This is a genomic window from Micromonospora sp. NPDC048947 (genome assembly GCF_040649495.1).
Lineage (GTDB): Bacteria > Actinomycetota > Actinomycetes > Mycobacteriales > Micromonosporaceae > Micromonospora > Micromonospora alfalfae.
The window spans coordinates 55,586-113,256 of the sequence record NZ_JBEZFO010000021.1 but is presented as its reverse complement, the minus strand read 5'-3'; the positions used below and the strand labels follow the sequence as shown (position 1 = coordinate 113,256).

The window sequence follows — 57,671 nt, the reverse complement described above, 5'->3', positions numbered from 1 at the left end:
GCTTGATCAGGCCGTACCGGATGTTGAAGCCGTGGCCGAAGAAGATCGCCTTGCCCGGGGCGAGGTGCGGGGCGATCGACTCCGCGTAGATCCCGCGCTGGGCGGTGTCCGGTGCGAGCACCATGATCACATCGGCCTCGGCGGCGGCCTGTGCGGGCGTGACCACCCGCAGGCCCTGCTCCTCAGCCTTGGGACGGCTCTTCGAGCCCTCCGGCAGACCGATCACCACGTCGACGCCGGAGTCGCGCAGCGACAGCGCGTGGGCGTGGCCCTGGCTGCCGTAACCGATCACCGCGACCTTCTTGGCCTGGATCAGGCCGAGGTCGGCATCGTCGTCGTAGTACACCTCAACGCTCATGAGAACTTCCCTTTCGTACGACGGCCGGGGCGGCCCGTCGTGGTCTGTGCGGATGAATTCGCCGGACGGCCGGCCGAGGGCCGACCAGCGGCGGGTCAGGCGGCCCGCAGCGCGGGACCGGCGGTGATCGAACGCGAGCCGCGCCCGATGGCCACCAGCCCGGACTGCACCATTTCCTTGATGCCGAAGGCCTCAAGGTCGCGGAGCAGCGCGTCGAGCTTGTCAGGGGTGCCGGTGGCCTCGATGGTCAGCGTGTCCGGTGCGACGTCGACCACCCGGGCGCGGAACAGGTTGACGGTCTCCAGCACCTGTGACCGCGCGGACCGGTCGGCGCGAACCTTCACCAGCAGCAACTCCCGCGCGACCGAGACCTGGGGGTCCAGCTCAACGATCTTGAGCACGTTGACAAGCTTGTTCAGCTGCTTGGTGACCTGCTCCAGCGGGGACGACTCCGCGTTGACCACGATGGTGATCCGGGAGACGTCCGGGTTCTCGGTCTCGCCGACGGCGAGGCTGTCGATGTTGAACCCGCGCCGGGAGAACAGGCCGGAGACCCGGGCGAGCACGCCCGGCTTGTTCTCCACAAGCACGGACAGCGTGTGCATCGTCATTAAATGTCATCCTCGTCGAAGGCCGGGCGGACGCCACGGGCGAACATGATCTCGTCGTTGCTGGTGCCGGCGGCGACCATCGGCCAGACCATCGCGTCCTTGCCGACCACGAAGTCGATCACCACGGGCGCGTCGTTGATCTCCATGGCGGCGGCGATGGTCTTGTCCACGTCATCCGCGCTCTCGCAGCGCAGCCCGATGCAGCCCAGGGCCTCGGCGAGCTTGACGAAGTCGGGGATGCGGTGCTTGTGGGTGCCGAGCTCGGTGTTGGAGTAACGCTCGTTGTAGAAGAGCGTCTGCCACTGCCGGACCATGCCGAGATTGCCGTTGTTGATGACGGCGATCTTGACCGGGATGCCCTCCAACGCGCAGGTGGCCAACTCCTGGTTGGTCATCTGGAAGCAGCCGTCCCCGTCCACCGCCCAGACCACGGTGTCCGGCTTGCCGACCTTGGCGCCCATCGCCGCGGGCACCGCGTAGCCCATGGTGCCGAGGCCGCCGGAATTCAACCAGGTGTACGGCTTCTCGTAGGAGATGAACTGCGACGCCCACATCTGGTGCTGGCCCACCCCGGCCACGAAGATCGCGTCCGGGCCGACGATCTCACCCAGCCGCTTGATCACGTACTGCGGGGACAGGGTCCCGTCGACCGGCTCGTCGTAGCCCAGCGGGTAACGGGTGCGCAGGTCGTTCAGCTGCGTCCACCAGTCACCGAGGTCGGCGGTGCGCCCCGCCGCCCGCTCGGCGGTCACCGCGGCGATCAGCTCGTCGATGACGTGCTTGGCGTCGCCGACGATCGGGACGTCCACGTGCCGGTTCTTGCCGATCTCGGCGGGGTCGATGTCCGCGTGCACCACTGCCGCGTCCGGGGCGAACGAATCCAGTTTGCCGGTGACCCGGTCGTCGAAACGTGCGCCCAGCGCGACGATCAGATCCGCCTTCTGCAGGCCGTAGACAGCGGCGACAGTGCCGTGCATGCCGGGCATCCCCAGGTGCTGCTGATGCGAGTCGGGGAACGCCCCGAGCGCCATCAGCGTGGTGACGACCGGGATGCCGGTCAGCTCGGCCAGCCGGCGCAGCCCGTCGGTGGCACCGGCCTTGAGCACCCCGCCGCCGACGTAGAGCACCGGCCGTCGGGCCGCGGCCATCAACCGCGCCGCCTCCCGGATCTGCTTGCCGTGCGGGTGCAGGGTGGGCCGGTAGCCGGGCAGGTCCAGGGTGGGCGGCCAGGAGAAGGTGGTCGGCGCCTGGAGCACGTCCTTGGGGATGTCGACCAGCACCGGGCCTGGTCGCCCGCTGCTGGCCAGGTGGAACGCCTCGGCCAGCACCCGGGGGATCTCCTCGGCGTTCTGCACGAGGAAGTTGTGCTTGGTGATCGGCAGGGTGATGCCCTGGATGTCCGCTTCCTGGAAGCCGTCGGTGCCGATCAACGGGCTGGCCACCTGCCCGGTGATCGCCACCATCGCCACCGAGTCCATGTACGCGTCGGCGATCGGGGTGACCAGGTTCGTCGCACCCGGGCCGGAGGTGGCGATGCAGACGCCGACCTTGCCGGTGGCCTGCGCGTAGCCGGTCGCCGCGTGCCCCGCGCCCTGCTCGTGCCGCACCAGGATGTGCCGGACCGTCGAGTCGTAGAGCGGGTCGTACGCCGGCAGGATCGCGCCGCCCGGAATGCCGAAGACGACGTCGACCTCGAGCGCCTCAAGGGACCGCACGAGCGAGCCGGCCCCGGAGATCGGGGTCGCGGCGGCGGGCCGTACCGCCGGGACGGCCGGGGTGGCCGTGCGTGTGGCGGCCTGGTCGACGTCGAGGGTCGGGTCGGCGGCCGCGCGGGCCCGGCGGGCGGTGTGGGCGAGGGTCTCGGGCGTGGGTCTCGTCATGGCGGTTCTGGCCTTCGGCTGGAGTGGCTGGTGGCTAGTCAAGCGATGCGACGCGGGCGGGGCCCGCCTCGCCAGGTTCCGATGGCAATAAAAACGGCCCTCGTGCAGATGCACGGGGCCAGCGCACTCTCGGTGAGGGAGAGTGCGCTCAGGTAAGTACTCGCAGCGACCGGTACGACGACATGCGGCTAAGCCTGACGCATCTCACGCGATGAGTCAACTGATCCCACATGTTGGTTAACGGGGGTCGGCGCGTCGGCCCGCGACGCGCCATCGCCAGGCGGGGTGAGCTGCTCGGACCCGCCCGCAGCACGCCGTGGCGCGGGCACCGGAGCGGGACGCGCGCCTGGTGACGTGGCCGCCTCCAGCATCGCCTCCAGGTGCTCGGCCGGCACTCCCCAACCGAAGAGCGCGCCCTGGCCGAAGCGGCAACCGGCCGCCACCACCGCGGCCAACTCGGTCGGAGTGGTCACCCCCTCGGCGATCACCTCCAGCCCCAACTGGTGACCCAGGCGCATGACGATGTCGACCATCGGGGCGAACGCCGGGCCGTCCTGGCCCACCGGGCGGACCGGCTCGTGCTCGGCGACCAGACTGTGGTCGATCTTGAGGATGTCGATCGGCAACCGGCGCAGCTGCCCCAGCGACGAGTAGCCGGCCCCGAAGTCGTCCAGCGCGATCCGGACACCTGTCAACCGCAGCGCGGTGAGCCGCCGGATCAGCTCGTCCAGGTCGGTGGCGACGGCGTGCTCGGTGACCTCCAGCACCAGCCGCTGCGGCGGCACGTGGTGGGCGCGCAGCGCCTCGGCGACCTGGACCACGTACTCCGGGGCGTGCAGCTCGCGCGGGGAGACGTTCACCGACACCCACACGTCGTGCCCGTCCGCCAGCCACCGGGAGAGCTGGTAACAGGCCTGGTGCAGCACCCAGGCGCCGAGCGGGGCGATCATGCCGCACTCCTCGGCGAGCGGGATGAACTCGTCCGGACGCACGTTGCCCAGCTCGGGATGGTGCCAGCGGAGCAGCGCCTCGGCGCCGACCGGCCGCACCGACGGCAGCGACGCCACCGGCTGGAACGCCAACCGCAGCTCGTCGCGGTCGATCGCCCCGCGCAGCTCGTGCTCCACAGTCGTACGACGGCGCAGCAGTTTGTCGTACGCGGCGTCGTACCGCTCGATCCGGTTCTTGCCACGCTGCTTGGCGTAGCGCAACGCCAGGTCGGCGTGGCGCAGCAGCAACTCCACGTCGGGCTCGTCGGCCCAGTCGGCCACCCCGATGCTCACCGACAGGAAGACCGGCCCCTCCGGCTGGTCGTAGGGTCGGTTGAGCACCCCGAGGAGCCGTTCGGCGACGCGGTCCGCCTCGACCGGCCGGCCCTGCATGAGTACGGCGAACTCGTCGCCACCCAGCCGGGCGGCCACGTCGCCGGGGCGCAGGTTGCCGCGCAGCCGCCGGCCCACCTCGGCCAGCACGGCGTCGCCCACGTCGTGGCCCCGCATGTCGTTGACGTTCTTGAAGCCGTCCAGGTCCAGACCGAGCAGCACACACGGGTTGTGATCGGCGGCGTTGCGGTGCAGGGCCCGGAGCAGCCCGCGCCGGTTGGCCAACGACGTCAGCGGATCGGTGTGCGCCAGCTCCCGGAAGTGCGCCTCCCGCTCGGCCAGCCGGCTCGCGTAACCCCTGACGTCGCGAAGGGTGAGGTACTGCCGTGCCACCAGGGCGAAGCCCTCCACGCTGCCGGCCACGATGCCCAGCGCCGTGAACCGGCCGTCCTGGGCGAGGTGGTACATGGCCGAGGCAGCCATCGCCAGCATCGGGGCGATCGCGTACTCGCCGTCGCTACCGACCAGGTCCAGGTCGATCTGCCCCGGCCGGTCGGCCCGGTACACAGCGAGCGCGATGGTCAGCAGACCGGCGGCGAGCACCGCCGCACCGGTCAACGCCATGGTCGGCCCGGCCTGACAGAGCCCGGCGCTGAGGCCCAGCCCGCCGCAGGTCACCGCGCTGATGCCGGCGCCCAGCGCGGCGAGCCGTCGACGTGGTGTGGCGGCCCGGAAGACGACGATCACGACGAGCCCGGCACCGAGAGCCGCACTCACAGTGGCCACCAGGATGGCCGGGCAGGCCATCGGGGTGGCGGCACCGAGCAACCGGGTGGGCTCGGAGAAGAGCACCCAACCGACGAACCACAGCGCCGCCGCCATGACCAACCCGTCCAGGGCGAGTCGAGCAGTTCCGGCCGCTGTGGCGGCCACCCCCGGCAGCCGGAGCAGACCAGCGGCGAAGGCCAGCCCGCTCACCGCCGTGCCGATCGCCACCACTGTCGCCCAACCGGTGCGCTGCCCCTGCTCGTGGGCCCAGTGGTCGTTCGCGCTGAGCGCGGCGACGACCCCGGCCAGGAGGCTGAGCACTGCCACACCGGCGGCCGCCGCGAGCAGCACGTGTGCCGGCCGACGCGGCACCGTCCGCCGCCGGGCGACGAGGGTCAGCAGCACGGTGGCCACCGCGGCGACGAGCCCGCTGAGCGCCACGACAGCGACCATGCCCGGTGGAAGATGCACGCCTCCAAGAGTGCCGGATGGGCGCACGTCATGGGGGGCTGAGTGTGCATCTGTTGGGACACGGCAGATACCCGGGTGGGCCCGCGCGCCGACGGTGTCATGCTGGTATGCATGCCTGAGCTGCGGTCGAGGACCTCCACACACGGTCGGACGATGGCCGGCGCCCGGGCCCTCTGGCGGGCCACCGGGATGACCGACGACGATTTCGGCAAGCCGATCGTCGCCATCGCCAACAGTTTCACCCAGTTCGTGCCTGGTCACGTACATCTCAAGGACATGGGTGGCCTGGTCGCCGACGCGGTCGCCGAGGCCGGTGGGGTGGGCCGGGAGTTCAACACCATCGCGGTCGACGACGGCATCGCGATGGGCCACGGCGGCATGCTCTACTCGCTGCCCAGCCGTGAGCTGATCGCCGACGCTGTCGAATACATGGTCAACGCGCACTGCGCGGACGCCCTGGTCTGCATCTCCAACTGCGACAAGATCACCCCCGGGATGCTGCTGGCCGCGTTGCGGCTCAACATCCCGACCGTCTTCGTCTCCGGCGGCCCGATGGAGGCCGGCAAGACGATGGCGATCGAGGGCGTCGTGCACAGCAAGATCGACCTGATCGACGCGATGATCGCCTCCTCGAACGAGGCGGTCACCGACGAGCAGCTCGGTGAGATCGAACGTTCCGCCTGCCCGACCTGCGGCTCCTGCTCCGGCATGTTCACCGCCAACTCGATGAACTGCCTCACCGAGGCGATCGGGCTCGCGCTGCCCGGCAACGGTTCGACGCTGGCCACCCACGCCGCCCGCCGGTCGCTCTTCGTCGAGGCAGGCCGGACCATCGTGGAGATCTCCAAGCGGTGGTACGACGGCGACGACGACTCGGTGCTGCCCCGTACCGTCGCCTCCAAGGCCGCCTTCGAGAACGCTGTCGCCCTGGACGTGGCGATGGGCGGCTCCACAAACACCGTGCTGCACCTGCTCGCCGCCGCCCGCGAGGCGGAGATGGACTTCGGCGTCACCGACATCGACGCGATCTCCCGGCGGGTGCCGTGCCTGGCAAAGGTCGCGCCGAACTCACCGAACTACCACATGGAGGACGTGCACCGGGCCGGCGGCATCCCGGCGATCCTCGGTGAACTGGACCGGGCCGGGCAGCTCAACCGGAACGTGCACGCAGTGCACTCCCCCTCACTGGCACAGTGGCTGACCGACTGGGACGTCCGCGGTGGCTCCCCCACCCCGACGGCTGTCGAGCTGTTCCACGCCGCGCCGGGCGGGGTGCGCACAGTCGAACCGTTCTCCACCACCAACCGGTGGTCGTCGCTGGACACCGACGCGGCCGGCGGCTGCATCCGGGACCGCGAGCACGCCTACTCCGCCGACGGTGGGCTGGCCATCCTGCACGGCAACCTGGCACCCGAGGGCAGTGTGGTGAAGACCGCCGGCGTGCCCGACGACTGCCTGACCTTCCGTGGCCCGGCAAAGGTCTACGAGTCGCAGGACGACGCGGTGACAGCGATCCTCGCCAAGCAGGTGGTCGCCGGGGACGTCGTGGTGATCCGGTACGAGGGGCCCAAGGGCGGCCCCGGCATGCAGGAGATGCTCTACCCCACCTCGTTCCTCAAGGGCCGCGGGCTGGGCCGCTCCTGTGCGCTGCTCACCGACGGCCGGTTCTCCGGCGGCACCTCCGGGCTCTCCATCGGGCACGTCTCCCCCGAGGCGGCCTCCGGCGGGCTGATCGCCCTGGTCCGCGACGGCGACGAGGTCGTCATCGACATCCCCGGCCGGTCGATCGAGCTGAACGTGCCCGCCGAGGAGCTGGAGGCTCGCCGGGTGGCCGAGGAGAAGCGCGACAAGCCGTACACCCCGACCGATCGGCAGCGGCCGGTGTCGGCGGCGCTGCGCGCGTACGCCTCGATGGCCACCTCGGCCAGCGACGGCGCCTACCGTCGCGTCCCGGAGTAACCACCCGTTCCCACCCGTACCGCCGACATCAGCGATGTCGGGGTGTCCTGTCGATCGGGACACCCCGACATCAACGATCGTGTCTCGATCAGGCGCGGATCGATGGAAACGCGGTGCCCACGAATCGACAACGTGGGCTAGCGTGTCGTCGGTCTACTGGGGATCGCCCCAGATTCGTACGGGGGAAGGCGTGTACGTGTCATCTTGGCAGAAACCCGCTCTGGTGGCGGTCTCGGCGCTCGCCGCGTTCGCTGTCTCCGCCTGTGGCGTGACGTCCGGCGCGTCCGAGGCGCCGAAGCAGCCCAGCGTCCTGGAACTGCTGGCCAGTGATCTCAAGGGGTCGCTGCTGAAGGCGGCCGAGACCACCGACAAGACCGACTCGGTGACCGTGACGATGACGGGCACGATGGGCGGCGAGAAGATCTCGATGCAGGGTGTCCTGGACCTGGGTGATCCGCTCAAGGCCGAGATGAAGATGACCAACAAAAAGGGCGTCACCACCCTTCGGATGATCGACGCCGTGATCTTCACCGAGCTGCCAGCCGAGGCCCGCACCGCCACCGGCGGGAAGCGCTGGATGAAGATGGACCTGACCGGTCTGAGTGAGATGACAGGCACGGACTTCAGTAAGCAGTTCGAGGACGCCGACCCGGTCAAGCAGGTCAAGACGTTGCTCGCCCTGGAGGGCACGACGGTGGTGGGGCAGGAGACGGTGAACGGGGTCCCGACTGTCCACTACACGGTCACCACTCCAGTGGCGACCTATCTCGCGCAAATCGACGCCGCGCGCCGTGACGCCACCGAGCAGACGCTGACCAGCCAGGGCGTCAAGGAGTTGAAGATCGACCTGTGGGTCGACGAGCAGTACCGCCCGCGTCGAGCCGGCCTGGTGATGGGCACGATGGGCGACATGGTCATCGACTACACCGACTACGGCAAGGCGGTGGCCATCGAGCCGCCGCCGCCGTCGGAGACCGCCGATTTCGCCGAGATGCTGGAGGGCCTGACCGCCAGCAACTAATCAGGACAGCAAGGCTGCCCGGCCGGCGCGGAGACGCGCCCCCCGGGCAGTGCTGTGTCCGCCCGCTCGTCGCGCCCGGCTGACAGCCGACTCCGGGTCAGCCGAGGTCGCGCAGGTCGAGGGCCTCGGCGAGGAGGCTTACGCCATCGTCGTCGTGTCGGTGAACGGTGCAGCCGGCGCGGGTGAAGCGAACGGTGACCACATCCCCGGCGTGCTGGGCCGCCAGGCGTAGCAGTTCCGGCTCGGGATCGGCGACATCACGCGGCCCGGAGCAGGGCAGCGGGATGGGCTCCCTCGGGTCGGTTGGGGCGGCCCCAGCTACGGCGTCGGTCAGGCATTCGACGCTCCAGGAGAGCGCGGCGGCCAGGCTCGGGCGGTAGGGGAAGTCGTCCGGGCGGACAGGTGCGTCAAGCGGCTTCACCTCGACCGACCAGCGCAATCCGTCGGCCAGCAGTGGGTCTGCGGCGTTGTGCCGCAGGTCGCACACGGCCACCACGAGGGCCAGGTCAAGGCCGAGGGCGAGCCGCAGCAGCTCGGACAACGGCGGCGCGTCGGGAGACGTCGCCACCACGATCAGACGGCCGGCCGGCGTACCCCGGCCCGTGCTGCGGACGTGCTCCCCGACCGGGTCGGCCCCGGCCCAGGGCAGGGTGACGTAACCGTCGCGGAGGTCTTTGCTGATCTGCTGCCCGCCGTCGGCGTCGGCCAGGTCGTCGGGCCGCGCGCCGAGCACGGCCGCCCAGGAGCCGAGCCGGTAACGGTCCGGAAGCTGGACGACGGGCTTGCCGCCCGGTTGGGTGGCGACCAGCGGAGCGACTTCGGGCGTACCGGCCTGCCAGGCCAGGTGCACCACCCGGTGCCGCAGGTCGGTGAGGGTGACCAGCACGGTCTGATGCAGGCGCTGGGTGTCGCCGCAGGTGAAGCAGTGCAGCGCCGATGGGCGCAGGCCGGCGCCGCAGCAGTGCGGGCAGTCGGGGTCGGTCGCGCGTCCGCCGAGCCGGCAGTCGCAGGCGCGTAGCCGGCTGTGTGGTCGGCAGTCCGGGCAGGGTCGCCAGTCCACTGGTTCACCCAGCCAGGACGGGTCGGGTGGTTCGTAGCCGCGGCTCACCGGCACCTGCACTCGGCGGACCACCTGACCGGTGGGCTGCTCGGTGAGGATCTCCACCGGCTCGCCGGCGCGCAAAGTGGTGTGCCACCAGCGGCCGTCGCGCCATAGGGCCTGCGCGCCGGGCAACTCGCCCCCGTTCAGGTCGACGCAGTCAGCGAGCACACGACGTTCGAGTTGGTCGACGTCCACGGCCAGGGCGGCGGGTGGGCGCGGCGAGTCGGGACGCAGCAGCCGGGCGGGGGCGGCCAGACCGCGCTCGGCCAGACCACTGAGCGCCTTGGCCACGTCGGTGCCGGCCAACATCTCCGGCAGGTCCCGGCACCAGCCGGGCGACCCGCGCGGCACCGGGGAGCCGGGCACCTCGTACCGGATGGCCCAGCAAAACATCGCATCCTGCCGGCGGGCCTCGACGACCAGGTCGAGCAGCAGCAGGTCGGCCAGCGCGCACAGCCGGGCCAGCCGTGCGGTCGGGTCGACGCTCGTCGGGGCGGTGGATCGGCCCAGCACCAGCCGCCAGGGAGCGTGATCGGCGCGCAGAATGGCGTGGGTCTCCAGCTCGTACCGAAGCGCTGCGGGCAGGTCGGGCCGCCACTGCCGGTCCAACCACAGCGAAGGCACGTCGGCCTCGTCCGGGACCGCGCCGACGGTGGCGGCGAGTTCGCGTACCCGGAAAGAAAGGTCGACCACCCAGTGGCCCGCCGGGTCGCGGTGGGGGTCGAGGCCGCCGGGCACGACCTGGAGGGAGGCGACAGCGCCGGTGTCCAGGTTCGCGACGGTGACCACGAGCTGCGCCCGCCGCCGGCCGCGCCGGCCGCAGCGATAACAGGGGTACGCGACGCTGCCCGCGCCGCGACACTGCTCGCACCTCCGGTATGCCTCCCGGCGCGGCCCGAGCACGTCGGCGTCGGCGAGGAACCGGTCGCCGTAGGTGGTGCACCGGCACGGTTCCAACGTGAAGGTCATCCCGTCGCAGTCCGGGCAGACGACGACGGGCACGGCGGTCACCGACACCGCCGGGCCGCGCAGTCGCCGTCGTGCTCGACGCGTCGCACGCACCGCCGACCGCCGTCGAGCGGTAGGTCGCAGAACACCCGATGGCGTACGCCCTGGGCGTCCTCGGCGGACACCGTGGTCTCACCGGCGTCCACTTCGGTGAGGAAGGTCAGGGAGCGGGCCAGGGTGCCGGCTAAGTGCTGGGCGGCCGGCAGGTCGGCGGCGGTGAACGGCAGGTGCGCCACCCAACGGGCGCTCATCGGCTGGCCGCCAGGTCCTCGCGGGCCCGCCGTGACTGCCAGCACTTCAGCGCATCCTTGATCCGCTCGGTCTCCCGCCGGCTGCTGCCCAGCGCCGCGTACACCTCGGCCAGATCCTGTGCGACTCGGTCGAGGAACTCGGCGACCTCCACGGCGTCCACGCCACCCCGGCCACGGCGGGTGAACCGGCGCCCGCGGACCTGCCAGGGCTTCAGGGGTACGTAGTTGGCCGCCCGATAGGACACCGGCCGGGGTGGCTCGGCCCGGAGATGACGGAGAATCGCGCGCACGAAGCAGCACCGCCCTTCCTCGTATTTTGATCGACGTTCGCCGGCGCGGGAATTGCGCTTCCATCGGCGTTGTCGGACCAATCTTGTAAGGTCGGAAGCACCATCGCAATGAATGTCGACTCACACTGTTCCGCTATTTGTACGCAACATTCCCCTGTTGCAGAACGGCTGTCGGGATGTTGCAAAACTCAACAGGAAGGAGAGCCGGGTGGCCGATGACATGGGCTCGACGGTGCCCCGACGCCAGCTCGGCAGGGCGCTGCGTGACCTGCGCACCGAGGCGGGAGCGACCCTCGACGCGGTCGCCGAAGCGCTGGAGTGCAGCCGCCAGAAGGTGTGGCGGATCGAGAGCGGGCTCGGCTCGGTGCGCGGCGTCGACGTCCGAGCGATGTGCGAGCTGTACGGGGCGACGGGCGAGCTGACCCGTGCGCTGACCTCTCTAGCCGGCGAGACGAGAGCGAAGGGCTGGTGGCACGCGTACGGCGACGCGGTCCCAGAATGGTTCGAGCTGTACGTCGGCCTCGAATCCGCGGCCTCCCATCTGCGCTTCTTCAACGAAGCAATGGTTCCGGGTCTCCTACAACATCGGGGTTACGCACTGGGCGTCTACCAACACCGGGCAGAGGTGAGCGACGAAGAGCGGGAGCGCCTGGTGCAGGTCCGCCTCCAACGTCAAGCCTTGCTGAGACGCCGCCTACCTCCACCTCCGAAGCTGGACGTGATCCTCTCCGAGGCAGCCCTCCTGCGGACAGTCGGCAGCCCCGACACGATGACGGATCAGCTCAATCACCTGCTGATGTTGGCAAACACAGCTACCAACTCGATCCGAATCCTGCCGCTCACTGCCGGCCTGCACCGTGGCGTCGAGGCAGGATCCTTCGTGATGCTCGACTTCCCGTTGGGCAACCGGGCCCTTCCGGAGCCTTCGGTGATCTACTGCGAGTCCTGGACGGGCGCTCTCTATCTTGATCGTCCGGACGAGTTCGCCGCCTACGAGCAGGTCTGGTCAAGCCTGGATCAGCTTGCCCTCGATGAAGGACAATCAAGGCACCTGATCAACAAGATCATCGGGGAGGTACATCATGGTTGATCTGACCGGCGCCCACTGGCGCAAGAGCACTCGCAGCGGCAGCAATGGCGGCGAGTGCGTCGAGGTTGCCGACAACCTGCCTGGCATCGTCGCTGTCCGCGACAGCAAGGACCCGCACGGCCCTGCGCTCACCTTCTCCCCCACCGCCTGGGCAAGCTTCGTGCGCTCGACCTGCATTTCCCGCTGAGGCTTCGGTGGGTGTCTCGGGGTCTCCTGGGACACCCACCCGCCGCGGGGGCTGCGCTCGACGACCGAGTTCGGTTAACGTGCGGCAGTGACCATCGGCGATGTCAAGGTGACGATCCGGAAGGCGATCAAGCGCTCGACAACGCCCGGATGAGCATCGAGAAGGCCAACGCCAAGCTCGCCGACGCGAGCGCGCTGGCAATCGCAGCCCTGCACGACAGCGAACGCGGCGAGGCGAAGCAGTCCCGTAAAGCCCTCCGTGGGGCTGCCGACGAGGTCGAGTTGGTACTTCGTCGAATCCAGGCTGCCAAGGACCATGCTGCCGCCTACCTCGCCGTCATCGGATGAGCGGAAGCATCGGCGAAGTTGTCGCCCAACTGAAAAGCGCTATCGACACCCTCCACAGCGCGACCGTTGTCGCGCGACGCGCTCAGGCTGACGCGGAACAGGCCAATACGCACTACACCCATGCAGCGCAGGGCAGCAGGCATCCCGAACTCACCGGCGCTGTGACCGAGAGCAAGACCGCTGGCGAGAAGGCCGGCAAACTCGCCCGCCTGATCAACGAGGCGGCCGACCACGTTGCCGCCTACTCCAATGCCGTCGCTCCCGGCTCTGCCCCGACCATGCAGCCATCCGAATCAGCCACACCGTCCGGTGAGGATCTGCTCACCGAGACCGTTGAGCGCGATTCCGCACGAAAGAACGTCGCCTCCTTCCTGAGTACGATGACCAGGAAGGCTGAGGACGTCCAGGAGAACACCCAGAAGTCGGTGGCGGCGGCCAGAGAAGCGTTCACGATCATTCGGGGTCCGCAGGGCCCACCAGGGGCGCAGCAAGCCGGCAGCGCAACCCCGGCGGCCGGCCCTACGGTAGGGCAGCGTCTCCTCAACGAAGCACCGGATGCGGCGGGACACCTCGTCGTGGTGGGGTTGGTGGCGAGCATCGCCGTCCACCGCTCCGTTCAATCGATCCGCAAGGGAATAGCGAGGTTACGAGATCGTGAGCGTACGGACCGAGTTCAGCGACCTGATTCGCGCGATGGCACGGCGTGACTGGGGCACCGTGGACCAACTCCTGGACGGGTTGGAGGCCACCGGATGGCGCGGCGGGAACCAGGTGATCGGCGCAGCGTTCGCTATCGCGGTCAACGACCGCTTCGGCACCGCCGACTCCCCCACCGACGTCGCTCGCTTCGTCGCCGAGACGCGCGCCCAGTTTCCGGGCGCGGAGTCGCTGCCCACCCTGGAGATGGAGGGGCTCGTCCGCGCGGCCCTCGGCGAGGTCGGGCTGATCGACAATCTCAGCCCCGAGACCGCCCTCCAGATGCAGATCGTATTCCTCGGTAAGCTGCTTCAGGACCGCGATCCCACCGAGACGCAGCTTGAAGAGTTCATCGCCGACGTGGAGCGCACGGCCGCCGAGTACATGTAAACGGCGAGGGCTGCGTGTCACCTTCATCTCCGATAGTGTCCGTCCGACCACGCAAACGTGAACTCGTTGCGCGATCATCAGACGGAGGGCGGCATGGCCAGCATCGAGGAAGTCAAGGCGGCGTTGATGCAGGCCGCGGAGCAGGGGAACTCCACGATTAACCAGATCCGGGCCGCCGCCGACAACACCGAGCAGATGCTGGCCCGGCTACGCGCCATCTCCGCTGGTACCGGGCACCCGGCGATCGCCGAAGCCATCGCACGCGGCGAACAGAGCAAGCAGCGCCTCGCCGAAGCCATGGCACTCGTGCAGGGCAGCTCGGAGGCGGCACGCCGCTACATCAGCATCCTCGGCTGAGGAGCCTCGCTCCGGTCCAAATGCTCGGGTCCGATCGGGCCGTCAGTCGCAATCGCAGAAGTAGACCGGCCCGCAGTCAGCCACCGGACAGAAGCGCAGACACAGACCAAACTGCTGACGCCTAGTTCTCCAACCGGCAAGCGCAATAGGCCACGCGGATCCCCCGACACCCAATTGGGCAACTCTTTCCGTTCGTACGCGCCGACGATCACGCCGCTTTTCACGCCGGATCGCGAGTAACTTCTCGTACCACCGCCTTACGAGGAGTCACTTGCATGTCTGAGGAAACCTGGCTCGCTGCCCGACTGATCCCTACGTCGGGCATCAACGGCGCGGAAGAACAAGAGCGTCGAGCGACCTCCGCCCTGCTGGCGGTGATGAGCGCGGTCCGGGAGTTCGGACGTGCGCTCACCCAGTCCCTCGGCGCACCGGCCGGATCGGTGCAGACCTTCATCGAAGTCCCGTTCAAGCTCGGAAACCAGCAGCTCTTTCCGGACGGTCTCATCCGTGTCACGCGAGGACAGCGGCAGTGGACGGCGCTGGTAGAGGTAAAGACCGGCAGTAACGCGCTCAAGACCGAGCAGTTGGAGGCATACCTGGATATCGCCCGGGAGCAGGGCTTCGACGCCCTTATCACGATCTCCAATGAAATCGCCCCCGTTCCGGGTCAACATCCGACCGCGATCGATCGCCGGAAGTTGCGCAAGGTCGCTCTGTACCACCTGCCCTGGACGGAGATTCTGACCCAGGCGGTGATCCAGAAGGAATACCGCGGCGTCGCTGATCCGGACCAGGCGTGGATCCTGGGCGAGCTGATCAGATATCTCGAGCATCCCCGATCAGGCGCGCTGGAGTTCAGCGACATGGGGCCGGCCTGGGTGCAGGTGCGCGACGGAGTATCAGCCGGAACGCTGCGGGCCAGCGACAGCGGAGCGGCGGACGTGGTCGGACGCTTCGACGCCCTGATCCGTTACGCCTGCCTGCGTCTCGGACGACAGTTGGGTACTGATGTCACCCCTGCGCTGAGCCGCCGCGATCTTAGCGATCCGGCCGCGCGCACTCAGGCGCTGGTCAACCAACTCTGCACTACCGGAACGCTGACCGGCAGCATCAGGATTCCAGGCGCGGTCGGCCCTCTCCAGGTTGTGGCCGACCTGCGGGCCGGGCAGATCGCCTGCCATGTCGATGTGGACGCCCCTCGCACCGGCAGACCGACCACAAGGGTGAACTGGTTGATTCGCCAACTGAGGGACGCGCCGGAGACGGTTCGCATCGAGGCGTTCGCCATGCATGCCCGAGGCGGTGGTGCGACGGACCTCCTGCGCCAGGTCCGCACCGAACCTACGACGCTGATCGTCGACCCCACCCGCGAGCTTCGGGCGTTCCGGGTCGCCCAGAGCACGGCGGCGGGAACGAAGCGTGGCAGCGGACGGGGTGCCTTCATCGATTCTGTCTTACAGGCGATCGACGACTTCTACGAGCAGATCATCCAGAACTTGAAGCCGTGGATGCCCGCGCCGCCGCGCCTGCGTACGCCCGAAGACGTCGCGCCCGTGCAGCCGGTCGCGGCCAGCCTCGTCTCCACCGCCATCTCGTCCCAGGACAGCCCGGAGTTCGATACGCCAACGGCGAGGGACAGCAACTCTGGAGTTGGCAGCCAGTTGGAGGAGTGATCCGAACCCGGTGAACCCCGCACCTCGGCCCTTCCGGGCAAATAGCGCCACCGCCAGATCCATCGGCGTAAACATTGCGGCGGGGCGGGAATCACCAGGTCAGGACGGTGCCCACGGTCCGCTGACGAACTGCCCGTCGCCGACGAACGGGCGGACGTTCGGCACGCACCCGCCCAGGCCCATGGTCTGGGTCATCATGACCGGGGCCGGCTTGCCGCGACCGCCGCACTTCATGTGGGCGAAGCCGAGGAAGTGACCGAACTCGTGATTGATCACGCCGGCGTGGTACTCGTCGATGCTGACCGGGTATCCCGGTGAGCCCTGGAGCCACCGCCGCAGATTGATCATGATCGTCTTGCCGTACTTGCAGGAGTAGACGCCCTCGGTGTCGACGCCGCTCGCGCCGCAGAGCCTGTCCACCGTCCTCGGCGTTGCGAGCCGCACGTCGACGTCGACGGTGGAGGTGCCGACCCGCTGGAAGGACCACGACGCCCGGGTCAGGTTCACCGCCGCGTTGGTGACCGGGTGCTGTGCCGACGTGGCCCACCCGTTCGGGGCCGCCAACACCTGCTCGATGCTCGCGGCGAACCGGTCCGGCTTCCAGGCGGGGATGTCACCCCATTTGATGCCCTTCTCCACCGAGACGCTGTAGCGCACCCGCTTCTTGCCCTTGCCTATCACGCGACCGTTGCCGCTGGCGGTGGTGAAGGTGCCGCCTGCCCTGGTGGGGATCTGCGCGTCGGTCGGGATCTCCGGAGTCGGGCTGGAGGTCGGCGTATCGCTGCGGCTCGGAGCTGAGCTCTGCGCAATCGGGCCGGGGCGGGGGACTTCGGCCTGCCCGGACGCCGGTGTGGACAGGCCACAGGCGGCGGTCGTCAGCACCGCTGCCAACGAGATCGGCACGAGCAACTGTCGGCTGATCCGCACGTCGAAACCTCCAGGAGCGATCACGGTGAAGTGAGGAACACCGGGAGGCTACGTGACTGCGGGTAAGGAAATTGTCAGTAGAAAACTGCCCTACGTGATCGTCGCAGTCGGTTTGAGCGAGGTCAGGCGGCCGCTACGACGTGGTCGATCACCAGGTGGGCGGCACCGGTGATGCCGACGTCCTGGCCAGCGGCCACGCGTTCGATGAGCAGGGTCTGGGTGGCCAGTGGGAGGCACCGCTCGTAGAGGGTGGCCCGCATGCTGGCCAGCAGGGGCTCGCAGTCGGCAAGCCGACCACCGATCGCCACCACCTGCGGGTTGAAGAAGTTGACCACCACGGCCAGGATCTCGCCGACGGCGCGGCCGGCCTGCCGGGCGAGGGCGGTGGCCTGCCGGTCACCGTCGTCGATCAGGCGAATCACACCGGTCAGGTCGGAGACCGGCACACCCTGCTCCCGGAGCGCGGTGACCAGTGCGGCTCCGCTGGCCACCGCCTCCAGGCAACCGGCGTTGCCACAGGTGCACGGTGGCGCGGGATCGGCCACCACCCGACAGTGGCTGATGTCCCCGGCCGATCCCTGCGCGCCCCGGTGCAACCGTCCACTGGCGATCACACCGGAGCCGATTCCGGTGCCAGCCTTGATGTAGACGGCGTGGTCCAACTCGGAATGCGCGGTGCGGTGCGCGCCGAGCGCCATCAGGTTGGCGTCGTTGTCCACGATGACCGGCACGTCGACACGGCCGGCGCAGAACGCGGCGACGTCGAAGCCGTTCCAGCCGGGCATCCGCGATGGACTGACGATCCGTCCGGTGGAGTGCTGCACCGGACCGGGGATCCCGATGCCGACGCCGCGGAGCGCGGAGCCGCCGGCCACCGCCAGGTCGCCGGCCGCCGGAGCGCTGCCAACCAGCGTGGCGACCTCGGCGAGCAGCGCGCCGAGCACCGCCTCCGGGCCGTCCTCGATGCGGACCGGCAGGGTACGGGCCTTGACCACCCGCCCGGAGAGATCCAGGGTGCCGACGCGGGCGTGATGCGCTCCGAGGTCGATGGCACCGACCACTGCGCCGCCGGTGGGCACGGCGAGTTGGCGGGGTCGCCGCCCACCCCGGGACCGCCCGGCGCCGGCCTCCTCCAGCAGCCCCTGACTGATCAACGCCTCGACCCGCTGGGAGACCGTCGACGGGGAGAGCCCGGAGAGGCGGGACAGGTCGGCCCGACTGACGGCCGCACCGGTGGCCACCCAGCGCAGTAGCTCCCGGGGGCCGCCCCGGAGGGCATCGCGTGGCGCGTCGTCAATCGTCACGTCAGCTTCTTAGCACCCGGAGTTTGTTCAAGCAACCGGTTGACTTAGTTTGCTGGCTACCTTTAGATGACGCTGTTGGTTCGATATGAAGCTGACTTAGTTTTGTAGTCGAAGGAAGTGAGGCCGTCTGGTGGCACCGGAGACGACGGGTGCGAACCGACCGATGGTGTCGGTACGCGGCCTGAACAAGTGGTTCGGTCCGCTGCACGTGCTCAAGGACATCGACCTCACTGTGGCCGCCGGCGAGGTGGTCGTCGTGGTGGGGCCCTCCGGCTCCGGCAAGTCGACACTGTGCCGCTGCCTCAACCGGCTGGAGACCGCCGGGCAGGGCAGCGTCGAGATCGACGGTGAGCCGCTGCCCGCCGAGGGCCGCGCGCTGGCCCGGCTGCGCGCCGATGTCGGCATGGTCTTCCAGTCCTTCAACCTCTTCGGCCACAAGACGGTGCTGGACAACATCACCCTCGGCCCCACCCGGGTCCGTCGGATCGCCCGACCCGAGGCGCGGCAGCAGGCGATGGCCCTGCTGGAGCGCGTCGGCATCGCCGACAAGGCGGACCACCACCCGGCCCAACTCTCCGGCGGGCAGCAGCAGCGGGCCGCGATCGCCCGAGCCCTGGCGATGCAACCGAAGGTGCTGCTCTTCGACGAGCCGACCTCGGCCCTCGACCCGGAAATGGTCAACGAGGTGCTCGACGTGATGGTCTCTCTCGCCGCCGAGGGGATGACCATGATCGTGGTGACCCACGAGATGGGCTTCGCCCGTCGCGCCGCCGACCGGGTGGTCTTCATGGACGACGGTCGGATCGTCGAATCCGGCGCACCCGACGACTTCTTCGCAGCTCCGCGCACCGAGCGGGCCCGCGACTTCCTATCCAAGATCCTCCAGCACTAGCCCCCAACGGGAGGGTGTCATGTCAATCCTCAAGATGAGCTTCACCAGGCGGCGGTCGCTCGCCCTCACCGCCACCGCGGTAGCGGTGGCCCTCGCCGCCACCGGCTGTGGCGGCGACAGCGGCGGCAGTGCTCCGGCGCTGCCCGGCAACCCCGGCCTGGGCGGCGACGGCGTGGTAGCCCAGTCGGTGTACGACGCCGCCCCGGTGGCCACCGACGCGGACATCCCGGCCGGTTCGACGATGGACGCGATCCGCAAGCGCGGCTACCTGAACATCGGCGGATCGCTGGACGCGCCGCTGCTCGCCCAGCAGAACCCGGTCAGCGGCACCATCGAGGGCTTCGACGCCGACATGGCGAAGTTGCTGGCGAAGTACATCACCGGCAAGCCCGAGGTGAAGACGACGACCATCGGCACCCAGACCCGGGAGGCCATGCTCCAGGCCAAGTCGGTTGACGCGGTCTTCCAGACGTACACGATCACCCCGCAGCGGGCCACCCAGGTCGCCTTCGCCGGGCCGTACCTCACCTCCGGCCTCGCCGTCGGGGTCCGCAAGGACGACACCTCGATCAAGAGCGTCAAGGACCTCGCCGGCAAGACCGTGATCGTCGGGGCGAACACCCCCGCCGTCACCGCGCTGCCCTCCGCCGCGCCCGGCTCGAAGCAGATCGCCTTCGGCACCGACCCGCAGGCGTTGCAGGCGCTGCTGCAGAAGCGCGGCGACGCGTACGTGCAGGACTTCACGCTGCTCGCCTCGGGCGCCAAGGCGAACCCGGGGATGAAGGTGGTGGGCGAGCCGTTCACCACCGAGGCCTACGGCATCGGCCTCAACAAGGAGGACGCGCAGTTCAAGGAGTTCGTCAACAACTGGCTGAAGAAGATCCAGGCCGACGGCACGTGGGCGAAGGTCTGGGAAGGCACCCTCGGCTCGGTGGTGGAGGGTGGGGCGCCCACTCCGCCCGCCCTCGGTTCCGCCGACGGCTCCTGAGCAGCCTCTCGTACCGATGGAAGCCCTCACCGCCCACCTGAGCGAGCTTGGCCACGGCCTGGTCACGACTGTCGAACTGACAGTCGTGACCACCGTCGGCGCGATGCTGCTGGGCATCGTCGTGGCCACCCTGCGCATCGCCCCCGTCCCGCTGCTGCGCGCCATCGGCACCGCGTACGTGGAGGTGTTCCAGAACCTGCCGCTGCTGGCGTTGCTGGTCCTCTTCGTGTTCGCGCTGCCGACCATCGGCATCACGTTCCCGCTGTTCACCTCCGCCGCGATCGTCATCGCGGTGTACGAGGGGGCGTACCTGGCCGAGGCGATCCGCGCCGGGATCAACACGGTTGGTGTGGGCCAGGCTGAGGCAGCCCGAGCCATCGGCCTCACCTTCGGCCAGTCCCTGCGGCACGTGATCCTGCCGCAGGGACTTCGGGCGGTGATCCAGCCGATCGGCAACATCTGCATCGCGCTGCTGATGAACACCTCGCTGGCCGCCGCCGTCGGCGTTGTCGAGCTGACCCAGGCGGCCAACACCGTCAACCTGGTCGAGGCTCAACCGATCGCTGTGTTCACCGGCGCGGGCCTCGCCTACATGCTGCTGGCGCTGATCATCGGTCAGGTCACCGGCCTGCTCGAACGAAGGCTGGCGATCGTCCGATGAACAAGACGCAACAGATCCTCTTCGACGAGCCCGGTCCGCGCGCCCAACGGCGGATCCGGATCGCCACAGTGCTGGGCGCCGTTCTCCTGGCCGGTGCAGTGGTCGCGGCCGTCTACCAGTTCGCCAGCCACGGCGAGTTGGCCGCCGCCCGGTGGGAGCCGTTCACCACCTGGCCCATCTGGCGGTACCTGCTCAACGGCCTCTGGGCAACGGTGCGCGCCGCCGCCGCGACAGCGGTGCTCAGCGCCGCGCTCGGACTGCTGCTGGCGCTCGGCCGGCTGTCGACGCACCGACCGCTGCGATGGCTGGCCGGCGCGTACGTGGAGATCTTCCGGACCGTACCCACCCTGCTGCTGATCTACGTGACGCTGTTCGCGCTGCCGCAGTACGGGCTGAACTTCCCGCTGTTCTGGAAGCTCGTGGTGCCGCTGGTGGTCTCCAACTCGGCGGCGTTCGCGGAGATCTTCCGATCCGGCATCCTGGCACTGGACCGAGGGCAGACCGAGGCCGGCCTCGCGGTCGGGCTGCGCCGCGGGCAGGTGATGGCGCTGGTGGTGCTGCCGCAGGCGCTGCTCCAACTCGCCCCGTCCCTGGTCAGCCAGCTGGTCGGGCTGCTCAAGGACACCTCGCTCGGCTTCGTGGTCAGCTACACCGAGCTGCTCTACAGCGGGCAGGTGCTCTCCTCGTACACCCACCTGCTGATCCAGACGTTCCTGGTGGTGGCGCTGATCTACCTGGTGGTCAACGCCTCGCTGTCGAAGTTCGCCCGCGTACTCCAGGCCCGCAACGGCCGCTTCGGCGGCCGGCGCGGACGGCGGACCGCCGAGCTGCCCCCACCACTCCTCGAAGGGAACACCCCCCGGTGACCATTTTCCGTTACGCCGAACTGGCCCAGGTCGTGCGCAACGGCTTCGTCGAGAGCCGGCACTACGGCAGCGTCGTGGTGCTCGCCCCGGACGGAACTGTCGCCCTGGCCGCCGGCGTACCCGACGAGCCGGTGCTGCCCCGCTCCACCCTCAAGCCGGTGCAGGCTCTGGCCTGCCGGATCGCGGCGGGTGACGAGCTGACCGGGCCGGCGTTGGCCCTCGCCGCCGGCAGCCACACCGGCGACGACAGGCACGTCGAGGTGGTTCGGGCGATGCTGGCCGGGGCCGGCCTGACCGAGGACGCGCTCGGCTGCCCGGTGGACTGGCCGGAGGACGAACCGACCCGGGACCGGTTGATCCGCGCCGGCGGACAGCGCGACCGGATCCGGATGAACTGCTCCGGCAAGCACGCCGCGATGCTGGTCGCCTGCGTCGCCCGGTCCTGGAGCACAGACGACTACCTCGACCCGGACCACCCGCTCCAGCGGGAAACCGCCGCCTCAGTCGCCCGGCTGGCCGGCTCGCCGATCGCGCACCACGCGGTCGACGGCTGTGGGGCACCGCTGTTCGGCCTGTCGCTGACCGGCCTGGCCCGCACCTTCCAGGCGTTGATCACCGCGCCCGCCGGCAGCGACGAGGCCTTGGTCGCGCAGGCAATGCGCCAACACCCTGAGTACGTCGGTGGTTGGAACGGGCACCCGAACACCGATCTCATGCGGGCGCTGCCCGGCGTCCTCGCCAAGGGTGGGGCCGAAGGCGTGCTCGCGGTGGCCGCGCCGGACGGTCACGCGGTGGCGGTGAAGGCGATCGACGGTTCGCCCCGCGCCACCACCGCCATCGCCCTCGCCGCCCTCGACGCCGTGGGCGTACCGGTGGGTGGGGCCGACGCGCTGCGCCAGGTGCCGGTGCTCGGCGGCGGCGTACCCGTTGGTGCCGTCACGGCCGCCATCGACTGGACCACAGCACCGTCTCGGACCGAAGCGGCATCGCCTCGCACGGAAAAGGAAGAATCATGAACACATTCGAGATCTGCATCGACAGCGTCGAGGGAGCGGTCGCCGCCGAGGAGGCCGGCGCCGACCGGGTGGAGTTGTGCTCAGCGCTCTTCGACGGCGGGCTGACCCCCAGCCTGGGCACCATCGAGACGACGATGCGGGCGGTCAGCCGGATCCGGGTACACGTGATCGTCCGTCCCCGGGCCGGTGACTTCATCTACTCGCCGTTCGAGGTCGAGGCCATGGAGCGGGACGTCCGGGCCGCGGTGGCAGCCGGCGCGCACGGCATCGTGATCGGCGCGTTGACCGCCGAGGGTGACGTCGACGTGCCGACCACCCGCCGGCTGATCGCCGCCGCGGGCGACGCCAGCATCACCTTCCACAGGGCGTTCGACATGACCCGTGACCCGCACGCGGCGCTGGAGCAGCTGATCGAGCTGGGCGTGCACCGGGTGCTCACCTCGGGGCAGGAGGTCAGCGTGCTGGAGGGTGCTCCGCTCATCGCCGACCTGGTGCGCCGGGCCGCCGGCCGGATCGTCATCATGCCGGGCGGTGGCATCACCCCGCGCAACATCGCCCGGATCGTCGAGGCGACCGGCGCCGACGAGTACCACTTCGCGGCACTGGTCAGCTCGGACAGCCCGGCCGTGCACCGCAACCCCGCGCCGCTGATGGGTGGCAGCCTGAACCGGCCCGAGTACGAGCGTTCGGGCACCTCGGGCACCCTGGTCGGCCAGGTGCTTGCCGCCGCCCGCGCCTGACCTTTCGCGCTCCGGGCGCGAGAATCGTGCTTCCAGGGCGCTGATCGTGCTCGAACATGGATGTAGTGGCTTCCTTACTGCGGGAGGCCACTACATCCTGGATCGAGCGCGATCGTGGAAGCAGTGTCCGCCCCCGGTTCGTCCGCCGCCAAGCCGCCAGCGGGCGGCCGTACCGCTCAGTCGGCGGCTACGACCGTCGGGCTGCCGGCCACGGGGAGCGCCGTCGCGCGGGCGTACCGGATCGCGGCCGGGGTGTCCGTGAAGACCAGCCCTTCGCGGCGCAGGTCGTCAGCCACACCCAGTGTGGCCAGCACCTGGTCGTGTGCGGGGGTGATGCCGGAGAGCAGGACGGTGATCCCGCGTCCGCGTAGCCGCCGGATCGCATCGCCGAGGACGTGCGCGCCGGTGGCGTCCATGGTGGTCACCCGGGACATTCGCAGGATGACGACACGGACGTCGGTGACCTCGGAGAGTTCGAGGAGGAAGGTGTGGGCGGCGGCGAAGAAGAGCGGCCCGTCCAGCCGGTACGCGACGATGTGTTCGGTGAGCAGCGCGTACTCCTCGGCGCTGTGTTCGCCTGGGTCGAGGGGCACCTGTTCCAGCCGGGCGCTGCGGGCCACCGCGCGCAGGGCGAGCACCACGGCGACGCCGACGCCGACCGCGACGGCGGTGACGAGGTCCCAGATCACCGTGACGGCGAAGGTGAGTACCAGCACGACGGCATCACCCCGGGTGGCCCGGGCCAGCGCCCACAGCGAGCCGGCCTCCACCATGCGGACGGTGGTGGCGAGCAGCACCCCGGCCAGGGCGGCGAGTGGGATCCGGCCGACCAGCGGCGCGGCGGCCAGCACGATGGCGGCGAGGGCGACGGCGTGGGTGAGGGCCGCCAGCTTCGAGGCCGCCCCGGCGCGGACGTTGACAGCTGTCCGGGCGATGGCGGCGGTGGCCGGGATGCCGCCGAAGAGGGGGGCGGCGAGGTTGGCCATCCCCTGACCGAAGAGTTCCCGGTCCGGGTCGTGCCGCTCGCCGACGGTCATGCCATCGGCGACGGTGGCGGACAGCAGGCTCTCCAGGGCGGCGAGCGCGGCGACGGCGAGAGCGCTGGGCAGCAGCACGCCCAGCGCGCCGAGGTCGAGGAAGCCGAGCGAGGGCGCGGGCAGGCCCTGCGGCAACGCGCCGATCCGGACCAGATCGACCGGGACGACCTCGGCGACGACGGTGGCGGCCCCCACGCCGAGCAGCGAGAACGGCAGGCCGGGTCGCCACCGGGCACCCAGCAGCATCAGCGCCGCGACGGCGACGGCCACCGCGAGCGCGGCAGGCCGCGGGTGTACGACGAAACTGGCGACCGCGTCGAAGGCGACGGCCCAGACCTTCTCCCCGTGCGCGTCGGTGACGCCCAGTGCGGCGGGCACCTGTTGCAGCGCGATGACCACGGCGATGCCGGCGGTGAAGCCCTCCAGCACTGGGGTGGGCAGGTAGCGGACGTACCGGCCCAGGCGGGCCACGGCGAGCGCGATCAGCACCAGGCCAGCCATCGCCCCGACCATCAGCACGCCGGTGGCTCCGAACTGCTGCACCACCGGCACCAGCACCACTGTCATCGCTCCGGTCGGCCCGGAGACCTGGAGGTTGGAGCCCCCGAAGACAGCGGCCACCGCACCGGCGATCACGGCGGTGATCAACCCGGCCTGGGCGCCCAGCCCGGAGGTGACACCGAACGCCAGGGCCAACGGCAGCGCCACGACCGCCACGGTGAGCCCGGCCAGCAGGTCCCGGCGCGGTGAGCGGTGGACCGCGGCCCAGTCGGCCCGTCCGGGTAGCAGCCCGAGGAGTCGCTCTCGGACCACCGGGATGGCCTCGCTCACCTGTCCGCGCCGGTGGCGCGCAGCTCCCCGAGGAGGCCGTCGCGGTCGGTGAGGACCGCGCCGAGGATCCGCCGCCCGGCGGCCAGCAGGTCGGCCACGTCCGGGGTGCTGAGCGCGTACATGACGAGGGGACCGTCGCGGTGTGAGGTGACCATTCCGGCGCGGCGCAGCACCGCGAGTTGCTGGGAGAGGTTGGAGGCCTCGACCTCGATGACGGCGAGCAGGTCGCGGACCGGCTTCGGGCCGTCCTGGAGCAGTTCGAGGACCCGGATGCGCACCGGGTGCCCGAGGGTGCGGAAGAGTTCCGCCTTCGCCTGGTACAGCGGGACCGACATGAACACCCTCCCCGATCGATACGAAGACTTTAGCACTTGAAGAAGTCTTCAACTGCCGGCCCCCAAGGGAGCAACCCGCCGTGGCAGCACTGGTCCGCAACGGCCTTTGCATCGCTTCCCGTGGTTTACTCGCAGGGATGCGCTTGTAACACCCCACGAACTAGGGGCACACGGCTAATGCTGCTGAGTTTCCGCTTCGCCAACCACCGATCGTTCCGCGACGAGTACCAGCTCAACCTGACGCCCGTCTACGGGGACGGGGCCTCAGCCGACGAGCCGGCCCCACAGGCGGTCCAGGTCGTCGGCATCTTCGGGGCCAACGCCTCTGGCAAGTCAAACTGCCTCGGCGCGTTGGCGTTCATGCGGCAGACCGTCGTGGAATCCGACCGCGCGGTCGAGCCTGGCCTAGGTCTGCACCGAGAGCCGTTCGGGTTGGATCCGGAACTCGCCACCCGGCCGTCACGCTATGTCGTCGACCTCCTGCTCGGCGGCGTCCGGCACACCTACGGCTTCACGATCGATGACGACCAGGTGCGGGAGGAATGGCTCTACCACTATCCGGTCGGGCGCAGGCGCCGCGTGTTCGAGCGGGACGGCGACACCTTCTCCTGGGGCGAGGAGACGGGCCGACGTAACGACCTGGAGCAGATCGCCGGCATCACCGCTCCGACAGCGCTTTTCCTGAGCACGGTCGCCCGCTTTGGTCACAGCCGCCCCCAGTCGGACCCGGCAGACCCCCAGCCGCTGCACGACACCTACCGGTGGTTCTACCTGATGGGTCAAGGCACTGACCCCACCCCTGGGCTGTCCACTCTCACCCGCATCGGCCAATCGGACGCCGACGAGGTACGCCGGCTCGCTGTGGACCTGTTGCAGGCCGCCGATGTCGGCATTGTCGACGTCGTCGTTCTCTCGGATACAGCCGACGACCATTCCGCCTGGGCCGAGTCGTCGGCCCAGGGCATGAGGGCCCGGGTGAAAAAGGCCATGGCGGGAGCCCGGCGCCCACCGGTCATCCTGTTCAAGCATCAGGGACCGCACGGTCTCGCGCTGCTCGACCTACAGAACCAGTCGACCGGCACACGGCGACTGCTGACCCTGGGCCTGCACGCCGCCACGATGCTGCGCAGCGGTGCCACGATGCTGATCGACGAGATCGACGCAAGCCTCCATCCGGTGCTCACCGCGAAGCTCGTCAGCCTGTTCCGTAGCCCGCAGGTGAACCCCCTGGGCAGCCAACTCATCTTCACCAGTCACGACGCCGCCCTACTCGGCACCCTCGACGGGGAGGAGATCCTGCGCCGCGACGAGATCTGGTTCGTGGAGAAAGACGACGAGGGCGCGTCCTCGCTGTACCCGCTGACCGATTTCAAGCCCCGTAAGGAAGGCGAGAACCGTCAGCGCCGTTACTTGAACGGCAACTACGGCGCGGTTCCCAACCTGTCCACCGACCTGTTCGAACAGGCCCTTGCCAACCGTGGAGGCCCGAATGACGCCACGGCAGGGTAACCGGCAAGCCGCCGGCTCGCGGTCCGGCCGTGGCCGGGAGACCGACCTGCGACGGCGCGCGTCGACCCGGGAACAACGGACGACCATCCTGATCGCCACGAACGGTGAGTCGACGGAACGGGCCTACTTCAACGGCCTCAAGCAGGAGGCGTGGGTACGGCCCCGGGTGGTCGTCGTGGCAGAACGCGGCTCGCCGGTCAACGTGGTACGAGGTGCAGCACGACGCCGTCAACGCGACGACTTCGACGAGGCATGGGCCGTCTGCGACGTCGATGAATTCGCCACGGAGCAGGCGGCCCGCGAAGCTGTCGCCACCGATGTCAAGCTGGCCTGGTCCAATCCCTGCTTCGAGGTGTGGCTGCTGCTCCACTACAGCAACCACACCGGGTTCGTGGAGAACGCCAAGCGGGCCCGCGACCTGTTGCGCGAACACAACCCTGCCTGGGACAAGACCGCGCTCGACTTCGCCAACTTCCGCGACCGGATTGAGGACGCCTGCCGACGGGCTGATCGGCTTGACTCGTCCCCGGAGGGCAACCCGTCCACTTCCGTCGGCCAGATCATCGCCGCGCTACGCGATGATCGTGCCCGACAGGGAAGTGATCGGGTCGCCCCATGAGCCTTGGCTCGTAAGCGGGGTCGGCTTAGCGTTGGCGGATGTCGTTGACGCAGCGCAGCACTGGTCGGGTGCTCAGCGCCCGGTCGTCCAGCGCGGTGTGCGCGCGCACGATGAAGGTGGCCGACTCACCCGGCAGCAGCGTGACCAGGGCTGTGTCCACCTCAGCCGAGGCATCGAGGCGGTCCGCGAACAGCGTCAGGTCGCGCAGCACCGTGCGGGCCGTGACCCGGACCCGCTGCCCACCGTCGACAGGCTCGACGGTCGCGTCCCAGGCCGCCGCCGGCCAGTCCACCTCCCGGTCCTCGGCGAAGAACCACAGGGCGCGCTCCGCGGTGCCACCGGCCTCCGCGACCAGCACCTCGCGCCGGGCATCCTCCGGCCGCGCCAGGTCCGCCGGCAGCGCCACCACCACCGAGGAGTACGCCGGGACGTCGAGGTCGACCGAGGTCTTCGCCCTCGGCTCCCCGGTGAGCGTGAACCGGGTGACAGCGGCTGTCGCGGTCCACGCCTCGGCGGTCTCGTTGACCGCGACCACTGCCAGCCCGCCGTCGCGGGGCTGCACGGTGAGCAGCCGGTCGGCGTACGCGCGGCGCAGCGCGTACCACAGGGGTTTGCGGCGGCCGTCGCCGTCGACTGCCGACCAGGAGGTCACCGGCCAGCAGTCGTTGAGCTGCCAGACGATGGTGCCCGCGCAGACGTCCCGGTGGGAGCGGAAGTGTTCGACGCCGAGCTGGATCGCCCGGGCCTGGTTGAGCTGCGTCAGGTAGTGCCAGTCGTCGAAGTCCGCCGGGGCGGGCAGGTGCGCGTCGAGGCCCCGCTGGAGCTTGGCGTCACCGCCGGCCGCCTTCTGGTGGTGCGCCATGCCCGGTGAGTCGTGGGCCAGGGGTTCGTCGCTCAACGCGCGGCGCAGCGTGGCGTACGCCGGTGGGGCCTGGTAGCCGAACTCGGCGACGAAGCGCGGGACGTACTCCCGGTATCTGGTGTAGTCGTCGGTGTTCCACACGTCCCAGATGTGGGTGGTGCCGTGCGCCGGGTCGTTGGGGTGGATCGCGTCCGTTCCCGACCAGGGGCTGCCCGGCCAGTACGGGCGGGTCGGGTCCAGCTCGCCGACGATCCGGGGCAGCACGTCGAGGTAGTAGCCGCGCCCCCAGGTGCGCCCGGCGAGGGCCTGCTGCCAGTCCCAGTCGTGCCAGCCCCAGATGTTCTCGTTGTTGCCGGTCCAGAGCACCAACGACGGGTACGGCGCGAGCCGGGTCACCTGCTCGGCGGCCTCGGCGGCCACCTCGGTGCCGAACGGCTCCTCCTCCGGGTACGCGGCGCAGGCGAAGAGGAAGTCCTGCTGGACGAGGAGACCGCGCTCGTCGGCGAGGTCGTAGAAGTCGGCCGACTCGTACCGGCCGCCGCCCCAGACCCGCAGCAGGTTGACGTTGGCGTCGATCGCCTGGTCGAAGCGCTCGGCCAGCCGGGTCCGGGTGATCCGGGTGGGGAACGTGTCGTCCGGGATCCAGTTGACCCCGCGGACGAAGACCGGGACGTCGTTGACCGACAACGCGAACGGGGTGCCGTGCTCGTCGGGTGTGGTGTTCAGCCGTACCGAGCGGAAGCCGATGCGGTGCGACCAGTCGTCCACTGTGTCGCCGTTCGGTGCGTGCAGTGTCACAGTGATCGGGTGACGGGTCTGCTCGCCGTACCCCCGGGGCCACCACAGCGCGGGATCGCGGACGGTGAGGGTCAGCACGGCAGTGCGCTGCCCGGCCGGGACGATCACCTCGGCGCGGACGCCGGCCACGGCGGCGCGGACGGTCAGCGGGACGTCGGCGACCCGCTCGACCTCGACGTGCACCTCGACCCGGCCGTCGCGTCCGTCCATCGTGACAAGTGGACGGACGGTGGCCAGTCGAGCTGTCGACCAGGCGTGCAGGCTGATCTCCTGCCAGATGCCGGCGGTGACCAGTGTCGGCCCCCAGTCCCAGCCGAAGTTGCAGGCCATCTTGCGGATGAAGTGGAACGGCTCCGGGTAGGCGTTCGGCCGGTCGCCGAGCCGCTCCTGCTGTGCCTCGGCGTAGCGGTACGCGGAGTCGAACGTGACGACCAGGTCGTTGTCCCCGTCGCGCAGCAGCGGTCGGACGTCGAAGCGGTAGCCGCGGTGCATGTTCGCGGTGCGGCCGACCTCGACACCGTTGAGGGTGAGCGTGGCGACAGTGTCCAGGCCGGCGCAGACCAGGTCGACGCGCTCGTCGTCGCCCGCCCGGTGCAGGAATGTGGCCTGGTAGACCCAGTCGGTGCGCCCGATCCAGGCCAGCGCCCGCTCGTTGTCGTCGAGGTACGGGTCGGGAATCAGCCCGGCGTCGAGCAGATCGGTGTGCACGCAGCCCGGCACTGTCGCCGGCACGGACCGGTCGGCGACCTCCTCGGGCACCTGTGCTCCGGGGGCCGCTCGCACCGTCCAACCGTCGTAGAGTGCCTGTCGGCTCACGATTTCACCGCACCTTCCCGCATCGAAAGATGCCGAACTGAACCGGATAAGCTGAGCCACCGTACGGTCCGGAAATCCGGGCTGTCAACGGCCAGAGAGCGAAGGAGCACGCCGGTGAAGCGGCCGACAATCGCCGACGTCGCCCAACGCGCCGGGGTGTCCAAGGGCGCCGTGTCGTACGCGCTGAACGGGCAGCCCGGCGTCTCCGAGGCCACCCGGCAGCGCATCCTGGCCATTGCCACCGAGATCGGGTTCAGCCGCAGCAGCGCCGCCCGCGCCCTCTCGGCCGCCGCTGCCGGCGCGATCGGCCTGGCCCTGTGCCGACCGGCGCGGACCCTCGGCGTCGAGCCGTTCTTCATGGCGCTGATCAGTGGCGTCGAGGCCGAACTCTCCGCCCGCTCGTACGCGCTGACCCTCCAGGTGGTGGCCGACCCGGACGCCGAGATCGCTGTCTACCGGCGCTGGTGGGGCGAACGGCGGGTGGACGGGGTGCTCGTCTGCGACCTGCGCACCGACGACAGGCGCATCCCCGCACTCGAACAGCTGCAACTGCCGGCGGTGGTGATCGGCGGCCCTGGCGGCACCGGTGAGCTGGCGAGTCTCTGGTCCGACGACGCCGCCGCGTTGACCGAGACGGTGGAGTACCTGGTCGCGCTCGGGCACCGGCGGATCGCGCGGGTCGCCGGCCTGCCCGACCTGCGGCACACCGAGATCCGAACCGACGCCTTCGCGGCGGTCCGCGAGCGGCTCGGCCTGGTCGACGCTGTCACCGTCTGGTCCGACTACACCGGCGAGGAGGGCGGTCGGGCCACCCGCCGGTTGCTCAGTTCGGCCAGCCGGCCCACTGCTGTCATCTACGACAACGACGTGATGGCCATCGCCGGGCTCTCCGTCGCCCAGGAGATGGGTCTGACAGTGCCCGGTGATCTGTCCATCGTGGCCTGGGACGACTCGCCGTTGTGCCGCCTGGTGCACCCGCCGCTGACCGCGCTGGGCCGGGACATCCCGGCGTACGGGGCGCACGCCGCCCGGCAACTGCTCGCCGTCGTCGCCGGGCAACCGGCCGGCCGGGTGCAGGACGAGACACCCCACCTCACGCCGCGCGGCAGCACCGCACCGCCCCGGGACAGATGAACCGGTTCAGCGGGACGCTGAGGGAAACTCCTCGAAGTACGCCTCGACCCGTTCGGCAGTCGCCGGCCGGGCCAGCGCGAACCCCTGCCCGTACCGGCAACCACCCCGGCGCGCCCCCTCGACCTGGGTCGACGACTCCAACTCCTCGGCGACGATCTCGACGCCCAACCGCTCGCCCACGTTGACCACCACGTCGATCAGCGGCGGTTGCCCGTCCGGCCGAGCGCCCACCAACTCCGGGCCCACCTTGAGCAGGTCGATCGGCAGGCGGCGAAGCTGGGCCAGCGAGGCGTGCTCGGCCCGGAAGTCGTCCAACGCGGTGCGTACGCCCAACGACCGCAGCCCGGCCAGGCGGGCCACCACTGTCGACAGGTCACCGGCGACCCTCGGCTCACTCACCTCCACCACCAACCGCTCCGGCGGCACCCCGTACGCGGCCAGCACGGCCGCGAGCCGCTGGACGAAGTCGGGAGTGGTCAGCTCCCGGGTGGTGACGTTGACAGCCATCCACAGCTCCCGGACACCCACCGACCAGTCGGACAACTGCCGGCAGGCCCGGTCCAGCACCCACCACTCCAACTCGCCCACCAGGTCCAGATCCTCGGCGACCGGCAGCAACTCGGCCGGAAGCACAGTGCCGAGCACCGGGCTGCGCCACCGCAACAGCGCCTCCGCACCCACCGGCTGCCCGTCGGCCAGGTCGACCAGCGGCTGGTAGACGAGGTCCAGCTCGCCGCGCGCCACCGCACCGGGCAGTTCCCGCTCCAGGTCGAGCCGGCGCACCAGTTGTTCCTCAAGGAACGCGTCGTACCACTCCACCCGGTCCCGGCCCAGCTGCACGGCCCGTCGTCGGGCCAGCTCGGCCTGCCGGAGCACGTCCGCCGGCCCGGCGCCACTCACCTCGGCCAACCCGATGCTCGTCTGCACGCGCAGCATCGCGCCGGCAAGCCGGTAGGGCGGGCTGAGCGCGCTCAACAGTCGGGTGCCCAGCGCGTACGCCAGCACCGGGCCGGCGGCGGTGACCACAGCGAAGCCGGTACCCGTGCAGCCGGTGACCAGATCGTCGGGGGCGATGACAGCGCGTGCCCGGTGCACCGCCTCGGCCAACACGTCCTCCCGGGCCGTCGGGCCGAACCCCTCGGTGCCGTGCAGGTCCACCAGCAGCAGCGCACCGGCCGGCGCCGGAACGTCGCCGATCGCGGCCAGGGCGTCCAGCAGTGCGGCCCGGTCGCCCGGGGTACCGCTCGCCGACGCGGGTCGCCGGTTGAGCCCCGACCACGCGGAACCGTGGTCAGGCGACCAGGTCGACCCGGCACCCGTCGCGGTGGCCGCGCCCTCCGGGACGCCGAGGGCTCCCTCGGGCGGCGGCTCCGGGGTGCCCGGCCAGCGTCCCGGTGCCGCCCGGCGGTGGTGCAGCGCCCGACCGGTCGGCCGCCGATGGGCGGCCCGTCGACCGGACGTGGCCGCGTCATTCGCCCGCAGCAGCTCGCGCAACACCAGGGGCGGCACCGCCGCCAGGGCCAACAGCACGCTCGTCCGGTCCGGTGCGCGGCCGGCGCCCAGGTGCAGACCCGACGCCAGCAGCAGCACCGCAGCCGGGAGCACCGCCCTGGGCCAGGCCGCGGCGACCCGCTCCACCGGCTCCGTGTCGTCCGCCGCATCCGCCGCGCCGACAGCGACGAGCAACATCCCGAACACCAATGGGGGTACGGCCAGCAGCGCCGCCCGGCCGGCCGGCGCGGACGGCAACGTGGCCAGCAGCACCAGCCCGCCCACTGTGAGCAGGACGCCGCCCCGGCAGACCGACGCACCCGTACGCCGTCGTGGCCCCGCGAACGCGTTCAACGAGGCCATGCCCAACCCGCCGAGCGTCAACGCGGCGACCAGCCGAACCGGGACCGGTAGGCCGTCGGTGGGCAGCAGCAACCAGCCGGCGAGGGCCAGACCGACGGCCGGGCCGGTCGACTCGACCAGCCACCGCAACCGGACCGAGGCCGCCGGCCGCGGTCGGCCGGGCAGCCGGTTCAGACCGGCCGTCGAGAGGGCCGCCACGACCAGCGACCCGGTCAGCACGGCGACGGTGTGCCCGATGCCGGCCAGGGGCACCACGACGGCGGTGAGACCCGCCGCCACCACCGCCGCGTCGAGCAGCACCCCCGCCGCACGCGGTGTCGGATCGGTGCCGCGTCGGTAGGCCAGCCGGGACAGTCGCAGCCCGGCGAGCGTGGCACCGGCACCGGCGGCCAGCGCTGTCACCACGGCTGGCGGGACCAGGTCGACGACACCGGCGAGGAGGAGCAGCGCCACCGCCACGGACGTGGCGGCCTCCGGTGCCGCACGGCGGGGGACGAGAACGCGGAACGGGTACGCGAGGAGCACGGCGGTCGCCTTCGTGAGGGGGCACGGGGGCGGTGCGGCGGTGCGGGACATCGGACGTTGCGAGTCCGCTACCCACGATTGGCAACGATGGACGGCCGAATTGGTTACTTGCCGGTCACTCAGGGGATACAACGACCTGTGTCACTGTACGGCGTACCGCAGGCCGCCGGCACCGCCCGCCGCGAGCCGAAACAACATGAAGTGGGATCATCGGAGGGTGAGTAAGCCCGACACGGTCCGCTTCCGGTACAACCAAGCCATCCTGGTGGCCGCGATCATCGCCTTCGTCGGCGCCCTGCCGCTGGCAAACGCCCGGGACTACCTGCTGCCGGTGCTGCTCGTCCCACTCGCCGTCGCGGTGTGGGCCTGGCGGGCCGGCACCGACGCCGACGCGCGGGAGCTACGCATCCGGGCGCTGGTCGGGCAACGTCGGATCGACTGGGACCAGGTCGTCGAGCTGACCACCGACCAGCGCGGGCGCGCAGTGGCCCGACTCGACGACGGCCACCAGGTCACCCTGCCGGCGGTCCGTGGGGCGGATCTGCCCCGACTGGTCGCGGCAACCGGCCAGCAGCTGCCTGACGCTGCGGCGGAGACCCCCGGTCAGTAGCCGTCGACCACCGTGTTGATCAGAGGTTGCCCGGCGGCGAACCGACGGACCTGGTCGCCCACCAGCCGGTAGGCCCGTGGCAACAACCCGCGCACCGACCCGGCCACGTGTGGGGTGAGCAGCACGTTCGGCATGACCCACAGCGGCGAGTCCGCGGGCAGCGGCTCCGGGTCGGTGACGTCCAACGCCGCCATGATCCGACCGGTGCCCAGCTCGGCGACGAGCGCCTCGGTGTCCGCCACCGGGCCCCGGGCGGCGTTGACCAGCAGCGCCCCGTCCGGCATCGCGGCCAGGAACGCCTTGTCGATCAGGCCACGGGTCTGGTCGGTGAGCGGCACCAGCACCACCACCACGTCCGCGTCGGGCAGCAGCCGGGGCAGCTCCTCGACGGCGTGCACCCCCTGCTCCGGGCGGGCCGTCCTGGCGACCAGTGTGAAACTCACGTCGAACGGGGCGAGCCGGTCGCGTACCGCGGTGCCGATCGAGCCGGCGCCGATGATGAGCACCCGCTTACCGGTCAGCTCGTCGGTCGGGGCGTTCCCCGCATACGCCCAGCGCCGCTCGGCCTGCGCGCGGACGAACGCCGGAAACGCCCGCAGCTGGGTGAGGATCGCGGTGACCACCCACTCGGCGGTGGACGGGTCGTGCACACCCCGGGCATCGCAGAGCGTGACAGCAGGCGGTGTCCGGCCGGCCCAGGCGTCCGCCCCGGCGGAGAGCAACTGCACCACCGCCAGGTCGGGCAGCTCCCGCAGCACCGCCGTCGCGTCCGAGCCACCCAGGAACGGCGGCACCCAGAAGCGGACGTCGGCCGCCTCGGACGGCATCCGATCGGTGTGCTCGAAGACCTCCACCGTCACGTCCGCGGGCAGCTCGCCCAGGAGGTTCACGCCGGCCGGGTGCGGAATCCATACCTTCACGTCCGCTGACGATAGTCCCCGCCGCCGCAGCCGGTGAGGGCACGGCGGTGAACCGACGTACCGAGCGCTGGCGCACAGGGCCGCGGCGGGCGAGACTCAGCACACCGAGGTTCGACCCGGGCCCTGGCGAGGTATAAGGAAGGGTCGGAGGGCCGTCCGCCTCCGCCCGGCAGACAGGTGCACGATGACCGACGGCTCCCCCGCCTCCCCCCGGCGTCCGATCGCGCCACCGATGGCGCTCGGCGACCCAGAACGATTGCGCTCGCTCGCCGACACCGGGCTGGACGCCGCCCCGGACGAGGCGTTCGACAGGTTCGCCCGGCTGGTCAGCGACCTGCTGGACGTGCCTGTCGCGCTGGTCTCGTTGGTCTCCGCCGACCGGCAGTTCTTCCCGGGCGCGGTCGGGTTGCCGGAGCCCTGGTCGCAGCGCCGGCAGACCGCGCTGAGCCACTCGTTCTGTCAGCACGTGGTGGACATCCAGGTGCCGATGGTGCTGCCGGACGCCCGGCTCTACCCCCGCGTCCGGGACAACCTGGCCATCGACGACCTCGGCGTGGTCGCGTACGCCGGGATGCCGCTGACCGACCTCTCCGGCCGGGTGCTCGGCTCGCTCTGCGCCATGGACAGCAAACCTCGCGCCTGGACTGCCGCGCAGCTGCGGACCCTCGCCGACCTGGCCGCCGCCTGCTCGTCGGAGCTGCGACTGCGGATCGCGCTCGACGGCGCACAGGAGGCTCGGCGGCGGGTCGTGCAGGCGCACGAGCGGCTGGAACTGCTGGCCGGGGTCAGCGAGACCCTCGCTGGCACCCTGGACGTGGGCACCGCGCTGCGGCGGCTCGCCGCCACCATGGTGCCGCTGCTCGCCGACTGGTGCCTGCTCACCCTGATCGGGCCGACCGGCCTGCCCCGCGAGGTGGTCTCGGTGCACCGGGACCCGGCCCGCGCGGCGGACGTCGACCGCTTCGGCGAGCTGCTGCGCACCGGCCTGAGCCCCGAGTCGATCATCCGGGCGGTGCTCCGGACCGGCCAGCCCCGGCTCGGCAGCGTGGCGTCCCTGGCCGACGTGACGCGGGGTACCACCCACCCGGAGATGGCCTCCATCGCCAGCCGGCTGGGCATCGCCTCCTACCTGACAGTGCCGGTGCGCGGCGTCGGCGGCACGGTGCTGGGGGCGATCACCCTCGTCAACGGCGGCCAACGTCAGCAGTTCGACGACCGGGACCTGCTCACCGCCGTCGACATCGGCCGCCGGGCCGGTCAGGCCGTCGGCAACAGCTCGATGTACGGCGAGCAGCGGCACGTCGCCGAGGTCCTGCAACACAGCATGCTGCCCCGGCTACCGGTGGTGGCGGAACTGGAACTGGCGGCCCGATACCAGCCGGCGGCCGACCGGGTAGAGGTGGGCGGCGACTGGTACGACGCCTTCGTGCAGCCCGACGGCGACGTGATCGCGGCGATCGGGGACGTGGCCGGGCACGACATCGAGGCGGCGGCGACCATGGGCCAACTGCGCAACCTGGTGCGGGGCAACGCCTTCGGTCGGCCGGACGCGGTCGGGTCCCTGATGAGCGACCTGGATGGCGCCATCCGTGGCCTGCGGCTGCCGATCGCCGCCACCGCGACGCTGGTCCGGATCTGTCCGCAGCGCGCTGGTGTGCACGAGGTGACCTGGTCCAACGCCGGGCACCCGCCGGCCCTGGTGGTCCGGGTCGGCGGGGCGGTCGAGGTGCTGGCGGCGACGCCGGAGCCGCTGCTCGGTCTGGCCCGCCCGTCGCCGCGGAGCAGTCGGTCGACAAGCCTGGCCACCGGCGACACCCTGCTGCTCTACACCGACGGGCTGATCGAACGGCGGGACCGCTCCATCGACGAGGGGTTGGCCGAGCTGGCGGGCCGGCTGGCCGGCGCCGACACGCTGCCCCTCGACGACCTGTGCGACCTGCTGCTCGCCTCGATCCGGCACCGCGAGGACGACACCGCGCTGCTGGCCGTACGGGCCCGCTGAGCAGGTCCACCGGAGACCATCGGTACCCGGTGCATCTCGACGGGCCCGGCCGGGTCGCGCGGCGGGCTACCCTGGGCCGGGTGAACGCCCGTCCCCCGTACCCTCGCATCCGCCGCCTCCGGGTGGCCCTCGCGGCGTCCTGCGCGGCGCTGCTGTTCACGGCCGGTTGCAGCTTCGGCGAGCCGGAGCCCGACCCGGCCGGCGAACCGCCCAACCTGCCGACCCCGTCCGCGTCGGCGAGCCCCGGCGGCGCCGGCCAGCAGGCGGTGGCGACGGTGCTCGCCAAGGGTCTGCGGGTGCCGTGGGCGATCGCTTTCCTGCCGGACGGCGGTGCGTTGGTCACCGAACGGGACAACGGCCGGATCCTCCAGGTCGGCCCCGAGTCCGGGCCGGACGGGCTGCGTGTCCGCCCGGTGCAGACCGTCCCGGACGTGGCGGCGGCGGGCGAGGGTGGCCTGCTCGGCATCGCCGTCTCCCCCGACTACGCCCGAGACCGCACGGTGTTCGTCTACTACACCACCGAGCGGGACAACCGGGTCGCCCGGCTGCAACTCGGCGGGCAGCCCACCCCGATCCTCACCGGCATCCCCAAAGCCAATGTGCACAACGGCGGCGGGCTGGGCTTCGGCCCGGACAAGCAGCTCTACGTCAGCACCGGAGACGCCGGTCAGCGCCCCCTCTCCCAGGACGTGAAGAGCCTCGGCGGCAAGATCCTCCGGATCACCCCGGACGGCAAGCCCGCCGCCGGCAACCCGTACCCCAACTCCCCGGTCTGGTCCCTGGGGCACCGCAACGTGCAGGGTTTCGCCTGGGACGCCGCGAAGCGGATGTACGCCGTCGAGTTCGGCCAGAACACCTGGGACGAGATCAACCAGATCACCAAGGGCGGCAACTACGGCTGGCCGGAGGTCGAGGGCCAGGCCGGCGACAAACGGTTCACCGACCCGATCGCGCAGTGGGCGACGTCGGACGCGTCCTGCTCGGGTCTGGCCGCCACGGACCGGCTGCTGGTCACCGGCTGCCTGCGCGGCAAGCGCCTCTGGGTGATGGAGCTGACCGACACCGGCACCCTGCTCGGTCAGCCCAGTGAGCTGCTCACCAACCGCTACGGTCGACTGCGTGCGGTGGCCGCGGCACCGGACGGGTCGCTCTGGGTGAGCACTTCCAACCACGACGGCCGGGGCGACCCGGCGGGCGACGACGACCGGCTCCTGCGGGTGGTCTTCGCGGGTGGTGACGGCGGGCGCAGCTGATTGCGTCACCATCCGTTCAGGTTTGCCAAGATCTTCCGACGGGCAGGTCAGACTTTCAGCATGGACGGGCAAGGCGACGAGCGGCACGACGACGCCGATGACCGGGACGACCCGGTGACCGGCGGCGATCGGCCGCGCCGGACGGGTTGGTGGGTCGGCGCCGCCGGCCCGCTGCGCCGCCTCGGGCTGGTCGTCGCGGTCCTCGCCGTGGCCCTGGCCGGGGCGGTGCTCGGGGTGCTGGCCGGCGGCCAGGTGAGCACCGACATCGGCCCGTTCCGGGCCAATCTCAGCATCTCCCCCGCCCGGGACGGCGGCACCACCGTCGACATCCCGCCGCTCGGCGCGCTGCTGCTCGACAGCCACGACGGGCCGACCCATCTCACCGTCCGGCTGGGCGCCCTCGACCAGGGGCGCACCGAGGCGTTGATCGACGACCCGGCCAGCATCAGCCGGGCCAGTCAGAGCGCCGTGGAGGACGTCCGCTCCGGGGTGATGCGCCTCGGCCTGCGTACCCTCGGCGCGTCGGTGCTCGTCACGTTGATCCTGGCCGGGCTGATCTTCCGCAACGTTCGGCGGACCGCCTGGGCCGGAGGGTTGGCGCTGCTGGTCACCGCCGGCAGCCTCGGCACGGCGGCGGCGACCCTTCGCCCGCAGGCCATCGAGGAACCCCGCTACGAGGGGTTGCTGGTCAACGCGCCGGCCATCGTCGGTGACGCCCGACGGATCGCCAACGACTACACCAAGTACGCGGAGCAGTTGCAGCGCCTGGTCGGCAACGTCAGCCAGCTCTACACCACAGTGTCGGCGCTTCCGCTGTTGGAGCCGACCCCGGGCACCACCCGGGTGCTGCACGTCTCCGACATGCACCTCAACCCGACCGGCTGGCAACTGATCCGGACGGTGGTGGAGCAGTTCGGCATCGACGTGGTGATCGACACCGGGGACATCACCGACTGGGGCAGCGAACCGGAGGCCTCCTTCGTGGCCTCGATCGGCCTGCTGAAGAAGCCGTACGTCTTCATCCGGGGCAACCACGACTCCGGCAAGACCGCCGCCGCGGTGGCCCGTCAGCCGAACGCGATCGTCTTGAACAACACGACCACCACCGTCGCCGGGCTGACCATCGCCGGCATCGGCGACCCGCGCTTCACCCCGGACAAGAACACCTCCCCGGCCGGCAGCGGGTTGACCCAACAGGTGGCCGACCAGGTGATCGCGGCCGGCAACCAGCTCGCCGCGACGGTCCGCAGCTCACCGCGACCGGTAGACATCGCGCTCGTGCACGACCCGGCGTCGGCCGGGCCGCTCGCCGGCACCTGCCCGCTGGTGCTGGCCGGGCACACCCACTCCCGGCAGGTCTCCGAGCTGCCCCAGGCCCCCGGGCAGCAGCGCACCACGCTGATGGTGGAGGGCTCCACCGGCGGCGCCGGGCTGCGCGGCCTGGAGGGTGAGAAGCCCACCCCGCTGTCGATGAGCGTGCTCTACTTCGACCAGCAGAAGCTGCTCCAGGCGTACGACACCATCACCGTCGGCGGCACCGGGCAGGCTCAGGTCAACCTGGAACGTCGCCTGGTGGAGAACCCGAGCGCCGGCGTCCCCGCCACACCGACGCCGACGCCGAGCGGCGGTGTCCCCGCCACACCCACGCCCACGCCGACCGGCTGAGCCGACGTCGACGCCCGCCAGCGGACCGGCGAGCGGTCGACGGCTCAGCGCAGGGCGATGGCGGCCAGCGCGGCGTTGACGATGCTGCCGGGCAGCAGGTCGTGCAGTTCGTACAGCTCGGCGACGCTGCCGGACTGGCCGAACTCGTCCACGCCGAGTGGCACCGCCGGTGCGCCGACCGCCGAACCGAGCCAGGCCATCGCGTGCGACGCGGCGTCGTGCACCGTCACCACCGGCACCCGATCGGCGAACGCGGACCGCAGCGCCCCCGGCACGCTGGGCACCGTGGCCGTCCGTACGCCCTGGCGAAGGGTGCGCTGCCAGGCCCGGTACAGCCGGTCGAGACTCGTCACGTCGACAACATGTGCGGCGATGCCCTCGTCGGCCAGCTCCGCCGCCGCGGCCAGCACCTCGGGCAGCACCGCGCCGGAGGCGGCAAGCTGCACCACCGGGGCGTCGACCAGGTGCGGATACGCCTGGTGCGCGTCGACCAGCCGGTACGCCCCGGCGACGACCTGCCGGCGCAGCACCGCGTCACCGAACCGGGCACGGGCCGCCTCGAACGGCGCCTGATCCAGCGGTCGGGTGCTCAACCGGAAGTAGTACGCGCCGTCCTCGGCGGGTGCTGCCGTCGCGGCCGGGGCCGCCCCACCGGCGATCTGACCGAGCGCGTCGCAGAGCAGCCAGTCGAGGGTGGCCGCGTACGCCGGCTCGACGAACGTCACCCCGGGCAGCTCCAGGCCGACCGACGCGGTGATCGTGGACTGGTGGGCGCCGCCCTCCGGGGCGAGGGTGATACCGGACGGGGTGCCGGCCACCACGAACCGGGAGCCGGAGTAGGTGCCGTAGAGGAAGGCGTCGAGGCCGCGCAGCACGAACGGGTCGTAGACGGTGCCCACCGGCAGCAGCGGCTGCCCGGACAGGTCCCAGGACAGCCCGAGCTGGCCGAGCAGCAGGAACAGGTTCATCTCCGAGATGCCCAGCTCGATGTGCTGCCCGGCGGGGCTCTCCGTCCAGCGCAGCATCCGGTCCTCGGTCCAGGAACGCTGCTCGGTGGGGGCGAACACCCCGGTCTTGTTGATGAACCCGGCCAGGTTGGTGGAGGTGGCCACGTCCGGGGCGGTGGTGACCAGGTAGCGGCTCACCTCCCGGTCCCGCGCCAGGTCCACGAGCACCCGCCCGAAGGCCTCCTGGGTGGAGATCGGCTTGTTGGCGCGTACTCCCGTGCTCTCCGGAACGGTGACCCCCAGCGCGCGCTCGCGCGGCGCGCGGGACAGCGCCTCCCGGCGGGCGCCGGCCTGGATCCCGGCGGGTGACGCCGGGTCGAGGCGGTCCCACTCGGTCTCGGCGGTCAACCCCTGCGCGGCGCGCAACGTGTCGACCTGCTCTGAGCTGAGCAGCGCGGAATGGTTGCGCGGATTGCCGGCGATGGGCAACCCCCAACCCTTGACCGTGTACGCGAAGACGACGCTGGGCCGGTCGGTGACCGCGTCGCACTGGGCGTACGCGTCAAGCATCGCCTGAAGGTCGTGCCCGCCCAGGTCGGTGACGAGCGGGCCGAGTTCCTCGTCGGAGACGTCGGCGATCAGCTCGGCGATGCCGGCCGGAGCGCCGTCCAGGAACTGCTTGCGCAGCGCCGGCCCGACCAGCCCGAACAGCGACTGGTACTGCTCGTTCGGCATCGCGTCGATCCAGTCGCGCAGCGCCTCACCGCCCGGCCGGGCGTACGCCTCGGCGAGCCGACGGCCGTACTTGACCTCCACGACGTGCCAGCCGGCCGCCTCGAACTGGCCCCGCCACTGGTTGATCCGGATGCCGGGGACCACCCGGTCCAGCGACTGGCGGTTGAAGTCGACCAGCCACATGACGTTGCCCAGCCCGGTGGTCGCCGGGTCGGCGACCGCCTCCCAGATGTTTCCCTCGTCCAGTTCGGCGTCGCCGATCAACGCCACGAACCGGGAGTGCGGGCGGGCCCCGAAGTGCGCGTCGACGTACCGCCGGGTGGCGGCGGCGAAGAGCGGCGCCGCCGCGCCCAGGCCGACCGAACCGGTGGAGAAGTCCACAGCGTCCGGGTCCTTGGTGCGCGACGGGTACGACTGGAGGCCGCCACGGGCCCGCAGCCGGGGCAGGTAGGAGCGGTCCAGGTTGCCGAGCAGGTACTGGATGGCGTGGAACACCGGGGACGCGTGCGGCTTCACGGCGACCCGGTCCTCGGCGTCCAGGTGCGCGAACCAGAGCGCTGTCATCGCCGTGACCAGCGAGGCGCTGGACGCCTGGTGGCCGCCGACCTTCACACCGTCGCCGGTGGCCCGGTCATGGTTGGCGGCGTCCACGATCCGGGTGGCGAGCCAGAGCACCCGCCGCTGGATCTCGTCGAGGACATCGAGGTCGTGCTCGGTCACGGTGGCTCCATCCAGGCGTCGTCGTTGACGCCCTCGCGAGGGGTGCGGGGTGGCCGCGTGGGTCGACAGGGGGTGGCGGAAGGCCGCCGCCGGGTCGCGGCGGCGGGCTGCTCCGGGTGGGTCTCTCAGCCCTGGACGCCGAGGCGCTCCAGGATCAGCTCACGCAGGGTCTTCGCGTCGGCCTGCCCACGGGTGGTCTTCATCACCGCGCCGACCAGCGCGCCGACCGCAGCGACCTTGCCGCTGCGGATCTTGTCGGCGATGCCCGGGTTCGCGGCGATCGCCTCGTCCACGGCGGCGGTGAGCGCGCCGGTGTCCGACACGACCTCCAGGCCCCGGCTGGTCATGATCTCGGTGGGCGAGCCCTCACCGTCGACAACGCCCTCCAGCACCGTGCGGGCCATCTTGTCGTTGAGCTTGCCGGCGTCGACAAGACCCTGAAGCTCGGCGACCTGGGCGGGCGTGGCTCCGATCTCGGCCAGCTCCACGCCGCTCTCGTTGGCCCGGCGGGACAGCTCACCGAGCCACCACTTGCGGGCCGCGGCCGGGGTGGTGCCGGCGGCCACCGTCGCCTCGATCAGCTCGACCGCGCCGGCGTTCAGCACCGACTGCATGTCCAGGTCAGAGAGGCCCCACTGCTCCTGGAGCCGACGCCGGTGCACCCGGGGCAGCTCCGGCAGGGCGGCCTTCAGCTCGGCGACCCAGGCCGGGTCCGGGGCGATCGGCACCAGATCCGGCTCGGGGAAGTACCGGTAGTCGGTGGCCGTCTCCTTCGAGCGACCCGGCGTGGTGTCACCGGTGTCCTCGTGGAAGTGCCGGGTCTCCTGGGTGATCCGGCCGCCCGCGTCGAGCACCGACGCCTGCCGCAGCATCTCCGAGCGGACCGCCCGCTCCACCGACCGCAGCGAGTTGACGTTCTTGGTCTCGGTGCGGGTGCCCCACTCCGCGCCCGGCAGGTTGAGCGAGGTGTTCACGTCGCAGCGCAGCGACCCCTCCTCCATCCGCACGTCGGAGACGCCGAGGGTGCGGATCACGTCGCGCAGCTCGGCGACGTACGCCTTGGCCACCTCGGGGGCGAGCGCACCGGTGCCCGTGATCGGCTTGGTGACGATCTCGACCAGCGGGATGCCGGCCCGGTTGTAGTCGACCAGCGACTCCGTCGCGCCGTGGATGCGGCCGGTGGCGCCGCCGACGTGCAGCGTCTTGCCGGTGTCCTCCTCGAGGTGCACCCGCTCGATCTCGATCCGCACCGTCTCACCGCCCACCTCGACGTCCAGGTAACCGTCGACGCAGATCGGCTCGTCGTACTGGCTGATCTGGAAGTTCTTCGGCATGTCCGGGTAGAAGTAGTTCTTCCGGGCGAACCGGCACCACTCGGCGATCGAGCAGTTCAACGCCAGGCCGATCCGGATGATCGCCTCGATGGCCGCCTTGTTGGCCACCGGCAGCGAACCGGGCAGGCCCAGGCACACCGGGCAGACCCGGGTGTTCGGCTCGCCGCCGAAGTCGGTCGGGCAACCACAGAACATCTTGGTGTTCGTGCCCAGCTCGACGTGGGTCTCCAGGCCGATCACCGGTTCGAAGCGCGCAACGACCTCGTCGTACGCGGGCAGTGTCGTGGTCATGAGACGCTCCAGGCGCGATCCGGGACAGAACCTGTCCAGCCTAATGGGGTTGCCCGATCAATCCTCGGCCGGGTTTCGTCCGGCGTGCGTGGCGTTACCGACAGCGGGGTACGGAGCGACAATGACGAATACGGGGAGAGAGCGAGGAATGCAGCCCGGCCGGTGCTCGTCGGGGTGGTCGCGGTGTGGGCGGTGGCCGTCGTGGTGACACTGGTCAGCTGGTTCGCCTCCGGAGAGGACCGGAAGCCGGACACGGCCGCCGAGTTGGTGATCGGCATGGTGCTGCCCGGGGTGGCGGCGCTGGTGATCGCGTACGCAGTGGTGCACCTGCTGGGACGGTGGCGCCGGAATCGGGGGCGGCCGTGACGAGCGGGGGACGTGTCGCCGCTGACGAACAGGTGACGCGGCGGCGGCAACGCCGCAGCACGTACGTCGTCGCCGCGGTCGCCGTGGTCGCCACCGCCGCGCTGGGCACCGCCACCTTTGTCGGCCGCGACACAGTGAAGTCCGACCAGCTGCTCATGTCGTTCGGGCTGATGCTCATCCCGCCGCTGGTCGGCGCGGTCGTCGCCCTCGTCTTCGGGCGCCGGCTGATCAGGCGGATGCCCCGGACGACCGGTGCCGACCCGGCGACGAAGCGGCAGGTCGCGCAGGTGTTACGCGACGGGTCCACCGACGACCCCCGTCTCGACGCGCTGGCTCGCACTGAGGCTGGGTCCCGCGTCCGTCAACGCTGGTTGCTGGTGCTGTTCGCGGCAGGCTTCCTCAGCCAACTGCCACCCCTGGTGAGCCCGGTCCGCCCGTTCACCCGCGTGCTGGCCGTACTACTGCTCCTGCTCTGGGGAGGTGCCGCCTGGTATCGCTGGCGTGGCCTGCGGGAGGCCCGCCGCTACCTCGCCGGGCCGCCGAGCCAGCCCTGATCGACACCCCACCTGCCCGGACGCGCGATCGGCGCCGAGGGACACGTCCCTCGGCGCCGATGCGGTTCCGGTCTAGAGCGTCGGCGGGGTGAACGTGCCGACGGCGGACTCCAACGCGGCGGCGACCCGGTACATCCGGTCGTCGGCCATCGTCGGGGCCATCACCTGCATACCGACCGGCAGCCCCTCGGACAGCCCACAGGGCACCGAGATGCCCGGCCCGCCGTACAGGTTCGTCGGAATCGTGTACAGGTCGGCCAGGTACATCTGGTACGGGTCGGCGGTCCGCGCGCCGATCGGGAACGCCACCGACGGGGTGGTCGGCGAGATCAGCGCGTCGACCCGCTCGAACGCGGCGGTGAAGTCCCGGGTGATGAGCGTCCGGACCTTCTGCGCCTGCCCGTAGTACGCGTCGTAGTAACCCGACGACAGCGCGTACGTGCCGATCATGATGCGGCGCTTGACCTCCGGGCCGAAGCCGGCCTCCCGGGTCAGCGACATGACCTCCTCCAGCGACCGGTTGCCGTCGTCGCCGACCCGCAGGCCGAACCGGACACCGTCGAACCGGGCCAGGTTGGAGGAGCACTCGCTCGGGGCGATCAGGTAGTACGCCGGCAGCGCGTACGCGAACGTCGGGCAGGACACCTCGACGACCTCGGCACCCATCTTGGTCAGCGCGTCCACCGACTCACGGAACGCGGCCATCACGCCCGGCTCGGCGCCCTCGCCGACGAACTCGCTCACGATGCCGAGCCGCACACCCGTCAGGTCGCCGGTAGCACCGAGCTTCGCCGCCGCCACCACGTCCGGCACCGGCTGCGGGATGGAAGTGGAGTCGCGCGGGTCGTGCCCGCCGATCACCTGGTGCAGCAGGGCCGCGTCGAGCACCGTCCGGGCACACGGGCCGGGGGTGTCGAGCGACGAGGAGAACGCCACCAGCCCGTAACGGGAGGTGCCGCCGTAGGTGGGCTTGGCGCCCACGGTGCCGGTGACCGCACCGGGCTGGCGGATCGAGCCGCCGGTGTCCGAGCCGATCGCCAGCGGCGCCTCGTACGCGGCCAGCGCGGCGGCGCTGCCACCACCCGAACCACCCGGGATCCGGCTCAGGTCCCACGGGTTGTGCGTCGGGCCGTACGCCGAGTATTCGGTGGAGGAGCCCATCGCGAACTCGTCCATGTTGGTCTTGCCGAGCATCACAGTGCCGGCGTCCCGCAGCCGCTGCACGATCGTCGCGTCGTACGGCGGGCGCCAGCCCTCCAGGATCTTCGACCCCACAGTGGTCGGCACGCCACGGGTGGCGAGCACGTCCTTGACCGCGACCGGCACACCCGCGAGCGGGCCCAACTCCTCGCCGGCGGCCCGGCGCTCGTCCACCGCGCGGGCCGCGGCGAGCGCGCCCTCGGTGTCGACGTGCAGGAAGGCGTGCACCCGGTCGTCGACAGCGGCGATCCGGTCCAGGTGCGCCTGGGTCACCTCGACAGCGGAGGTCTCGCCCCCGGCGACCAGGGCCGCGATCTCCGTCGCGGTCATTCTGATCAAGTCGCTCATGCCGTCACTCCGCTTCGCTCCGCGACGCCATGAGGCACCACCGCGCTGCACTGCTGATTCGCTCGCTGCCGCTCGCTCATGAGGCCACATCCTCGGTCAGGATCCGCGGTACGCGGAACCGCTGGTCCTCGGCGTCGGGCGCGCCCGACAGCGCTTCCTCCGGGGTCAGGCACGGCGTGACGACGTCCTCGCGGAAGATGTTGGTCAGCGGCACCGAGTGCGAGGTCGGCGGGATGTCCGCGGCGGCGACCTCGCCGACCTGGGCGACCGCCTGGAGGATCACGTCGAGCTGACCGGCGAACGTGTCCAGCTCCTCCTCGGTGACGGCGAGCCGCGACAGGCGCGCCAGGTGCGCGACCTCCTCGCGGGAGATGGCGGCCATCAGTGCCCCCTTCTGAATTCCTGCTGGTCGGGCGGTGTGCCGGCCGCGCGACAGGTGGAGCGTGACACGCGGTGACCGGAGCGAGTCTATTGTTCCGCTCCGGTGCCGCGTCCCCGACTCCCCCTCCGGCGGCCCTCGTGCGGGGTCAGCGGGTGGGCCGGCGAGCGACATCCGGCTGCGGGTGCCCGCCGGTCGGGCGCACCGGCCGGTACCGGGCCAGCCAGGTGACCAACTCCTCGGCCGGCATCGGCCGGGCGTAGAACCAACCCTGAGCGGCATCGCAGCCAGCGGCGTGCAGCATCCGCCAGGTCCGCTCGTCCTCGACACCCTCGGCGACCACCCGCAGCCCCAGCGCGCCGGCCAGCTCAATCATGGATCGGACGATCGCCGCGTCGTCGGCGTCGTCGGCCATGCCCAGAACGAACGACCGGTCCACCTTCACCTCGGACAGCGGCAGGCGGCGCAGGTGCTGGAGCGAGGAGTAGCCGGTGCCGAAGTCGTCGAGCGCGATGGCCACCCCGATCCGGTGCAGCCGGGAGATGGTGGCCAGCACCCGACGCGGGTCGGCCATCAACGCGCCCTCGGTGATCTCGACCTGAAGGCGCTCGGCCGGCACCCCGTAGCGGGCCAGCCGATCGGCGATCTGGTCGGCGATCTCGCCGGTGTGCAGGTCGCGCACGCTCACGTTCAGCGCGGCGCGCAGGCCGATGCCGGCCGCCGACCACTTGGCGAGCTGTTCCACCACGTCGTCGACGACACGACGGGTGAGCAGTCGCATCACGGCGCTCTGCTCGGCGACCCGGATGAGTTCCTCCGGGTCGACCATGCCCCGCCGGGGGTGCCGCCACCGCAGCAGCGCCTCGACGCCGACCACCTCGCCGGTCGCGATGGCGATCTGCGGTTGGTAGTACATGGTGATTTCCCCGGCGTCGTCGGCCGGCTCATCGTCCGCGTGCGCCCACCCGGTCGGTTCCAGTGGCTGCCCGGACGCACCCGGCCCGACGTCCCGCCGCCCCCCGGTCCGGCCCCTGCCCACAGCGCTCCCGTTCGGGGACCGCCGACCGACCCCGCCCCCGGCGCGCCGCTCCCGGGCCGAGCCGGAACGGGTGCCGGCGACAGTGGCACGGGCGTTGCGGCCCCGGATGGGGTCGGCTCCGGTGGCGATCCGGTTGATCAGCTCATCGGAGTGCACCAGCTCGGCGTCGGTGCGCCGACGCCGTGGCCACCACCTTGCCGCTCCCGGTGGCGCCGGGGCGAGCGTCGGCGCCGGGTCCGTCGCTGGCGCGGACCGGTCCGACGCCGCGGTGGGCAGCGCGCCCTCGGCCGGGGCGCCGGTGGGCAGCGCCGCCCCGTCACCGCCGCGCACCTCAGCCGACGCGACAAGGGGTACGTCGGCGCTCCGCTCGGCGTCGCCCGGCACGCCGTGCCGGCCGTTCCCGTCCGGCTCCACACCCTCGCCCTGGCCCTGAACAGCCGACTCGGCGTCGCCGTCGAACGGCCCCTCGGCCGAAGGGCTGGTCTCCAGTACGCGGCGCAGGTCGGCGAGGAGGCCGAGTCGCTCGGCGGAATTGTGGTCGGACTCCGGGGCGTACACGGCCACCGTGTCGTTGCGGTGTTTGGCGTCGTACATCGCCACGTCGGCGTGGCGCATCAGGGTGGCGAAGTCCTCGCCGTGCTCCGGGAAGAGGGCGATCCCGATCGACCCGCCCACGTCCAGCGGCAACCCGTCAAGCGGCACCGGCTCGGCCAGCGCCTGAACCACCCGGTCGGCCAACTCCCGCGCCTGACCGACGTCGGTCAGCCCGGTCATCACGATGGCGAACTCGTCACCGCCCAGCCGGGCGATCATCTGTGGCCGGGGCTGCATGTCGGTGAGCCGGGCGCTGACCTCGACCAGCAGTCGGTCGCCCACGGCGTGCCCAAGGGCGTCGTTGACGTTCTTGAAACGGTCCAGGTCGATCAGCAGGAGCGCGAGCTGCCCGTCGGGTTCACCACGGGCGGTCCGCTCCGCATGCAGGTGCACCTGCTCGGCCACCTCGGCCAGCAGTGCCTTGCGGTTGGGCAGCCCGGTCAGCGGGTCGGCGGCGGCAAGGTGCTGCTGTTCGTTTGTCAACCGCGCCATCCGGTAGACGGCGAAGAGCGGCACCAGCACCAGCGGGATCAGCGCGGCGCTGACCCGCGCCGCCGCGACCAGCACCGGGGCGAGCAGCAGCAGCGAGCCGGTGGACAGCAACTCGAAGCCGAGGCCCTGACGGACGGTGGGCCACCAGCGGTCCCCGAACCGCAGCCGCACCGCCCAGCTGACCAACCCGTAGTTGACGACGAACCAGGCCAGCACGGCACCGCCGACGGCGGCCACGTCGGTCCAGTGCAACCGCCCGCCGGAGAAGATGGTGCCGGAGCTGAGCTGGATCACCCCGTACGCGGCGGCGAGGGCACACGCGTACTGGCCGACGTTGAACGCCGTGCGCCAGGCCGCGTGCCGCATCCGCCAACCCGAGACGACGACGCCCACCGCCTGCACCACCACCGCCGGGCCGAGACCCCAGCCGAGCAGGATCGCGAAGGTGAAACAGGTGGACGGAAACACCGCCGACGTCTGCCGGCGCCCCGGTGGCACGAACGGGCGCGCGTCGCAGATCACGGCGAGCGCGGCCATCGTCCAGAACGCCACCGGCAACTCGGACAACTCGCCGGGGAGCCTCGCGAGTGGAACGGCGGCGGTCAGCGCGGCGACCGCCAGGATGCCGGCGACGAAGGCGGCGAACGGTGCGACCCGTCCCGCAGGAAGCGAGTTGCGTGGGTCGGCGACCTCCACCACACCTCCCGACCGACCATCGGCGTGCCGGTGCGCGCGCCGTGACCCAATGAAACGCCCTCGGCCCCCAGTTTCCCGGTATGACAGTCACGAATCGGTCGTAGTCGTAATTAAGTTGGTATACGCGGCCAGTCGCCGTTCCCGGCCGCCGGCCGGGTCAACCCCCGAGCTGAGCGACCTCCCGGGCGGCGTCCGGGCCCGCGTCCAGCAGGAGCCGGAACCCGTCCTCGTCGAGCACCGGCACCTTGAGACTGACTGCCTTGTCGGCCTTCGACCCGGGGTTGTCCCCCACCACCACGAAGCTCGTCTTCTTGGAAACCGACCCGCTGACCTTGCCGCCCCGGCTCTGCACGGCCTCGGCGGCCTGGTCCCGGGAGAAACCGGCGAGGGTGCCGGTCACCACGACCGTCAACCCCTCCAGCGGGCGCGGACCCTCGTCGACCGCCTCCTCGGCCATCCGTACGCCGGCCTCAGCCCACTTGCGGACCACCTCGCGGTGCCAGTCCACAGCGAACCACTCCCGGATGCTGGCGGCGATGGTCGGCCCGACCCCGTCGACGGAGGACAGCTCCTCCTCGGTGGCCGCGTCGATGGCGTCCATCGAGCGGAAGTGCCGGGCGAGCGCCTGGGCCGCGGTCGGGCCGACGTGCCGGATGGAGAGCGCCACCAGCACCCGCCACAGGTCCCGTTCCCGGGCGACCGCGAGATTGTCCAGCAACTTGGTGGCGTTGCTGCCCAGGCTGCCGTCCTTGTTGACGAAGAACGGCGACCGGGACAGCTGCTCGGCGTCGAGGTGGAAGAGGTCGCCCTCGTCGCTGATGATCTCCGCGTCGAGCAGGGCTGCCGCGCCCTTGTAGCCGAGCACCTCGATGTCGAAGCCACCCCGGCCGGCAAGGTGGAACACCCGCTCCCGCAACTGCGCCGGGCAGCTGCGGGTGTTGGGGCAACGGATGTCCACGTCGCCCTCCTTCGATGGCGCGAGCGGGGTGCCGCAGGCCGGGCAACTGGTCGGCATGACGAACGGCCGGGCATCGGCGGGCCGCAGATCGACCACCGGGCCGAGCACCTCGGGGATCACGTCACCGGCCTTGCGCAGCACCACCGTGTCGCCGATCAGCACCCCCTTGCGCTCCACCTCACGGGCGTTGTGCAGGGTGGCGAGCGCGACAGTGGAACCAGCCACGCGCACCGGCTCCAGCACGGCGAACGGGGTGACCCGGCCGGTGCGCCCCACATTGACGTCGATGTCGAGCAGCTTGGTGGTGACCTCCTCCGGCGGGTACTTGAAGGCGATCGCCCAGCGAGGGGCACGACTGGTCGACCCGAGCCGGCCCTGGATGGAGACCGGATCGACCTTCACCACCACGCCGTCGATCTCGTGCTCGACGTCGTGCCGGTGCTCGGCGTAGTAGGCGATGAACTCCGCCACGCCGGCCAGGTCCGGGACGACCCGCCACCGGTCGCTGGTCGGCAAACCCCACGACTTGAGTGCCGCGTACGACTCGGACTGCGCCGTGGGCTGGAACCCACGGCGGGCGCCGATGCCATGCACCACCAGGCGCAACGGCCGGGTGGCGGTGACCCGTGGATCCTTCTGTCGCAGGCTGCCGGCGGCGGCGTTACGGGGGTTGGCGAAGGGCGCCTTGCCCTGCTCCACCAGCCCCGCGTTGAGATCGGCGAACGCGGCGATCGGGAAGTAGATCTCGCCCCGGACCTCCACCAGCTCGGGAACGTCCGGGAATTCGCCGGACGGTACGAGCTGGCTGGGCACGTCCCGAATGCTGCGCACGTTTGCCGTGACGTCCTCACCGGTACGCCCGTCGCCTCGGGTGGCGGCCCGGACCAGCCGGCCGTTCTCGTAGGTCAGATTGATCGCCAGCCCGTCGACCTTCAGCTCACACAGGTAGGGCACCGGGCCGCCCGCGTCCCGTTCGACCCGCTCGGCCCAGGCCGCCAACTCCTCGTCGGCGAAGGCGTTGTCGAGCGAGAGCATCCGTTCGGCATGGGTGACCGCTGTGAAGTCGGTGGAGAACGTGCCACCCACCCGTTGGGTCGGCGAGTCGGGCGTCCGCAGCGCCGGAAACTCCTCCTCCAGTGCCTCCAGCTCGCGCAACTGCCTGTCGAAATCGGCGTCGGGGATGGTCGGCGCGTCCAGCACGTAGTAGCGGTACTGGTGTTCGGTCAACTCCTGGCTGAGCGCGGCATGCCGTTCCCGGGCCTGCGGCGTCGGCTCAGCCCCGGCCGCCGCCTCCTGCGCCGGGCTGACCTGCTGACCGATCTGTTCCTCGGACACACCGCCACCTTCGGACACGCCTGCGACCTCCCTGATCACGCTACTCCGGCACCGTATCGGGCCGGTGGGACAATCCGTCGCCCACCCGCGCCCGACGCGACCTCGCACTCAGCCGCGTCCGGTGATCGCGTGATGCTCAGCAGGCGTCGACGGGCCGATCCAGCTACCGACCATCAAGCGATCGAGGGCGACGGCCGAGTGCCACCAGGTGGCCTGTCGGCGTCGGGGTGGCCTGGCGGCGTCGAGGTGGTCGTGCCGCGCGGCGGCGTCGAGGTGGTCGTGCCGCGCGGCGGCGTCGAGGTGGTCGTGCCGCGCGGCGGCGTCGAGGTGGTCGTGCCGCGCGGCGGTGGGGCGGTGGTCGTGCAGCGCGGCGGTGGGGCGGTCGCGGTGTGGTTGGCGGGCGGCACGGGCGACGGCGTGCAAGGATCGCCGGACGGTGCGACCTTTGGGTCGCCGGGACGCGGAGGTACGGATGCGCGAGGCACTGCTCTGGGCGGTGGCGATCCTGCTGGCCGTGGTCGCCGGCTGGGCGTGGAACAGTTGGCGGCACCGGGTGGCCAACCGGCGTCCGGGCACCCGGCCGGGTGCGGGCGGCACCGGTGGCCGTCGTTCCACCCCGCCGCGGCCCCGTGGCGCCGAACGGCCGTCCACCAAACCCCGCTCGCGCGACACCGACCGGCGCGCCGACGCCCCGTCGCCCGGCGAGATCTGGTGGGCCGACGTGCCGTACGCCGACGGCAGCGGGTCGAAAGTGCGCCCGTGCCTGGTGCTGCGCGCCGACTCCCGGGGCGCCGACGTCCTGAAGATCACCAGCCAGGACAAGAGCGACAGGGACGACCACGTGCGGATTCCCACCCTGGACTGGGATCCGGGCGCGGAGCACGACAGTTACCTCAGCCTCACCGAGCCGATCCGACTCAACTCGGCCGCCTTTGGCGACCACGCCGGCCGCTGCGACGCCGACCTGTGGCGCAAGGTCCGCAGCCTGCGCCACCTCCCCACCCCCTGACCACCCCGCGAGCACCCTCGACCGCCTTGTTGCCGCTCGCCGGCCATGATCGGCTCGCCTTCCGGAAAGTCGGGGTGTTCTGAAGTCCCGGACACCCCAGTTTTCAGCACCCCGAGTCGATCAAGCCGGACCAGGCCAAGCCAAGCCGGACCAAGGCCAGGCCAAGCCGGACCAAGGCCAAGCCGAGCCAGGCCAAGCCGAGCCGAGCCGGGCCGAGCCGAGCCGGGCCAGCCACGCCGAGCCAGGCCGGGCCGGGCCGGGCCGGGCCGGGCCGAGCCAGGCCGAGCCAGGCCGAGCCAAACCAGGCCAGGCCCGCGGGGAGGGTCAGTCCCAGGCCGCGCCGAGCGTGGCCAGTTGGTCCGCGTACTCGATGCGGTTGGCCCATTCGCGCGGCCAGGCGGCCATGCCGACGGCCGCGCCGACGAACGCGCCGGCCAGGGCGGCGATCGAGTCGGAGTCGCCGGCGGTGGTCGCGCCCCGGGCCAGCGCCGCTACCGGGTCGCCGGCGTGCCGTACGGCGCAGAGCAGCGCGGTGGCCAGCGCCTCCTCGGCCACCCAGCCCTCCCCGGTGGCCTGACACGGGTCACCACCGTCGTCCGGCCGCGTCAGGGTGTTTGTCAGTCGGCCCAGCACCGCCAGGCACTCGTCCCAGCCCTGGACGATGAACTCCTGCGGAGAACCGGAACCGGCGTGTTGCCACAGGTCGCCCAGCCACCGCTCCCGGTAGACCAGGCGCTGGGACAGTGCCCGCTCGGTGAGCACCGCCGGCAGGTCGGTCAGCGGCGTTCCCGCGCGCAGCACGAAGACCGCGTACGCGGTGAGTTCGCTGGCGGCCAGCCCGGTCGGATGGCCGTGGGTCAGCCCGGCCTGCAACTGAGCCAACCCGGCGAGCGTGTCGAGGTCCACGTCGAGCAACCCGACCGGGGTGACCCGCATGTTGGCCCCGCAGCCCTTTGAGCCGACCACAGTCGCCTCCTGCCACGGCACCCCACGGCTCAGCTCGGCGCAGGCGCGCAGGCAGGTCATGCCCGGGGCACGGTTGTTGTCCGGGCTGACCGCCCAGGCCAGGAAGCGTCGCCGAAGCAGTGGCTCCACCGCCTCCGGCGTGAACGACGGCGCCTCGTGCAGCGCCCAACCCACAGCCAGGGCCATCTGCGTGTCGTCGGTGACCAGGGCGGGCTCGCCGGACAGTTCGCGTGGACCGGTCGGACCGTACCGGCGCTCGATCTCGGCGACGGTGAGGAACTCGGTCGGCTTGCCCAGCGCGTCACCGTAGGCGAGGCCGAAGAGCGAACCGGAGGCGCGAAGCGCAGAGGTGTGGATCACGGCGGCAATGATGCCCGGCCGCCGCAACCCACGACGAGGTCAATCCCAGCAGAGGCAGAACGGGTGGCCGGCCGGGTCGGCGTAGACCCGGAAGCCCTCGCCCTCACCTGGCAGCCGCCGAGCACCCAGCGCCAGCGCCGCCTTCTCGGCGGCCTCGATGTCGTCCACAGTCACGTCGAGGTGGAACTGCTGTGGGCGCTCGGGATCCGGCCAGGCCGGTGGGCGCAGGTTGGGCGCCTGTTGGAAGGCGAGGCGCGGCTGGTGACCGGGTGGGCCGCCCAGAACCACCCAGTCGTCATCGGAGTCACCCTCGGCGAGCGGTACGCCGAGCAGCTCGGCGTAGAACGCCGCCAACGCCCGCGGATCCGGGCAATCGATCACCACTGAACGCAGCTGTCCAATCATGACCGTCATCCTGCCCACCAGGTACGACAGGAAACCTCACACCTCGGCGAGGCGCCGGCCGGCGTCCCGGCACGCGGCGAGCACCGCCCGCGCGTACTCAGGGGTGGCGCCGGCGAGGCCGCAGGCCGGGGTGACCACCACCTGCTCGGCGAGTTGGCGACGCGGGAAGCCGAGGCGGTCCCAGACCTGGCGTACCCGGTCGGCGATCTGCGCGGAGGTCGGCGCGCCACCGGCCGACGGCGGCCGAGTCGGCGCGGCCCCGGCCAGCAACCCGAGGCCGGCGTCGATCGCCTCGCCCAGCGGGTCGAGCTTGGTGACCAGGTCCAGGTCGAGGGCGACAGCGACGGCGCCGGTGGAGCGGATCAGCTCCAGTGGCACGTCCGGGGCGCAGCAGTGCGCCAGCGTCGGCACACCGACCGCCTCGACGACAGTGCGCAGCAGGGCGGCGGCGTCCACCGACTCGACCGCCCGGTACGCGCCCAGCCCGCTCTCGGTCGGCACCCGCCCGGCCAGGACGGTCGGCAGTGACGGCTCGTCCAGTTGCAGCAGCACCGATGCCTGGGGCAGCCGGCGGGCGACCGCCGCGACGTGCGCGCGCAGCCCTTCGGCGAGGGAGCCGGTCAGGTCGCGGACCGCGCCGGGATCGCGCAACAGCCGGCCACCGATCGGCAACTCCAGGGAAGCGGCCAGCGTGAGCGGGCCGGCGGCCTGCACCTTGATCGGCCCGGCGTACCCCTCGGCCTGCTCGGCGAGCTGGTCCAGGTCGCGTTCCATCAGGTCGCGGGCCCGGCGCAGGTCGCGGCCTGGGCGTGGGGCGACCCGCCACCGCCCCGCGTACACCTCGACAGGCAGCTCGACGAGCAGCCCGGCGGACCGGCCGATCATGTCCGCTCCGGGGCCACGGGCCGGCAACTCGGGCAGGTGGGGCAGCTCGGGAAGCTCACCGAGGACCACCCGCTGAGCCTCGCCGATGTCGGTGCCGGGCAGCGAACCAATTCCGGTTGCCGCGCCGGCCGGCCAGGGCCACGCCTGATCTGTCACGGGCGAAGGCTATCCCGCGGACACCCAGGCCGTGCGGTCAGCCGGTGATGGTCGCGGAGCCGAGGACGACGTCGCCTGCCGGGTCCGGTCGGTACGCCACCACGGCCTGACCGGCGGCCACGCCGCGGACCGGTCGGCGCAGCTCGGCGTGCAGCCGGTCACCGTCGAGGGCAACGGTCGCGGGGACCACCTCGCCGTGCGCGCGCAACTGCACCTCGCACTCGACCGGGGCGTCCGGACGGGCGCCGCCGGTCCAGACCGGACGTACCGCGTGCACGTCGGACACGTCCAGAGCCTCGGCCGGGCCCACAGTCACAGTGTTGGTCTTCGGCGTGATGGAGAGCACGTAGCGTGGCCGGCCGTCCGGGGCGGGCCGGTCCAGGTGCAACCCGCGACGCTGCCCCACCGTGTACGCGTACGCGCCGCTGTGACTGCCGACGACCGCGCCGGTGGACGCGTCCACCACGTCGCCGGGCGCCTCACCGAGCCGGCCGGCCAGGAAGCCGCGGGTGTCCCCGTCGGCGATGAAGCAGATGTCGTGTGAGTCCGGCTTGTCGGCCACGGCCAGGCCACGCTCGGCGGCCTCGGCGCGGACCTGCGCCTTCGTCAAGTCACCGAGCGGGAAGATCGACCGGTCGAGCTGCTCGCGGGTGAGCACGGCGAGCACGTACGACTGGTCCTTGGCCAGGTCGACACTGCGCCGCAGCAGTCCGTCCGCGCCGAGGCGGGCGTGGTGCCCGGTCACCACCGCGTCGAAGCCCAGGGCCACCGCCCGGTCCAGCACCGCCGCGAACTTGATCTTCTCGTTGCAGCGCAGGCAGGGATTCGGCGTACGACCGGCGGCGTACTCGGCGACGAAGTCGTCGACCACGTCCTCGTGGAAGCGGTCGGCCATGTCCCACACGTAGAACGGGATGCCGATCACGTCGGCAGCCCGCCGGGCGTCCCGGGAATCCTCCAGGGTGCAGCAGCCGCGCGCGCCGGTCCGATAGGTCTGTGGGTTGCGGGCCAGCGCCAGGTGCACACCGGTCACGTCGTGCCCGGCCGCCACCGCCCGCGCCGCCGCCACTGCCGAGTCAACCCCACCCGACATCGCCGCCAGAACCCTCACCGACCCACTCCCCTTCCCCGTTGCGCCCGTTCCCCCACGACAACCCTATCCACCAGCCCCGCAACCCCCCGAACAGCCGCGCCCACCCGCCCCGCCCCGCCCTGCCCCGCCCACCGGCGCGATCTTGCAGTTTCTGCGGCGACATATGCCGCACAAGGCGCGAACGGACAACCGAAAGTGCAAGATCGCGGGGGCGGGGGCGGGGGTGCGGGGAAGGGCGGGGGTGGGGGTTAGCGGGGGGTGCGGAGGGCTGCGGCTCGGCGGGCTCGGTCGACCGCTGCCGGGAGGGCCGCGACGAGGGCGTCGATGTCGGCCTGGGTGCTGGTGTGGCCCAGGGTGAAGCGCAGCGAGGAGCGGGCGCGGTCGTCGTCGGCGCCCATCGCCAGCAGCACGTGCGAGGGCTGGGCCACGCCGGCCGAGCAGGCGGAGCCGGTCGAGCAGGCGATCCCCTGCGCGTCGAGCAGGAGTAGCAGCGCGTCGCCCTCGCAGCCGGGGAAGGAGAAGTGCGCGTTGCCGGGCAGCCGATCGGTCGGGTCACCGTTGTAGATCACCTCGGGCACCGCCTGGCGGACCCGCTCGATCAGGTCGTCGCGGAGCGCTGCCACCCGGGCCGCGTACTCCTGCTGACCCTTCACTGCCGTCTCCACCGCGACGGCGAAGGCGACGATGCCGGCGGTGTCCAGGGTGCCGGAGCGGATGTCGCGTTCCTGGCCGCCGCCGTGCAGCAGCGGCGTGGCCGGCACGTCCCGGGCGAGCAGCAGCGCGCCCACCCCGGTCGGGCCGCCCAACTTGTGCCCGGTGACGGTCAGCGCGGCGACCCCGCTGGCGGCGAAGTCGACTGGCACC

General features: G+C 71.3%; 51 protein-coding genes (2 of these 51 running past the window's edge). 25 read left to right on the top strand and 26 right to left on the bottom strand.

Annotation, left to right across the window (positions count from 1 at the left end; all coding sequences use genetic code 11):
- The 4 genes from ilvC to AB0B98_RS26770 all read right to left on the bottom strand — a co-directional run.
- Window positions 1–358, bottom strand: the start of a protein-coding gene (gene ilvC, locus AB0B98_RS26785; RefSeq protein WP_112625850.1) for a ketol-acid reductoisomerase. 656 nt of this gene lie to the left of the window's left edge; 358 of the gene's 1,014 nt are visible here — the first part of the coding sequence; it begins with the start codon at window positions 356–358; its stop codon lies beyond the left edge, outside the window.
- Between the two features lie 95 nt (window positions 359–453).
- On the bottom strand, window positions 454–969 hold the full coding sequence (ilvN, locus tag AB0B98_RS26780; protein ID WP_088946549.1) for an acetolactate synthase small subunit: 516 nt from the start codon (window positions 967–969) through the stop codon (window positions 454–456).
- Window positions 969–2,849: an acetolactate synthase large subunit gene (locus tag AB0B98_RS26775; protein WP_357366213.1), complete on the bottom strand. Its 1,881-nt coding sequence runs from the start codon at window positions 2,847–2,849 to the stop codon at window positions 969–971. Before AB0B98_RS26775 ends, ilvN begins: the two co-directional genes overlap by 1 nt.
- Before the next feature lie 188 nt (window positions 2,850–3,037).
- On the bottom strand, window positions 3,038–5,392 hold the full coding sequence (locus AB0B98_RS26770; protein WP_357366247.1) for a bifunctional diguanylate cyclase/phosphodiesterase: 2,355 nt from the start codon (window positions 5,390–5,392) through the stop codon (window positions 3,038–3,040).
- A gap of 129 nt (window positions 5,393–5,521) precedes the next feature.
- Here AB0B98_RS26770 and ilvD point away from each other — a divergent pair, with 129 nt between their 5' ends.
- Together ilvD and AB0B98_RS26760 are read left to right on the top strand one after the other, a co-directional pair.
- Complete coding sequence (ilvD, locus tag AB0B98_RS26765; RefSeq protein ID WP_357270091.1) at window positions 5,522–7,369, top strand: dihydroxy-acid dehydratase; 1,848 nt, start codon at window positions 5,522–5,524, stop codon at window positions 7,367–7,369.
- 196 nt (window positions 7,370–7,565) lie between these two features.
- Window positions 7,566–8,390, top strand: coding sequence for a hypothetical protein (locus AB0B98_RS26760; RefSeq protein WP_357366212.1), 825 nt, complete (start codon window positions 7,566–7,568; stop codon window positions 8,388–8,390).
- A gap of 97 nt (window positions 8,391–8,487) precedes the next feature.
- Here AB0B98_RS26760 and AB0B98_RS26755 read toward each other — a convergent pair whose 3' ends face one another.
- The 3 genes from AB0B98_RS26755 to AB0B98_RS26745 are packed head-to-tail and all read right to left on the bottom strand — an operon-like array spanning window position 8,488 to window position 11,041.
- On the bottom strand, window positions 8,488–10,503 hold the full coding sequence (locus AB0B98_RS26755) for a hypothetical protein (RefSeq protein ID WP_357366211.1): 2,016 nt from the start codon (window positions 10,501–10,503) through the stop codon (window positions 8,488–8,490).
- Entirely contained in the window at window positions 10,500–10,751 is a 252-nt protein-coding gene (locus tag AB0B98_RS26750; RefSeq protein ID WP_357366209.1) for a hypothetical protein, read from the bottom strand. The genes AB0B98_RS26755 and AB0B98_RS26750 overlap by 4 nt, the downstream gene beginning before the upstream one ends.
- A complete protein-coding gene (locus tag AB0B98_RS26745; protein WP_357366208.1) occupies window positions 10,748–11,041 on the bottom strand; it encodes a DivIVA domain-containing protein in 294 nt (97 codons plus the stop codon). Before AB0B98_RS26745 ends, AB0B98_RS26750 begins: the two co-directional genes overlap by 4 nt.
- A gap of 112 nt (window positions 11,042–11,153) precedes the next feature.
- Here AB0B98_RS26745 and AB0B98_RS26740 point away from each other — a divergent pair, with 112 nt between their 5' ends.
- The 7 genes from AB0B98_RS26740 (at window position 11,154) to AB0B98_RS26710 (ending at window position 15,781) form a co-directional block, all read left to right on the top strand.
- Entirely contained in the window at window positions 11,154–12,131 is a 978-nt protein-coding gene (locus AB0B98_RS26740; protein ID WP_357366206.1) for a helix-turn-helix transcriptional regulator, read from the top strand.
- Entirely contained in the window at window positions 12,124–12,318 is a 195-nt protein-coding gene (locus AB0B98_RS26735; RefSeq protein WP_357366205.1) for a DUF397 domain-containing protein, read from the top strand. The genes AB0B98_RS26740 and AB0B98_RS26735 overlap by 8 nt, the downstream gene beginning before the upstream one ends.
- 149 nt (window positions 12,319–12,467) lie before the next feature.
- Window positions 12,468–12,665 carry a hypothetical protein gene (locus AB0B98_RS26730; RefSeq protein ID WP_357366204.1) on the top strand — a complete coding sequence of 66 codons (198 nt, stop codon included), beginning with the start codon at window positions 12,468–12,470 and terminating at the stop codon, window positions 12,663–12,665.
- Window positions 12,662–13,372, top strand: a complete 711-nt coding sequence (locus AB0B98_RS26725) for a hypothetical protein (protein WP_357366202.1) — start codon at window positions 12,662–12,664, stop codon at window positions 13,370–13,372. The genes AB0B98_RS26730 and AB0B98_RS26725 overlap by 4 nt, the downstream gene beginning before the upstream one ends.
- Window positions 13,320–13,751, top strand: a complete 432-nt coding sequence (locus tag AB0B98_RS26720) for a hypothetical protein (RefSeq protein ID WP_357366201.1) — start codon at window positions 13,320–13,322, stop codon at window positions 13,749–13,751. The genes AB0B98_RS26725 and AB0B98_RS26720 overlap by 53 nt, the downstream gene beginning before the upstream one ends.
- 93 nt (window positions 13,752–13,844) lie before the next feature.
- On the top strand, window positions 13,845–14,108 hold the full coding sequence (locus tag AB0B98_RS26715; RefSeq protein ID WP_357366199.1) for a hypothetical protein: 264 nt from the start codon (window positions 13,845–13,847) through the stop codon (window positions 14,106–14,108).
- A gap of 275 nt (window positions 14,109–14,383) precedes the next feature.
- The gene (locus tag AB0B98_RS26710) at window positions 14,384–15,781 is read left to right on the top strand and encodes a stress response protein (protein ID WP_357366197.1); all 1,398 of its coding nucleotides are present in this window, start codon (window positions 14,384–14,386) and stop codon (window positions 15,779–15,781) included.
- A 99-nt stretch (window positions 15,782–15,880) separates the two neighbouring features.
- Here the strand turns inward: AB0B98_RS26710 and AB0B98_RS26705 are convergent, their stop codons facing one another.
- Together AB0B98_RS26705 and AB0B98_RS26700 are read right to left on the bottom strand one after the other, a co-directional pair.
- Window positions 15,881–16,708 (bottom strand): DUF3152 domain-containing protein, encoded by an 828-nt coding sequence (locus AB0B98_RS26705; protein WP_357366195.1) that lies wholly within the window; start codon window positions 16,706–16,708, stop codon window positions 15,881–15,883.
- 122 nt (window positions 16,709–16,830) lie between these two features.
- Entirely contained in the window at window positions 16,831–18,012 is a 1,182-nt protein-coding gene (locus tag AB0B98_RS26700) for an ROK family transcriptional regulator (RefSeq protein ID WP_357366193.1), read from the bottom strand.
- 163 nt (window positions 18,013–18,175) lie between these two features.
- On the opposite strand from AB0B98_RS26700, the gene AB0B98_RS26695 reads away from it, so the two are divergent.
- The 6 genes from AB0B98_RS26695 to AB0B98_RS26670 are packed head-to-tail and all read left to right on the top strand — an operon-like array spanning window position 18,176 to window position 23,175.
- Complete coding sequence (locus tag AB0B98_RS26695; RefSeq protein WP_238681896.1) at window positions 18,176–18,904, top strand: amino acid ABC transporter ATP-binding protein; 729 nt, start codon at window positions 18,176–18,178, stop codon at window positions 18,902–18,904.
- A gap of 19 nt (window positions 18,905–18,923) precedes the next feature.
- Entirely contained in the window at window positions 18,924–19,892 is a 969-nt protein-coding gene (locus AB0B98_RS26690) for a glutamate ABC transporter substrate-binding protein (RefSeq protein WP_357366190.1), read from the top strand.
- Window positions 19,893–19,908: 16 nt separating this feature from the next.
- Complete coding sequence (locus AB0B98_RS26685; protein WP_112582064.1) at window positions 19,909–20,553, top strand: amino acid ABC transporter permease; 645 nt, start codon at window positions 19,909–19,911, stop codon at window positions 20,551–20,553.
- Window positions 20,550–21,419, top strand: coding sequence for an amino acid ABC transporter permease (locus AB0B98_RS26680; RefSeq protein WP_238671010.1), 870 nt, complete (start codon window positions 20,550–20,552; stop codon window positions 21,417–21,419). Before AB0B98_RS26685 ends, AB0B98_RS26680 begins: the two co-directional genes overlap by 4 nt.
- Window positions 21,416–22,435 (top strand): asparaginase, encoded by a 1,020-nt coding sequence (locus AB0B98_RS26675; RefSeq protein ID WP_357366188.1) that lies wholly within the window; start codon window positions 21,416–21,418, stop codon window positions 22,433–22,435. The genes AB0B98_RS26680 and AB0B98_RS26675 overlap by 4 nt, the downstream gene beginning before the upstream one ends.
- Window positions 22,432–23,175 (top strand): copper homeostasis protein CutC, encoded by a 744-nt coding sequence (locus AB0B98_RS26670; RefSeq protein ID WP_357366186.1) that lies wholly within the window; start codon window positions 22,432–22,434, stop codon window positions 23,173–23,175. The genes AB0B98_RS26675 and AB0B98_RS26670 overlap by 4 nt, the downstream gene beginning before the upstream one ends.
- A gap of 176 nt (window positions 23,176–23,351) precedes the next feature.
- Here the strand turns inward: AB0B98_RS26670 and AB0B98_RS26665 are convergent, their stop codons facing one another.
- Both AB0B98_RS26665 and AB0B98_RS26660 read right to left on the bottom strand, forming a co-directional pair.
- Entirely contained in the window at window positions 23,352–25,043 is a 1,692-nt protein-coding gene (locus tag AB0B98_RS26665) for a SulP family inorganic anion transporter (RefSeq protein WP_357366184.1), read from the bottom strand.
- Window positions 25,040–25,378 (bottom strand): metalloregulator ArsR/SmtB family transcription factor, encoded by a 339-nt coding sequence (locus AB0B98_RS26660; protein ID WP_112604395.1) that lies wholly within the window; start codon window positions 25,376–25,378, stop codon window positions 25,040–25,042. The genes AB0B98_RS26665 and AB0B98_RS26660 overlap by 4 nt, the downstream gene beginning before the upstream one ends.
- 120 nt (window positions 25,379–25,498) lie before the next feature.
- Here AB0B98_RS26660 and AB0B98_RS26655 point away from each other — a divergent pair, with 120 nt between their 5' ends.
- Together AB0B98_RS26655 and AB0B98_RS26650 are read left to right on the top strand one after the other, a co-directional pair.
- Window positions 25,499–26,887, top strand: coding sequence for an AAA family ATPase (locus tag AB0B98_RS26655; RefSeq protein WP_357366181.1), 1,389 nt, complete (start codon window positions 25,499–25,501; stop codon window positions 26,885–26,887).
- Window positions 26,868–27,506: an RloB family protein gene (locus AB0B98_RS26650; protein WP_357366179.1), complete on the top strand. Its 639-nt coding sequence runs from the start codon at window positions 26,868–26,870 to the stop codon at window positions 27,504–27,506. Before AB0B98_RS26655 ends, AB0B98_RS26650 begins: the two co-directional genes overlap by 20 nt.
- A 25-nt stretch (window positions 27,507–27,531) precedes the next feature.
- On the opposite strand, the gene AB0B98_RS26645 is transcribed toward AB0B98_RS26650, so the two are convergent.
- Window positions 27,532–29,982, bottom strand: coding sequence for a glycoside hydrolase family 2 protein (locus AB0B98_RS26645; protein WP_357366177.1), 2,451 nt, complete (start codon window positions 29,980–29,982; stop codon window positions 27,532–27,534).
- Between the two features lie 114 nt (window positions 29,983–30,096).
- On the opposite strand from AB0B98_RS26645, the gene AB0B98_RS26640 reads away from it, so the two are divergent.
- Window positions 30,097–31,116 (top strand): LacI family DNA-binding transcriptional regulator, encoded by a 1,020-nt coding sequence (locus tag AB0B98_RS26640; RefSeq protein ID WP_357366175.1) that lies wholly within the window; start codon window positions 30,097–30,099, stop codon window positions 31,114–31,116.
- A gap of 6 nt (window positions 31,117–31,122) precedes the next feature.
- On the opposite strand, the gene AB0B98_RS26635 is transcribed toward AB0B98_RS26640, so the two are convergent.
- The gene (locus tag AB0B98_RS26635; protein WP_357366173.1) at window positions 31,123–33,495 is read right to left on the bottom strand and encodes a GGDEF domain-containing phosphodiesterase; all 2,373 of its coding nucleotides are present in this window, start codon (window positions 33,493–33,495) and stop codon (window positions 31,123–31,125) included.
- A gap of 217 nt (window positions 33,496–33,712) precedes the next feature.
- Here AB0B98_RS26635 and AB0B98_RS26630 point away from each other — a divergent pair, with 217 nt between their 5' ends.
- Window positions 33,713–34,105 (top strand): PH domain-containing protein, encoded by a 393-nt coding sequence (locus AB0B98_RS26630; RefSeq protein WP_357366171.1) that lies wholly within the window; start codon window positions 33,713–33,715, stop codon window positions 34,103–34,105.
- Here the strand turns inward: AB0B98_RS26630 and AB0B98_RS26625 are convergent.
- Window positions 34,099–35,025 (bottom strand): 2-hydroxyacid dehydrogenase, encoded by a 927-nt coding sequence (locus AB0B98_RS26625; RefSeq protein ID WP_357270142.1) that lies wholly within the window; start codon window positions 35,023–35,025, stop codon window positions 34,099–34,101. The genes AB0B98_RS26630 and AB0B98_RS26625 overlap by 7 nt on opposite strands.
- A gap of 184 nt (window positions 35,026–35,209) precedes the next feature.
- Here AB0B98_RS26625 and AB0B98_RS26620 point away from each other — a divergent pair, with 184 nt between their 5' ends.
- The 3 genes from AB0B98_RS26620 to AB0B98_RS26610 all read left to right on the top strand — a co-directional run bounded on the left by AB0B98_RS26620 (window position 35,210) and on the right by AB0B98_RS26610 (window position 39,945).
- Entirely contained in the window at window positions 35,210–37,027 is a 1,818-nt protein-coding gene (locus AB0B98_RS26620) for a GAF domain-containing SpoIIE family protein phosphatase (RefSeq protein WP_357366169.1), read from the top strand.
- A gap of 80 nt (window positions 37,028–37,107) precedes the next feature.
- Complete coding sequence (locus AB0B98_RS26615) at window positions 37,108–38,280, top strand: PQQ-dependent sugar dehydrogenase (RefSeq protein WP_357366167.1); 1,173 nt, start codon at window positions 37,108–37,110, stop codon at window positions 38,278–38,280.
- Between the two features lie 60 nt (window positions 38,281–38,340).
- Window positions 38,341–39,945, top strand: coding sequence for a metallophosphoesterase (locus tag AB0B98_RS26610; protein ID WP_357366166.1), 1,605 nt, complete (start codon window positions 38,341–38,343; stop codon window positions 39,943–39,945).
- 44 nt (window positions 39,946–39,989) lie between these two features.
- Here AB0B98_RS26610 and AB0B98_RS26605 read toward each other — a convergent pair whose 3' ends face one another.
- Together AB0B98_RS26605 and gatB are read right to left on the bottom strand one after the other, a co-directional pair.
- Complete coding sequence (locus AB0B98_RS26605; RefSeq protein WP_357366164.1) at window positions 39,990–42,347, bottom strand: pyruvate dehydrogenase; 2,358 nt, start codon at window positions 42,345–42,347, stop codon at window positions 39,990–39,992.
- Window positions 42,348–42,472: 125 nt separating this feature from the next.
- Window positions 42,473–43,972 (bottom strand): Asp-tRNA(Asn)/Glu-tRNA(Gln) amidotransferase subunit GatB, encoded by a 1,500-nt coding sequence (gene gatB, locus AB0B98_RS26600; RefSeq protein ID WP_203150358.1) that lies wholly within the window; start codon window positions 43,970–43,972, stop codon window positions 42,473–42,475.
- Window positions 43,973–44,134: 162 nt separating this feature from the next.
- Here gatB and AB0B98_RS26595 point away from each other — a divergent pair, with 162 nt between their 5' ends.
- Both AB0B98_RS26595 and AB0B98_RS26590 read left to right on the top strand, forming a co-directional pair.
- Entirely contained in the window at window positions 44,135–44,338 is a 204-nt protein-coding gene (locus AB0B98_RS26595) for a hypothetical protein (RefSeq protein ID WP_357366162.1), read from the top strand.
- Window positions 44,335–44,892, top strand: coding sequence for a hypothetical protein (locus tag AB0B98_RS26590; protein WP_357366160.1), 558 nt, complete (start codon window positions 44,335–44,337; stop codon window positions 44,890–44,892). Before AB0B98_RS26595 ends, AB0B98_RS26590 begins: the two co-directional genes overlap by 4 nt.
- A 72-nt stretch (window positions 44,893–44,964) precedes the next feature.
- On the opposite strand, the gene gatA is transcribed toward AB0B98_RS26590, so the two are convergent.
- The 5 genes from gatA to AB0B98_RS26565 form a co-directional block, all read right to left on the bottom strand.
- The gene (gatA, locus tag AB0B98_RS26585) at window positions 44,965–46,440 is read right to left on the bottom strand and encodes an Asp-tRNA(Asn)/Glu-tRNA(Gln) amidotransferase subunit GatA (RefSeq protein WP_357366158.1); all 1,476 of its coding nucleotides are present in this window, start codon (window positions 46,438–46,440) and stop codon (window positions 44,965–44,967) included.
- A gap of 76 nt (window positions 46,441–46,516) precedes the next feature.
- Window positions 46,517–46,822: an Asp-tRNA(Asn)/Glu-tRNA(Gln) amidotransferase subunit GatC gene (gatC, locus tag AB0B98_RS26580; RefSeq protein WP_091393256.1), complete on the bottom strand. Its 306-nt coding sequence runs from the start codon at window positions 46,820–46,822 to the stop codon at window positions 46,517–46,519.
- Window positions 46,823–46,967: 145 nt separating this feature from the next.
- Window positions 46,968–49,640: a bifunctional diguanylate cyclase/phosphodiesterase gene (locus AB0B98_RS26575; protein ID WP_357366156.1), complete on the bottom strand. Its 2,673-nt coding sequence runs from the start codon at window positions 49,638–49,640 to the stop codon at window positions 46,968–46,970.
- 157 nt (window positions 49,641–49,797) lie between these two features.
- Window positions 49,798–51,933 (bottom strand): NAD-dependent DNA ligase LigA, encoded by a 2,136-nt coding sequence (gene ligA / locus AB0B98_RS26570; RefSeq protein ID WP_238670987.1) that lies wholly within the window; start codon window positions 51,931–51,933, stop codon window positions 49,798–49,800.
- A gap of 108 nt (window positions 51,934–52,041) precedes the next feature.
- Window positions 52,042–52,356: a hypothetical protein gene (locus tag AB0B98_RS26565; protein ID WP_357366154.1), complete on the bottom strand. Its 315-nt coding sequence runs from the start codon at window positions 52,354–52,356 to the stop codon at window positions 52,042–52,044.
- A 49-nt stretch (window positions 52,357–52,405) separates the two neighbouring features.
- Here AB0B98_RS26565 and AB0B98_RS26560 point away from each other — a divergent pair, with 49 nt between their 5' ends.
- A complete protein-coding gene (locus AB0B98_RS26560; protein WP_357366152.1) occupies window positions 52,406–52,942 on the top strand; it encodes a type II toxin-antitoxin system PemK/MazF family toxin in 537 nt (178 codons plus the stop codon).
- Between the two features lie 324 nt (window positions 52,943–53,266).
- Here the strand turns inward: AB0B98_RS26560 and AB0B98_RS26555 are convergent, their stop codons facing one another.
- The 5 genes from AB0B98_RS26555 to AB0B98_RS26535 form a co-directional block, all read right to left on the bottom strand.
- Window positions 53,267–54,268, bottom strand: coding sequence for an ADP-ribosylglycohydrolase family protein (locus AB0B98_RS26555; protein ID WP_357366150.1), 1,002 nt, complete (start codon window positions 54,266–54,268; stop codon window positions 53,267–53,269).
- A 39-nt stretch (window positions 54,269–54,307) separates the two neighbouring features.
- The gene (locus tag AB0B98_RS26550) at window positions 54,308–54,673 is read right to left on the bottom strand and encodes a VOC family protein (protein WP_357270183.1); all 366 of its coding nucleotides are present in this window, start codon (window positions 54,671–54,673) and stop codon (window positions 54,308–54,310) included.
- 36 nt (window positions 54,674–54,709) lie between these two features.
- Window positions 54,710–55,714: a methionine synthase gene (locus AB0B98_RS26545; RefSeq protein ID WP_357366148.1), complete on the bottom strand. Its 1,005-nt coding sequence runs from the start codon at window positions 55,712–55,714 to the stop codon at window positions 54,710–54,712.
- Between the two features lie 37 nt (window positions 55,715–55,751).
- A complete protein-coding gene (gene mnmA, locus AB0B98_RS26540; RefSeq protein ID WP_357199547.1) occupies window positions 55,752–56,825 on the bottom strand; it encodes a tRNA 2-thiouridine(34) synthase MnmA in 1,074 nt (357 codons plus the stop codon).
- Between the two features lie 230 nt (window positions 56,826–57,055).
- Window positions 57,056–57,671 carry the 3' portion of a cysteine desulfurase family protein gene (locus AB0B98_RS26535; RefSeq protein WP_357366146.1) on the bottom strand. Its footprint extends 560 nt past the window's final position, so 616 of the gene's 1,176 nt are visible here — the last part of the coding sequence; its start codon lies off the right edge, out of view — the gene reads right to left on this strand; it ends in the stop codon at window positions 57,056–57,058.

Bases quoted from the DNA above. Each gene is read 5' to 3' on its own strand.
- ilvN (WP_088946549.1), bottom strand. From the start codon at position 969: ATGACGATGCACACGCTGTCCGTGCTTGTGGAGAACAAGCCGGGCGTG.
- AB0B98_RS26775 (WP_357366213.1), bottom strand. From the start codon at position 2,849: ATGACGAGACCCACGCCCGAGACCCTCGCCCACACCGCCCGCCGGGCC.
- AB0B98_RS26770 (WP_357366247.1), bottom strand. From the start codon at position 5,392: ATGGTCGCTGTCGTGGCGCTCAGCGGGCTCGTCGCCGCGGTGGCCACC.
- ilvD (WP_357270091.1), top strand. From the start codon at position 5,522: ATGCCTGAGCTGCGGTCGAGGACCTCCACACACGGTCGGACGATGGCC.
- AB0B98_RS26750 (WP_357366209.1), bottom strand. From the start codon at position 10,751: ATGAGCGCCCGTTGGGTGGCGCACCTGCCGTTCACCGCCGCCGACCTG.
- AB0B98_RS26740 (WP_357366206.1), top strand. From the start codon at position 11,154: ATGTCGACTCACACTGTTCCGCTATTTGTACGCAACATTCCCCTGTTG.
- AB0B98_RS26735 (WP_357366205.1), top strand. From the start codon at position 12,124: ATGGTTGATCTGACCGGCGCCCACTGGCGCAAGAGCACTCGCAGCGGC.
- AB0B98_RS26730 (WP_357366204.1), top strand. From the start codon at position 12,468: ATGAGCATCGAGAAGGCCAACGCCAAGCTCGCCGACGCGAGCGCGCTG.
- AB0B98_RS26725 (WP_357366202.1), top strand. From the start codon at position 12,662: ATGAGCGGAAGCATCGGCGAAGTTGTCGCCCAACTGAAAAGCGCTATC.
- AB0B98_RS26715 (WP_357366199.1), top strand. From the start codon at position 13,845: ATGGCCAGCATCGAGGAAGTCAAGGCGGCGTTGATGCAGGCCGCGGAG.
- AB0B98_RS26710 (WP_357366197.1), top strand. From the start codon at position 14,384: ATGTCTGAGGAAACCTGGCTCGCTGCCCGACTGATCCCTACGTCGGGC.
- AB0B98_RS26695 (WP_238681896.1), top strand. From the start codon at position 18,176: ATGGTGTCGGTACGCGGCCTGAACAAGTGGTTCGGTCCGCTGCACGTG.
- AB0B98_RS26690 (WP_357366190.1), top strand. From the start codon at position 18,924: ATGTCAATCCTCAAGATGAGCTTCACCAGGCGGCGGTCGCTCGCCCTC.
- AB0B98_RS26685 (WP_112582064.1), top strand. From the start codon at position 19,909: ATGGAAGCCCTCACCGCCCACCTGAGCGAGCTTGGCCACGGCCTGGTC.
- AB0B98_RS26680 (WP_238671010.1), top strand. From the start codon at position 20,550: ATGAACAAGACGCAACAGATCCTCTTCGACGAGCCCGGTCCGCGCGCC.
- AB0B98_RS26670 (WP_357366186.1), top strand. From the start codon at position 22,432: ATGAACACATTCGAGATCTGCATCGACAGCGTCGAGGGAGCGGTCGCC.
- AB0B98_RS26660 (WP_112604395.1), bottom strand. From the start codon at position 25,378: ATGTCGGTCCCGCTGTACCAGGCGAAGGCGGAACTCTTCCGCACCCTC.
- AB0B98_RS26650 (WP_357366179.1), top strand. From the start codon at position 26,868: ATGACGCCACGGCAGGGTAACCGGCAAGCCGCCGGCTCGCGGTCCGGC.
- AB0B98_RS26620 (WP_357366169.1), top strand. From the start codon at position 35,210: ATGACCGACGGCTCCCCCGCCTCCCCCCGGCGTCCGATCGCGCCACCG.
- AB0B98_RS26610 (WP_357366166.1), top strand. From the start codon at position 38,341: ATGGACGGGCAAGGCGACGAGCGGCACGACGACGCCGATGACCGGGAC.
- gatB (WP_203150358.1), bottom strand. From the start codon at position 43,972: ATGACCACGACACTGCCCGCGTACGACGAGGTCGTTGCGCGCTTCGAA.
- gatA (WP_357366158.1), bottom strand. From the start codon at position 46,440: ATGAGCGACTTGATCAGAATGACCGCGACGGAGATCGCGGCCCTGGTC.
- gatC (WP_091393256.1), bottom strand. From the start codon at position 46,822: ATGGCCGCCATCTCCCGCGAGGAGGTCGCGCACCTGGCGCGCCTGTCG.
- AB0B98_RS26560 (WP_357366152.1), top strand. From the start codon at position 52,406: ATGCGCGAGGCACTGCTCTGGGCGGTGGCGATCCTGCTGGCCGTGGTC.
- AB0B98_RS26550 (WP_357270183.1), bottom strand. From the start codon at position 54,673: ATGATTGGACAGCTGCGTTCAGTGGTGATCGATTGCCCGGATCCGCGG.